At 72.7% G+C, this 56,792-nt stretch carries 49 protein-coding genes (1 of these 49 only partly in view); 23 read left to right on the top strand and 26 right to left on the bottom strand.

The features are described from left to right. The 4 genes from ABIC30_RS15215 to ABIC30_RS15200 all read left to right on the top strand — a co-directional run. Positions 1-62: the final stretch of a response regulator gene (locus tag ABIC30_RS15215; protein ID WP_020092557.1), read on the top strand. Its footprint begins 319 nt before the window's first position; 62 of the gene's 381 nt are visible here — the last part of the coding sequence; its start codon lies off the left edge, out of view; the stop codon is at positions 60-62. Between the two features lie 72 nt (positions 63-134). Continuing rightward, complete coding sequence (locus tag ABIC30_RS15210) at positions 135-2,108, top strand: AI-2E family transporter (RefSeq protein ID WP_026604833.1); 1,974 nt, start codon at positions 135-137, stop codon at positions 2,106-2,108. Positions 2,109-2,240: 132 nt separating this feature from the next. Further along, entirely contained in the window at positions 2,241-3,860 is a 1,620-nt protein-coding gene (locus ABIC30_RS15205; RefSeq protein WP_020092559.1) for a hybrid sensor histidine kinase/response regulator, read from the top strand. A 17-nt stretch (positions 3,861-3,877) separates the two neighbouring features. Beyond that, positions 3,878-4,192: a hypothetical protein gene (locus tag ABIC30_RS15200; RefSeq protein ID WP_020092560.1), complete on the top strand. Its 315-nt coding sequence runs from the start codon at positions 3,878-3,880 to the stop codon at positions 4,190-4,192. 51 nt (positions 4,193-4,243) lie between these two features. Here ABIC30_RS15200 and ABIC30_RS15195 read toward each other — a convergent pair whose 3' ends face one another. Then, positions 4,244-5,134 (bottom strand): ketopantoate reductase family protein, encoded by an 891-nt coding sequence (locus ABIC30_RS15195; RefSeq protein WP_354455638.1) that lies wholly within the window; start codon positions 5,132-5,134, stop codon positions 4,244-4,246. A 20-nt stretch (positions 5,135-5,154) separates the two neighbouring features. Continuing rightward, positions 5,155-8,238, bottom strand: a complete 3,084-nt coding sequence (gene ydiJ, locus ABIC30_RS15190) for a D-2-hydroxyglutarate dehydrogenase YdiJ (protein ID WP_354455636.1) — start codon at positions 8,236-8,238, stop codon at positions 5,155-5,157. A 124-nt stretch (positions 8,239-8,362) separates the two neighbouring features. On the opposite strand from ydiJ, the gene ABIC30_RS15185 reads away from it, so the two are divergent. The 6 genes from ABIC30_RS15185 to rpmG all read left to right on the top strand — a co-directional run bounded on the left by ABIC30_RS15185 (position 8,363) and on the right by rpmG (position 13,803). After that, positions 8,363-8,701: a hypothetical protein gene (locus ABIC30_RS15185; protein ID WP_331298662.1), complete on the top strand. Its 339-nt coding sequence runs from the start codon at positions 8,363-8,365 to the stop codon at positions 8,699-8,701. Positions 8,702-8,838: 137 nt separating this feature from the next. Beyond that, positions 8,839-11,160, top strand: coding sequence for a ribonuclease R (rnr, locus tag ABIC30_RS15180; protein ID WP_354455634.1), 2,322 nt, complete (start codon positions 8,839-8,841; stop codon positions 11,158-11,160). Positions 11,161-11,183: 23 nt separating this feature from the next. Beyond that, complete coding sequence (locus ABIC30_RS15175; protein WP_020092565.1) at positions 11,184-11,648, top strand: DUF983 domain-containing protein; 465 nt, start codon at positions 11,184-11,186, stop codon at positions 11,646-11,648. Next, positions 11,605-12,348, top strand: a complete 744-nt coding sequence (locus tag ABIC30_RS15170) for an NUDIX hydrolase (protein ID WP_020092566.1) — start codon at positions 11,605-11,607, stop codon at positions 12,346-12,348. Before ABIC30_RS15175 ends, ABIC30_RS15170 begins: the two co-directional genes overlap by 44 nt. Continuing rightward, the gene (locus tag ABIC30_RS15165; RefSeq protein WP_187299714.1) at positions 12,345-13,529 is read left to right on the top strand and encodes an MFS transporter; all 1,185 of its coding nucleotides are present in this window, start codon (positions 12,345-12,347) and stop codon (positions 13,527-13,529) included. Before ABIC30_RS15170 ends, ABIC30_RS15165 begins: the two co-directional genes overlap by 4 nt. 106 nt (positions 13,530-13,635) lie before the next feature. Next, entirely contained in the window at positions 13,636-13,803 is a 168-nt protein-coding gene (gene rpmG / locus ABIC30_RS15160) for a 50S ribosomal protein L33 (RefSeq protein WP_020092568.1), read from the top strand. Between the two features lie 390 nt (positions 13,804-14,193). Here rpmG and ABIC30_RS15155 read toward each other — a convergent pair whose 3' ends face one another. The 5 genes from ABIC30_RS15155 to ABIC30_RS15135 form a co-directional block, all read right to left on the bottom strand. Next, positions 14,194-15,111: a LysR family transcriptional regulator gene (locus ABIC30_RS15155; RefSeq protein WP_020092569.1), complete on the bottom strand. Its 918-nt coding sequence runs from the start codon at positions 15,109-15,111 to the stop codon at positions 14,194-14,196. Between the two features lie 76 nt (positions 15,112-15,187). After that, positions 15,188-16,849: an OFA family MFS transporter gene (locus tag ABIC30_RS15150; RefSeq protein WP_051123735.1), complete on the bottom strand. Its 1,662-nt coding sequence runs from the start codon at positions 16,847-16,849 to the stop codon at positions 15,188-15,190. Positions 16,850-17,066: 217 nt separating this feature from the next. Next, positions 17,067-17,753, bottom strand: a complete 687-nt coding sequence (locus tag ABIC30_RS15145; RefSeq protein ID WP_020092571.1) for a hypothetical protein — start codon at positions 17,751-17,753, stop codon at positions 17,067-17,069. 311 nt (positions 17,754-18,064) lie between these two features. Continuing rightward, positions 18,065-20,764, bottom strand: coding sequence for an aconitate hydratase AcnA (acnA, locus tag ABIC30_RS15140; RefSeq protein WP_354455630.1), 2,700 nt, complete (start codon positions 20,762-20,764; stop codon positions 18,065-18,067). Positions 20,765-21,200: 436 nt separating this feature from the next. Next, positions 21,201-22,019, bottom strand: a complete 819-nt coding sequence (locus ABIC30_RS15135; protein ID WP_056526184.1) for a tetratricopeptide repeat protein — start codon at positions 22,017-22,019, stop codon at positions 21,201-21,203. 129 nt (positions 22,020-22,148) lie between these two features. On the opposite strand from ABIC30_RS15135, the gene ABIC30_RS15130 reads away from it, so the two are divergent. After that, positions 22,149-23,549 carry a leucyl aminopeptidase family protein gene (locus ABIC30_RS15130; protein ID WP_354455628.1) on the top strand — a complete coding sequence of 467 codons (1,401 nt, stop codon included), beginning with the start codon at positions 22,149-22,151 and terminating at the stop codon, positions 23,547-23,549. A 107-nt stretch (positions 23,550-23,656) separates the two neighbouring features. Here the strand turns inward: ABIC30_RS15130 and ABIC30_RS15125 are convergent, their stop codons facing one another. From ABIC30_RS15125 to ABIC30_RS15115, 3 genes are all read right to left on the bottom strand, one after another. After that, a complete protein-coding gene (locus ABIC30_RS15125; protein ID WP_020092575.1) occupies positions 23,657-24,829 on the bottom strand; it encodes a M20 aminoacylase family protein in 1,173 nt (390 codons plus the stop codon). A gap of 99 nt (positions 24,830-24,928) precedes the next feature. Then, positions 24,929-25,390, bottom strand: a complete 462-nt coding sequence (gene cueR / locus ABIC30_RS15120; RefSeq protein WP_091679471.1) for a Cu(I)-responsive transcriptional regulator — start codon at positions 25,388-25,390, stop codon at positions 24,929-24,931. Next, the gene (locus tag ABIC30_RS15115) at positions 25,387-27,861 is read right to left on the bottom strand and encodes a heavy metal translocating P-type ATPase (RefSeq protein ID WP_354455625.1); all 2,475 of its coding nucleotides are present in this window, start codon (positions 27,859-27,861) and stop codon (positions 25,387-25,389) included. Before ABIC30_RS15115 ends, cueR begins: the two co-directional genes overlap by 4 nt. A gap of 174 nt (positions 27,862-28,035) precedes the next feature. Between ABIC30_RS15115 and ABIC30_RS15110 the strand changes: the two genes are divergently transcribed. Beyond that, positions 28,036-28,647 (top strand): glutathione S-transferase family protein, encoded by a 612-nt coding sequence (locus ABIC30_RS15110; protein WP_020092578.1) that lies wholly within the window; start codon positions 28,036-28,038, stop codon positions 28,645-28,647. Here ABIC30_RS15110 and ABIC30_RS15105 read toward each other — a convergent pair. The 11 genes from ABIC30_RS15105 to ABIC30_RS15055 form a co-directional block, all read right to left on the bottom strand. After that, positions 28,629-29,900 (bottom strand): ATP-binding protein, encoded by a 1,272-nt coding sequence (locus ABIC30_RS15105; RefSeq protein WP_354455623.1) that lies wholly within the window; start codon positions 29,898-29,900, stop codon positions 28,629-28,631. The genes ABIC30_RS15110 and ABIC30_RS15105 overlap by 19 nt on opposite strands. A gap of 19 nt (positions 29,901-29,919) precedes the next feature. Further along, positions 29,920-31,008 (bottom strand): lysylphosphatidylglycerol synthase domain-containing protein, encoded by a 1,089-nt coding sequence (locus tag ABIC30_RS15100; RefSeq protein WP_020092580.1) that lies wholly within the window; start codon positions 31,006-31,008, stop codon positions 29,920-29,922. A 152-nt stretch (positions 31,009-31,160) separates the two neighbouring features. Next, a complete protein-coding gene (locus ABIC30_RS15095) occupies positions 31,161-31,790 on the bottom strand; it encodes a uracil-DNA glycosylase (RefSeq protein WP_020092581.1) in 630 nt (209 codons plus the stop codon). After that, positions 31,780-32,538 carry a PIG-L deacetylase family protein gene (locus tag ABIC30_RS15090; protein ID WP_020092582.1) on the bottom strand — a complete coding sequence of 253 codons (759 nt, stop codon included), beginning with the start codon at positions 32,536-32,538 and terminating at the stop codon, positions 31,780-31,782. The genes ABIC30_RS15095 and ABIC30_RS15090 overlap by 11 nt, the downstream gene beginning before the upstream one ends. Before the next feature lie 40 nt (positions 32,539-32,578). Further along, a complete protein-coding gene (locus ABIC30_RS15085) occupies positions 32,579-33,817 on the bottom strand; it encodes a glycosyltransferase family 4 protein (RefSeq protein ID WP_354455620.1) in 1,239 nt (412 codons plus the stop codon). Positions 33,818-33,902: 85 nt separating this feature from the next. Then, a complete protein-coding gene (locus tag ABIC30_RS15080; protein ID WP_020092584.1) occupies positions 33,903-34,775 on the bottom strand; it encodes a sugar phosphate isomerase/epimerase family protein in 873 nt (290 codons plus the stop codon). Beyond that, positions 34,772-36,373: a YcaO-like family protein gene (locus tag ABIC30_RS15075; protein WP_354455619.1), complete on the bottom strand. Its 1,602-nt coding sequence runs from the start codon at positions 36,371-36,373 to the stop codon at positions 34,772-34,774. The genes ABIC30_RS15080 and ABIC30_RS15075 overlap by 4 nt, the downstream gene beginning before the upstream one ends. A gap of 219 nt (positions 36,374-36,592) precedes the next feature. Next, positions 36,593-37,588, bottom strand: a complete 996-nt coding sequence (locus tag ABIC30_RS15070; RefSeq protein WP_020092586.1) for a Gfo/Idh/MocA family protein — start codon at positions 37,586-37,588, stop codon at positions 36,593-36,595. After that, the gene (locus tag ABIC30_RS15065; RefSeq protein WP_020092587.1) at positions 37,588-38,769 is read right to left on the bottom strand and encodes a class I SAM-dependent methyltransferase; all 1,182 of its coding nucleotides are present in this window, start codon (positions 38,767-38,769) and stop codon (positions 37,588-37,590) included. The genes ABIC30_RS15070 and ABIC30_RS15065 overlap by 1 nt, the downstream gene beginning before the upstream one ends. A 44-nt stretch (positions 38,770-38,813) precedes the next feature. Then, positions 38,814-39,743, bottom strand: coding sequence for an HD domain-containing protein (locus ABIC30_RS15060; RefSeq protein ID WP_020092588.1), 930 nt, complete (start codon positions 39,741-39,743; stop codon positions 38,814-38,816). Positions 39,744-39,783: 40 nt separating this feature from the next. Continuing rightward, the gene (locus tag ABIC30_RS15055) at positions 39,784-40,974 is read right to left on the bottom strand and encodes an inositol-3-phosphate synthase (RefSeq protein ID WP_020092589.1); all 1,191 of its coding nucleotides are present in this window, start codon (positions 40,972-40,974) and stop codon (positions 39,784-39,786) included. A gap of 349 nt (positions 40,975-41,323) precedes the next feature. On the opposite strand from ABIC30_RS15055, the gene ABIC30_RS15050 reads away from it, so the two are divergent. The 7 genes from ABIC30_RS15050 (at position 41,324) to ABIC30_RS15020 (ending at position 47,717) form a co-directional block, all read left to right on the top strand. Beyond that, positions 41,324-42,580, top strand: coding sequence for a transglycosylase SLT domain-containing protein (locus tag ABIC30_RS15050; RefSeq protein ID WP_043712477.1), 1,257 nt, complete (start codon positions 41,324-41,326; stop codon positions 42,578-42,580). Positions 42,581-42,888: 308 nt separating this feature from the next. After that, complete coding sequence (locus tag ABIC30_RS15045; RefSeq protein ID WP_020092591.1) at positions 42,889-43,125, top strand: DUF6894 family protein; 237 nt, start codon at positions 42,889-42,891, stop codon at positions 43,123-43,125. 141 nt (positions 43,126-43,266) lie between these two features. Beyond that, the gene (locus ABIC30_RS15040; RefSeq protein ID WP_020092592.1) at positions 43,267-44,328 is read left to right on the top strand and encodes an MBL fold metallo-hydrolase; all 1,062 of its coding nucleotides are present in this window, start codon (positions 43,267-43,269) and stop codon (positions 44,326-44,328) included. 153 nt (positions 44,329-44,481) lie between these two features. Continuing rightward, on the top strand, positions 44,482-46,101 hold the full coding sequence (locus ABIC30_RS15035; RefSeq protein ID WP_354455615.1) for an ABC transporter substrate-binding protein: 1,620 nt from the start codon (positions 44,482-44,484) through the stop codon (positions 46,099-46,101). A gap of 98 nt (positions 46,102-46,199) precedes the next feature. Next, a complete protein-coding gene (locus ABIC30_RS15030) occupies positions 46,200-46,445 on the top strand; it encodes a hypothetical protein (protein WP_020092594.1) in 246 nt (81 codons plus the stop codon). Positions 46,446-46,639: 194 nt separating this feature from the next. Further along, a complete protein-coding gene (gene lanM / locus ABIC30_RS15025) occupies positions 46,640-47,053 on the top strand; it encodes a lanmodulin LanM (RefSeq protein WP_020092595.1) in 414 nt (137 codons plus the stop codon). Positions 47,054-47,402: 349 nt separating this feature from the next. Next, complete coding sequence (locus tag ABIC30_RS15020; RefSeq protein WP_020092596.1) at positions 47,403-47,717, top strand: hypothetical protein; 315 nt, start codon at positions 47,403-47,405, stop codon at positions 47,715-47,717. A gap of 58 nt (positions 47,718-47,775) precedes the next feature. Here the strand turns inward: ABIC30_RS15020 and pcaD are convergent, their stop codons facing one another. Both pcaD and ABIC30_RS15010 read right to left on the bottom strand, forming a co-directional pair. Next, positions 47,776-48,573 (bottom strand): 3-oxoadipate enol-lactonase, encoded by a 798-nt coding sequence (pcaD, locus tag ABIC30_RS15015; RefSeq protein WP_020092597.1) that lies wholly within the window; start codon positions 48,571-48,573, stop codon positions 47,776-47,778. Positions 48,574-48,662: 89 nt separating this feature from the next. Continuing rightward, positions 48,663-48,935, bottom strand: coding sequence for a DUF2061 domain-containing protein (locus ABIC30_RS15010; RefSeq protein WP_020092598.1), 273 nt, complete (start codon positions 48,933-48,935; stop codon positions 48,663-48,665). Positions 48,936-49,141: 206 nt separating this feature from the next. Here ABIC30_RS15010 and ABIC30_RS15005 point away from each other — a divergent pair, with 206 nt between their 5' ends. Next, positions 49,142-49,411 carry a hypothetical protein gene (locus ABIC30_RS15005; protein WP_026604840.1) on the top strand — a complete coding sequence of 90 codons (270 nt, stop codon included), beginning with the start codon at positions 49,142-49,144 and terminating at the stop codon, positions 49,409-49,411. Here ABIC30_RS15005 and ABIC30_RS15000 read toward each other — a convergent pair. Then, the gene (locus ABIC30_RS15000; RefSeq protein ID WP_020092600.1) at positions 49,398-49,778 is read right to left on the bottom strand and encodes a hypothetical protein; all 381 of its coding nucleotides are present in this window, start codon (positions 49,776-49,778) and stop codon (positions 49,398-49,400) included. The genes ABIC30_RS15005 and ABIC30_RS15000 overlap by 14 nt on opposite strands. Before the next feature lie 113 nt (positions 49,779-49,891). Between ABIC30_RS15000 and ABIC30_RS14995 the strand changes: the two genes are divergently transcribed. Further along, positions 49,892-50,320, top strand: a complete 429-nt coding sequence (locus ABIC30_RS14995) for a DUF1810 domain-containing protein (RefSeq protein ID WP_020092601.1) — start codon at positions 49,892-49,894, stop codon at positions 50,318-50,320. Positions 50,321-50,324: 4 nt separating this feature from the next. Here the strand turns inward: ABIC30_RS14995 and ABIC30_RS14990 are convergent, their stop codons facing one another. Both ABIC30_RS14990 and ABIC30_RS14985 read right to left on the bottom strand, forming a co-directional pair. Then, on the bottom strand, positions 50,325-52,799 hold the full coding sequence (locus tag ABIC30_RS14990) for a PBP1A family penicillin-binding protein (RefSeq protein ID WP_354455611.1): 2,475 nt from the start codon (positions 52,797-52,799) through the stop codon (positions 50,325-50,327). Positions 52,800-52,959: 160 nt separating this feature from the next. After that, on the bottom strand, positions 52,960-53,622 hold the full coding sequence (locus ABIC30_RS14985; RefSeq protein WP_020092603.1) for an HdeD family acid-resistance protein: 663 nt from the start codon (positions 53,620-53,622) through the stop codon (positions 52,960-52,962). A gap of 194 nt (positions 53,623-53,816) precedes the next feature. Here ABIC30_RS14985 and ABIC30_RS14980 point away from each other — a divergent pair, with 194 nt between their 5' ends. Beyond that, positions 53,817-55,094, top strand: a complete 1,278-nt coding sequence (locus ABIC30_RS14980; protein WP_354455609.1) for an HlyD family secretion protein — start codon at positions 53,817-53,819, stop codon at positions 55,092-55,094. Beyond that, positions 55,091-56,770 carry a DHA2 family efflux MFS transporter permease subunit gene (locus ABIC30_RS14975; protein ID WP_354455607.1) on the top strand — a complete coding sequence of 560 codons (1,680 nt, stop codon included), beginning with the start codon at positions 55,091-55,093 and terminating at the stop codon, positions 56,768-56,770. The genes ABIC30_RS14980 and ABIC30_RS14975 overlap by 4 nt, the downstream gene beginning before the upstream one ends. Positions 56,771-56,792 lie beyond the last annotated feature (22 nt).

Here is a 56,792-nt window from a genome sequence, read left to right as displayed (position 1 = left end):
ATTTCTCGAAGCTGCTCAGCCAGATCAGCGCCGCCCTGGGCGAGACCGCGCAGGCGAGTTGAGCCGGCAGCGGACGCGCGACCTGCGGCCCCGAGATCTGCGGCCCCGAGACCTGATGTGAGTGGAGCGTGTCCGTGAGCGAGGATCCCGTCACTGCCCAGCGCCTGCGGCAGGGCCTGCCGATCTTCGTGGCGCTGGCGTCGCTCCTCCTCGTGGTCGCCACGATGGCGGCCCTCTACCTCGGGCGCGAGATCCTCGTGCCGGTGACGCTGGCGATCCTCCTGAGCTTCGTCCTCGTGCCGGCGGTGCGGATGCTGCGGCGGCTGCGCGTGCCCCGCGCGCCCGCGGTCCTGCTGGTCGTGGTGATCGTCTTCGGCGCCCTGTTCGGCATCGGCAGCCTGATCGCCAGCGAGGCGTCCCAGCTCGCCTCCGACCTGCCGCGCTACACCCAGGTGATGCGCACGAAGATCAAGGATCTGCGCGGGGCGACGGCCGGGACCGGCACGCTCTCGCGGATCGTCGACATGGTGCAGGATCTCAGCGCCACCCTGCAGCCGCCGCCGGCCGCGGAGGTCCGCGGCGAGCCGGGATCGCGCACGCACCCGCTCACGGTCGAGCTCACCCCCGCCCGCGCGAGCGTCGTCGACACGCTTCAGACCTTCGCGGGCCCGATCCTGCACCCGCTGGCGACGACCGGGCTGATCCTGATCTTCACGATCTTCATCCTGCTCCAGCGCGAGGACCTGCGGAACCGGGCGATCCGGCTCGCCGGCGGCTCGGGCGATCTGCGGCGCACGACGGCGGCGATCGACGACGCCACGAGCCGGCTGAGCCGGTTCTTCCTGGCCCAGCTCGCCCTCAACATCGCCTTCGGGCTGGTGATCGGCATCGGCCTCTGGCTGATCGGCGTGCCGAGCCCGACCCTGTTCGGTGTCCTCGCCGCGATCCTGCGGTTCGTGCCCTATATCGGCGCGGCGATCAGCGCCCTGCTGCCGCTGATCCTCGCGGCCGCCGTCGATCCCGGCTGGAGCATGGTGATCGCCACCGCGGCCCTGTTCCTCGTGGTCGAGCCGATCTGCGGCCACGTGATCGAGCCGCTGCTCTACGGGCACTCCACCGGCCTCTCGCCGGTCGCCGTCATCCTGGCCGCGACGATCTGGACGTTCCTGTGGGGCCCGATCGGCCTCGTGCTGGCCACGCCCCTCACCGTCTGCCTCGTGGTGCTCGGCCGGCACGTGGAGCGGCTCTGGTACCTCGACGTGCTGCTCGGCGATCAGCCCGCCCTGTCGCCGCCCGAGATCTTCTACCAGCGCATGCTGGCCGGCGATCCGGTCGAGGCGATCGACCAGGGCTGGCAGTTCCTGAAGGAGCGCGCCCTCGTCACCTACTACGACGAGGTCGCCCTCGCGGGCCTCCTGCTGGCGCAGGAGGACCTGTCCCGCGGCACACTGGATCGGGAACGGCAGGCGGAGGTCGGTGCCGCGATCGGGACGGTGGTGGACCGCCTCGGCACGGCCCCGGTCGCGCGTCGGCCACGGCGCGGATCCGGCCGCGGCCCCGACACCGAGACCGCGGCGGCGCTCGCCGCCGTCGGGCCCGACCGGCAGGTGGCCGGCATCGTCCTCGAGCGCGAGGACCTCGCGCCCAACTGGCGCGGCGAGACGCCGGTCCTGTGCGTGTCGAGCCGCGGCCCGTTCGACGAGGCGGCGACGCTGATGCTGAGCCAGATCCTCGCGCGCCACGGGCTGGCCTCGCAGATCCTGTCCATGGCGGCGATCCGCGCCGGCGAGCGGCCGGAGAACCCGGACGGCCTCGCGCTGATCTGCTTCTCCTACCTGGAGCCGGTGAGCCTGTCGCAGATCCGGTTCACCGTCCGGCAGGCCCGGGCCGCGGTGCCGGGTGTCCGCATCCTGGTCGGCTTCTGGCGCGAGCGCGATCCGGCGACCCTGGAGCGCCTGCGCCGGGCGACCTCGGCGGACTTCCTGGTGACGTCGCTGAACGAGGCGCTGTCGGCGGTGCTGGGCGCCTGCCGTGAGGCCGCGCCGCCCCGGCTCGTCCCGGCCCCCGTGGGCGCGCCTTCCGAGGCGGCGCGGCCGGCCGCGGCATGAGCCCTTCGCGCGACACCGCCGCTGGGGATACAAGGTCGACTTCGGCCGTCCGGCCGCTAGTCTCGCGCACGCCTCGCGTGATCGACCGGGCGCAGAGGTCTTTCCCGGCCAGGAAGGTGACGACCGCCTCGCATGTCTGAGACGCCAGAAACACCGCCCTCCGGGCCGAGTCCCCCGATCCGGGACGGCGCCCCGAGCGACATCACCGATCGCAAGAGCGACATCTTCTTCGCGGCCGTCGAGACGACGCGGATGCCGATGATCGTCACCGATCCGCGCCAGCCCGACAACCCGATCATCTTCGCCAACCGGGCGTTCCTGGCGATGACCGGCTACACGCCGGAAGAGCTGATCGGGCGCAACTGCCGCTTCCTCCAGGGTCCCGACACCGACCGCGAGAGCGTCGCGCAGGTCCGCGCGGCGATCGCCGAGAAGCGCGAGTTCGCCACCGAGATCCTGAACTACCGCAAGAACGGCTCGACTTTCTGGAACGCCCTGTTCGTCTCGCCGGTCTACAATGCCGACGGCGAGCTCGTGTACTACTTCGGCTCGCAGCTCGACGTCTCGCGCCGCCGCGACGCCGAGGAGGCGCTGGGCCAGGCCCAGAAGATGGAGGCGCTCGGCCAGCTCACCGGCGGCATCGCGCACGATTTCAACAACCTGCTGCAGGTGATCGTCGGCTACGTCGACATCCTGGCGGCCGGCCTGGAGAAGCCCGACGCCGACCGCGCGCGGCTCGGCCGCGCCACCGAGAACATCCGGCAGGCGGCCGAGCGCGCCACGACGCTGACGCAGCAATTGCTGGCCTTCGCCCGCAAGCAGCGGCTGGACGGCCGCGCGGTCAATCTCAACACCCTGATCGAGGGGATGGGCGAGATGGTCGCCCGCTCGGTGGGCGAGGCCGTGAAGGTCGAACTCGACCTCGCGCCCGATCTCTGGAACTGCCGCGTCGACCCGACCCAGGCCGAGGTCGCGATCTTGAACGTGCTGATCAACGCTCGCGACGCGATGCCGGAGGGCGGCACCGTCCGGATCTCCACCGAGAACAGCGAGATCGCCGCGCGCGGCCGGGAGATCGGGCCGCTGCGCGACGGCCGCTACGTCAGCATCGCCATCAGGGACAGCGGCACCGGCATCCCGCCCGCCGTGCTCGCCCGGGTGATGGACCCGTTCTTCACCACCAAGGAGGAGGGCAAGGGGACGGGTCTCGGCCTGTCGATGGTCTACGGCTTCGCCAAGCAGTCGGGCGGCGCCGCGCAGATCGAGTCGGCGGTGGGGTCCGGCACGACGGTGCGCCTGTCGTTCCCAGCGACCGACGGCGACGTCAACGCCCCCGCGAAGGTCTCGCTGCGGGCCGTGGACCGCCAGGGCACCGAGACGATCCTGATCGTCGACGACCGCGAGGACGTGGCCGAACTCGCCCGCACCATCCTGCGGGACTTCGGCTACACGACGCTGGTCGCGAGCAATGCCCGCGAGGCGCTGGAGATCCTGGACTCGAGCGGGAAGGTCGATCTGCTCTTCACCGACCTGATCATGCCGGGGGGCATGAACGGTGTGCTCCTGGCCCGCGAGGCCCGGCGCCGCCAGCCCAAGCTCAAGGTGCTGCTCGCCACGGGCTACGCGGAGGCGAGCCTGGAGCGAACCGATATCGGCGGCTCGGAGTTTGATCTCCTGAACAAGCCCTACCGGCGCACGGAGCTGGTCCGCCGCGTGCGCGCGATCCTCGACGGTCCGACCGGGGTGGGCTGAGCTTCGGGAGACGGCCCATGTCCCAGGGCGACAAGTCGAAATACACCGACAAGCAGAAGCGCAAGGCCGAGCACATCGCCGACTCGTACGAGTCCCGCGGCGTGCCGGAGAAGGAGGCGGAGGCCCGGGCCTGGGCCACCGTCAACAAGGACGACGGCGGCGGCAAGAAGCCGGGCGGCTCGGGCCGCGGCAAGGCCACCGGTCACCCGGCCGCCCACAAGGGCGGCGCGTCCGGCGGCAAGGCCTCGGCCGGACGCACGGCCGCGGAGCGCTCCGCCTCCGCCAAGAAGGCCGCCGCGACCCGCAAGGCCAACGCCGCCGCGCGGGCCTGACCGCCCGTCGCGAGCCGGACCGCCGGCCTCCGTGCCGGTGCGGGGCCGATCTCAGTCCCGCCGCTCGGCGAGCTTGACCAGCGCGTGCAGCAGCCGGTTCGCCGGCGTCGGGATTCCGTGCGCCGCGCCCCGGCGCACGATGGTGCCGTTGAGGTGGTCGATCTCGCTCGGCCGGCCGCGGGCCAGGTCCTGGGCGGTGGACGAGCGCTGTCCGGCCATGGCGGTGCTGAGCGCCATCACGTCGTCGAGGATGCCGGGCGACACGGACACACCCTCGGCCTCCGCGACGCGCGCGCATTCCTGGACGACGTCCGCGATGACCGCGGCCACGCCCTCGCCCTCCACCAGGCGGCCGTAGGGCAGCTGCGTCAGGGCCGACAGGGCGTTGTAGGCGCAGTTGATGATCAGCTTCGCCCAGAGCGCGTCGACGGCCTTCGCCGAGACGGTGGTCGGGATGCCGGCCGCCGCGAACGCGGCGGCGACGTGCCCGCTCGTCTCGGACGCGCCGAGGATCAGGTCGCCGCGCCCGTTGTGCCGGACGTGGCCGGGGCCGGCCATCGCGGTGGCGACGTAGACCGCCACCGGCACCACCGGCCGGCCCAGCACGGCGGCGAGCCGCTCGGCGTTGTCGACGCCGTTCTGGAGGCTGAGGACCGTGGCGGCCGGATCGAGGTGGTGGGCGATCATCGCGCCCGCCGCCTCGGTGTCGCCCGACTTCACGCAGACCAGCACGAGGTCGGCGCCCGACACTCCCGCCCCCGTATCGGTCGCCCGGACGGGCACGGAGGCCGTCCCGGCCGCGCTCTCCAGCACGAGACCGTCCTTCTCGACCGCCTCGACCAGGGCGGGACGGCCGATCAGCGTCACCGCGTGGCCGGCCCGCGCCAGGAGGAACCCGTAGTAGCAGCCGACCGCGCCGGCCCCCATGACGGCGACGGTCATGGCGGGGCTCACGGCGGCGCTCACGGTGCCACCGCCGCGGCGCGCTCGGGGTGGAAGGGCGCGGCGCCCGCGTCGGCCGCGCGGACATGCTCGAGCAGCGCCTGGGCCGGGTGCCGCAGCCGCACGCCGTCGATAAGCTTGGCCTGCGAGCGGCAGGAATAGCCGTCCGCCAGCAGGGTGCAGCCGGGCGCCTCGGCGACGTGGCGGGCCCAGCTCAGGCCGTAGATCGCCTCGGAGGTGGCGCGGTGGCGCGCCTCGTGACCGTAGGTCCCCGCCATGCCGCAGCAGCCGGCGGCCGGCACCTCAAGCCGCAGGCCGAGATGGGCGAACACGACCTGCCAGTCCCGCACCGCGCCCGGCGCGTTGGTGCGCTCGGTGCAGTGGGGCAGCAGCCGCATCGTGCGCCCGCCCTGCCCCGGCGCGATCCGGTCGAGCCGGGCGGCGAGCCATTCCTGCAGGAGCTGGACCTTCGGGAGATCGCCGCCCAGCGCCTGCGCGTACTCGGACCGGTAGGTCAGCGTCATCGACGGGTCGATCCCGACCAGGGGCACGCCGTGCCCGGCGAGGTCGCGCAGCAGCGCGGCGTTCGAGCGGGCGACGGCGGCGAACCGCGCCAGGAAGCCGTGTACGTGCAGCGGCTTGCCGTTCGGCCGGTAGGGCACCAGCCAGGGCCGGAAGCCGAGGGCGGCGAGGAGGTCGCAGCTGTCGGCCACGACTTCCGCGTCGAAGTGGCTGGTGAAGGCGTCCTGCACCACCAGCACGGACCGCGCGCGCTCCTGCGGGTCCAGCCGGGCCAGGGCGTCCGGAGTCGAGACGGCGACGCCGCGTTCCGCCAGCCGCGCCGTGAGGTCGACGGGCGACAGGGCCGGGATCGCCACCAGCCCGGCCCGGGCCAGGATCAGCCGGGCCAGCGGGTTGGCGAGGACCGCGTTGCTCAAGCGCGGCGCCCGCGCCGCCAGCGGCAGCAGCGGCTCCAGCGCCGCCACGAGATGGTCCTTCAGCGGCCGCGCGTAGCGCGTGTGGTAGAGCGCCAGGAACTTCGCCCGGAAGGTCGGCACATCGACCTTGATCGGGCAGGACCCCGTGCAGGACTTGCAGGCGAGGCAGCCGTCCATCGCCTCCTTGACGGCGTGGGAGAAGTCGTCGGCCTCGGACCGGCCGCGGAGGCGGCTCCGCAGGGTCGCCGCCACGTCGGAGAGCCACCCGGCGCGCTGTCGCGCCAGCTCGGCGGCCGGGTCGACCCCGGCCTCCGCCGCGCGGCGCAGCCACTCGCGCATCAGCGAGGCGCGGCCCTTGGGCGAGTGGCGCCGCTCCCGTGTCGCCTTCCAGGACGGGCACATGGCCTCGTCCGCGTCGAAGCTGAAGCAGGCGCCGTTGCCGTTGCAGTGGAGCGCTTCGTCGAAATCCTCCCGGACCGGCGCCGGGATGGCGCGGTCCCGCTCGCCCCGGCGCGGGACGCCGTCGATCCGGGTCAGGCCCGCGCCCCTGGCGGAGGCGATCTTGCCCGGGTTCATCCGGTCGTCCGGGTCGAAGGCGCGCTTGACCGCCTCCAGCGCGGGCATCAGTGGCCCGAACGTCGCCGGCACGAATTCCGACCGGAAGCCCTTGCCGTGCTCGCCCCAGAGCAGGCCGCCGTACTTGGCGGTGAGCGCGACCACCCCCTCCGTGACCTCGCGGATCAAGCCGTTCTGCGCCGGGTCCTTGAGGTCGATGGCCGGCCGCACGTGCAGCACGCCGGCATCGACGTGGCCGAACATGCCGTAGCGCAGCCCCTTGCCGTCGAGGAGCGCGCGGAACTCCGCGATGTAGTCGGCGAGCCGCTCCGGCGGGACCGCCGTGTCCTCGACGAACGGGATCGGGCGCGCGTCGCCCTTGGCGGCGCCGAGCAGGCCCACCGCCTTCTTGCGCATGGTCCAGAGCCGCTCGATCGCGTCGCCCCGGGCGATGGTGAAGCCGAGGCGCCTCGTGTCGGTGCCGCGCTCGGCCTCCAGCGTCCCGGTGAGCCGCGCGAGGGCCGCCTCCACGGTCGCGACGTCGTCGCCGACGAACTCCACGAGGTTGATGCCGTCCACCGGCCGCCCGGCCGGATCGTCGGGGAAGAAGGCCCGCACCTCGGCCCAGATCGGGTCCTTGCGGGCCAGCGCCAGGACCGTGGAGTCGATCGTCTCAACGGAGGCGGCGCCGAACGGCAGCAGCGCCTGCGCGTCGCGCAGCGCCGCGTCGAAGTCGATGTACGAGAGCGCGACCAGCACGGCGGCCTTGGGGATCGGCAGCACGTTCAGCCGCGCCTCGGCGATCAGCGCCAGCGTGCCCTCGGCGCCGCAGATCACGCTCTTGAGGTCGAATCGGCCGCCCGCGTCGCGCAGATGCGCGAGGTCGTAGCCGGTGAGGCAGCGGTTGAGCTTGGGGAAGCGCTCGGCGATGAGCGCGGCGTTCTCGGTGACGACGGCGTCGACGGCGCGGTGGATGGCGCCGACGCGGTCGTCGCGGCCCTTGGCGGCGTCGAGCCCGGCCGGGTCCAAGGGCTCGGCGGTCCAGACCGTGCCGTCGGTGAGCACGCAGGTCAGCGCGAGAACGTGGTCCCGGGTCTTGCCGTAGAGGCACGAGCCCTGCCCGCAGGCATCGGTCGAGATCATCCCGCCGATCGTGGCGCGGTTCGAGGTGGAGAGTTCCGGCGCGAAGAACAGGCCGTGCTTGGCGAGCTCCCGGTTGAGCTGGTCCTTCACCACCCCCGGCTCGACCCGGACGATGCGGTTCGCGACGTCGATCTCCAGGATGCGGTTCATGTGCCGCGAGGTGTCGACCACGAGGCCGTGGCCCAGCGACTGCCCGTTGGTGCCGGTCGCCCCGCCCCGGGGCCGGATCACGATCTCGGCGAAGCGCGGATCCGCGAGGAGCTTGGCGACGCGCACGAGGTCGTCGCGGGTGCGCGGAAAGGCCACGGCCCCCGGCGCCACCTGGTAGATCGAATTGTCGGTGGAGAAGACCGTGCGGTCGGCGTCCGAGAGCGTCAGGTCGCCCTCGAAGCCGCGCAGGCGCAGCTCGGCGCAGGCCGCGGCGTAGAGCGGCACGGCCTCGGTATGGCGGGTCAGGACCGGGATCATCCGCGCCTTCTACACCCGGCGGATCGCGGGAGACCATCGGCGACGGGACGGGGCGCGCTGGCACCCGGCTTGCCACGCACCCGCGACCTCCTGCGACCTCCCGCAATCTCCGGAACGGATGCCCATGAACGCGAGCCTCGAACGGGTCAGGGACGCCCTGGCCGAGCTGATCAAGGCCGCCCTCCTCTCGGACGACGGCCTGAGCGACGCCTGCCGCGCGGCCGGCCGCGCCAGGCTCGCCGCCCTCGCGGGCGATCCGCCCGAGCCCGAGAGCCTGCGGATGGACGGCGCCTGGACGCTCGCCGTCCAGGCGGCGGAGAGCCCGGAACTCGCGCCGCTGGAGGGACGTGTGAACCTGACCCTGCCGCGCGCCTGCCCCTTCACCCTGGACGAGCTCCTCGCACCCGGCCTCGACGTGGATCAGGCCGTGGCGCGCATCCGCAAGAGCGCCTCGACCGGCTGATCGCGCCTGTTGAGGAGTGCCGGCACGGCGTTGCCGCGCGCGGGCCGGACACCCATGTTAGCCTCACAGGACCGACGCCTCGGTCCCGCGCCCGCACGCGGGTCCCGTCTATCGCAGAACTCTCCGGCACCCTCCTTTTGGCACGACGCACCACCGCCCCGGCGGCCGAGCCCGCCGCTCCGCAGCCCTTCCCCACCCGTGAGCAGATCCTCGCCTTCGTGGCCGAGTCGAAGGAGCGCGTCGGCAAGCGGGAGATCGCCAAGGCCTTCGGCATCAAGGGGGCCGCCAAGATCGACCTGAAGCGCGTCCTCAAGGAGATCGAGGAGGACGGCGCCCTCGACCGCGGTCGCGGCGGCCTCGCCCCGGCGGGCCATCTGCCGCCGGTCGTGCTGGCCGACATCCGCTCCCGCGACCGCCACGGCGATTTCCTGGCGGTCCCGGTGGAGTGGACCGGCACCGGCAAGCCGCCCGCCATCGTGCTGACGCAGCCCCGCGGCCCCCGGAAGGGCAACCGTCCGGCCCCGGGCATCGGCGACCGCGCCCTGATCCGGGTCGAGCGCGACGCGGAGGGCAGCTACACCGGCCGGGTCGTCAAGGTCATCGGGAAGAACAAGGCCGAGATCATCGGTGTCTACCGGGCCGGCGCGCAGGGCGGCCGGATCGTGCCCGTCGAGAAGCGCGCGCAGGGCCGCGAGATCCTGATCCCGCCCGGCGAGGAGGGGCAGGCCCGCGACGGCGACCTCGTCAGCGTCTCGCTGGAGCGCGAGACCCGGTTCGGCCTGCCGAAGGGGCGTGTGCGGGAGCGGCTCGGCTCGCTCGGTTCCGAGAAGGCGGTGAGCCTGATCGCCCTGCACCTCCACAACATCCCGCACGTCTTCGCCGACGCGACCCTGGCGGAGGCCGATTCCGCCAAGCCCGCCACCCTGAAGGGCCGCGAGGACTGGCGCGACCGGCCGCTCGTGACCATCGACCCGCCGGACGCCAAGGACCACGACGACGCCGTCATGGCCGAGGCCGATCCCGACCCGGCCAATCCCGGCGGCTTCGTCCTCACCGTCGCCATCGCGGACGTGGCCGCCTATGTCCGGCCGGGCTCCAGCCTCGACCGGGAGGCGCTGGAGCGGGGCAACTCGGTCTACTTCCCCGACCGGGTCGTGCCGATGCTGCCCGAGCGGATCTCGAACGACCTCTGCTCGCTCCGCGAGGGCGAGGACCGGCCGGCGCTGGCGGTGCGGATGGTCATCGCCGCCGACGGCGAGAAGCGCCGCCACGGGTTCCACCGGGTGATGATGCGCTCCCGCGCCAAGCTCGCCTACGCGCAGGCGCAGGCCGCCATCGACGGGCAGCCGGACGACGCGACCGGGCCGCTGCTGGAGACGGCGCTCCGCCCCCTCTGGGCGGCCTACGCGGCCCTGCGCGCGGCCCGCGACCGCCGCGGGCCCCTGGCCCTCGACCTGCCCGAGCGCAAGGTCGTCCTGAGCCCCGAGGGCGCGGTCGACCGGGTGATCGTGCCGGAGCGCCTCGACGCCCACCGGCTGATCGAGGAGTTCATGATCCAGGCGAACGTCGCCGCCGCGGAGACGCTGGAGCAGGCGCGCCAGCCCCTGATCTACCGCGTCCACGACGAGCCCGCCCTGGAGAAGATGCGGGCGCTCGGCGAGGTCCTGGCCTCGGTCGGCATCAAGCTGCCCAAGGAGGGGGCGCTGCGCCCCGCCCTGTTCAACCGGATCCTCGCCACGGCGGCCGAGACGGAGCACGGGGTCTTCCTCAACGAGGTGATCCTGCGCAGCCAGGCCCAGGCCGTCTACGCGCCCGAGAATCTCGGGCATTTCGGCCTGAACCTGCGCCGCTACGCGCACTTCACCTCGCCGATCCGGCGCTACGCCGACCTGATCGTGCACCGCGCGCTGATCACCGCCTGCCGGCTCGGCTCGGACGGGCTCGCGAGCGACATCTCCCTCGGCGAGCTGGCGCAGATCGGCGAGCAGATCTCGGCGGCCGAGCGCCGCGCCATGGCGGCCGAGCGCGAGACGATCGACCGCCTCATCGCCCACCACCTCGCCGACCAGGTCGGCGCGACCTTCGCGGGCCAGATCGCCGGCGTCACCCGGGCCGGCCTGTTCATCAAGCTCGACGAGACCGGCGCGGACGGCTTCGTGCCGGTCTCGCAGCTCGGCGCCGATTATTTCCGCCACGAGGAGGGCCGCCACGCCCTGGTCGGCGAGCGCACCGGAGAGACGTTCCGCCTCGGGGACAGGGTCGAGGTGCGGCTCGTGGAGGCCGCGCCGGTGGCCGGGGCGCTGCGCTTCGAGCTGCTCAGCGAGGGCCGGACCCGCTCCGGCGCCCGGTCCGCCGGGTCGGGGAAGAAGTCCGGCGGGCGGCCCTTCAAGGCCGCGCCGCCCGGTCGCCCCGCCGGCATCCGCAACACCGGGTCGCGCCACCGCGGCTCGCGCCGCTGACCCGGGCGGTGTAGAGCCAGGGCATGGCCGCCGACGCGATTCCCGAGCGCACCCGCCTGATCCCCGCGATGGCCCGCGGCTTCGTCGGCCGCTGCCCGCATTGCGGCCAGGGCCGGATCTTCGGCCGCTTCCTCAAGGTGCGGCCGGAATGCGACGTCTGCGGCCTGGAGTTGCACCACCACCGGGCCGACGACCTGCCGCCCTACGTGGTGATCTTCATCGTCGCCCACATCGTCGGCTACCTCATCCTGGAGACCGAGAGCGCCTACGATGTGCCGCTCTGGGTCGAGATGGGCGTGTGGCCGGTCTTCACCCTCGTCTTCGCGCTGGCCCTGCTCCAGCCCGTGAAGGGCGCCGTCGTCGGGCTGCAATACGCCCTTGGCATGCACGGCTTCGCCACGCTACCGCGGAGCCGCCCCGCCCCGGGGCTTGAGGAGACGCGCCTTGCCGGAGCCGCAGCGGGAGCCCCCGATCGTCACAGCTCCTGAGCGGAAGCCCGCCGCGGCGCGCCTGCGGCCGCGCGACGCCGCGACCATGATCGTGATCGACCGGCGCGGACGGGGCGGCCCGAAGGTCCTGATGGGCCGGCGCAACCCCAACCTCGCCTTCATGCCGGGCAAGTTCGTCTTCCCGGGCGGCCGGATCGAGCTCGGCGACCGCCACATGCCGGTGGCCGGGGCGCTCCCGGACTACGCCGAGGCGGCGCTGACCCGGCAGGTGTCCCGACCCCCGCACCATCTCGGCCGGGCGCTGGCGCTCGCCGCGATCCGCGAGACCTACGAGGAGACCGGTCTGCTCCTCGGCACGACCGAGCACGGTGCGCCCGAGGACGTCCCGGCGGGCTGGGAGGGCTTCGCCCGGCACGGCGTCCTGCCCGACCTCGAGGCGCTGCACCTCGTCGCCCGCGCGATCACCCCGCCGAAGCGCGTGCGCCGCTTCGACACGCGCTTCTTCACGGTCGACCGCCGGATGGTGGCGGCCGAGGAGCCGGGGCGGGTTCAGGCCGACGCCGAGTTCACCGAACTTGCCTGGGTGCAGCTCGACGCGGCCCGCAAGCTCGACCTCCCCTTCATCACCCGCGCGATCCTCGACGAGCTGGAGGCGCAGATCGCCGTCGATTTCGCGCCCTACCGGATGATCCCCTTCCATTACGAGCGCTACGGGCGGCGCGAACGGGTGGCCTTGTGAGCGGTCCGGACGGATTGCAGGACGGGCGGCGGGGGATCAGTTCGGAGGACGTGGCGGCGATCTCGGCGGCCGTGACCTGCGTCACCGTCGTCGGCATCGGGCTCAGCCTGTCGATCCCGCTCCTCTCGATCGAGATGGAGCGGCGCGGCGCGTCGAGCACGCTGATCGGGCTCAACACCGCGGTGGCGGGCATCGCCAGCATCTGCACGGTGCCGTTCGTGCCGCGCCTCGCCGCGCGGGTCGGCGTCGCCCCGCTGCTCGGCCTGGCGCTCCTCGTCGGGGCGATCAGCCTCGCGCTGTTCCCGATGCTGCCGGGCATCGCCCTGTGGTTCCCCCTGCGCTTCGTCTTCTCGGCAACGCTCGGGGCGCTGTTCGTCCTCTCCGAGTACTGGATCAACGCCGCCGCCCCGCCGGAGCGGCGCGGCCTGGTGATGGGCATCTACGCCACCGTGCTGGCGGCGGGCTTCGCGGTCGGACCGCTGCTGCTGGCCCTGGTCGGGACCGAGGGGCTGGCGCCCTACGCGACGGGGGCCGCCCTCATGCTGGCCGGCGGCCTGCCCATCGCGCTGGCCCGCGGCCTGTCGCCGACGATCGAGACGGGCTCCGGCCGCGGCATCCTCGGCTACGTCCGGCTCGCCCCCGGCGCCCTGGCGGCGGCCCTGGCCTACGGGGCGGTGGAGACCGGCATCTTCGCCATCCTGCCGCTCTACGGCCTGCGCCTCGGCTACGACGCGCAAGGGGCGGCCGGCCTCGTCAGCCTGATCGCGCTGGGCAACGTGCTGTTCCAGATCCCGTTCGGCTGGCTCGCCGACCGCCTCGACCGGGGCGCGGTGCTTCTCGGCGCGGGCCTCGCGGGGGCGGCGGGCTCGGCCCTGATCCCGCTCGCGGCCGGACATCCGGCGGCGTTCGGCCTGCTGCTCCTCGTCTGGGGCGGCATCGCCGGCACCCTCTACACGGTCGGCCTCGCGATGCTGGGCGACCGCACGCCGCCGAACGACCTCGCGGGCGCCAACGCGGCCTTCGTGGTGCTCTACAATGTCGGGCTGATGCTGGGGCCGCCGGTGATCGGCGGCGGGCTCGATCTGGTGCCGCCGAACGGGTTCGCGCTGGCGCTGCTCGCCCTGTTCCTGGCCTTCGCGGGCTGGCTCGCCGTCACGGAGCGCCGGCGCGTCCGCTCTTGACCTGTCGGGCCTGATCGGGCATTCACCCGCCCGTATTCGGCCGGGCTCTCCCGGCCATTTGCGTTTCGCTCACGCGGAATGCCGCACCCTGCAGGAGCGCCGCGCCATGGCCAAGGCCGTCACCGTCAAGATCAAGCTCGTCTCCACCGCCGACACGGGCTATTTCTACGTCACCAAGAAGAACTCCCGCACGCAGACCGAGAAGCTGACGATGCGCAAGTACGACCCGGTCGCGCGCAAGCACGTCGATTTCAAGGAAACCAAGATCAAGTAAGGCCGCGGGCCGCTTCGCGGCCTGACCGCCCACGGGAAGCCGCTCCGGAGACGGGGCGGCTTTTTCCTTGCCCGGCGCGTTCCCGCGCACGGCGTCGCCGGGATCTCCCGAACCGCGACCTGACCGGCCGACAGCCCGGCGCCAGCACGACTCGTTAACCGTCGCTCGTCCCGGACGCTGCCCGACCCGCCGGCCGATCACCGGCCCGCGTTCTCGGCCAGCTCGGCGGTTGGAGGGCGGGTTCGATGCAGCGGATCCTGCTGGCGATTCTCATCACCGCGGCAATCCTCGCGCTCTGGCGCGTCCTGACGCTGCCGGTGTACGCGCTCCGGGCGACCCGCGGCTTGCTCGCGGAACGCCGCGTTCCGGCCCGCGCCCGGAGCCGACCGCTCAGGAAGGGCCCGGCGCGGCCAGATCCGGATCGAGCGTCCGTGCCAGGGACCGCGCGATAGCCACGAGCGCCGTCACCATCGGCGTGGACGGCTCGCGCCGCGGGGCGACGAGGCCGATCGTGTGCTCCAGGTCGGGTGCGGTGATCGGGATCGTGCGCACGCCCTCCATGGGGCCCAGGGCGTCGACCAGGATCTCCGGCATGATCGAGGCCCAGCGCAGGGTGCGCACGTGGGTCAGCAGCACGATCATCGAGTTCGACTCGAGGGTCGCGGCGGGATCCGCACCCGCCTCGCGGATCTGCTGGTCGATGATCCGCCGGTTCTGCATGTTCGGCGTGAGCAGGCAGAGGGGCAGGCGGCTGGTCTCGGCCCAGGTGACGCTGGTGCGACCCTCGAAGGGCCCGCCGATCGCCGTCACGAGGCGGTAGCGCTCCCGGTAGAGCGGGACGGAGATCACCCGCCCGAGGGGCTCGTTGTCGAGGTAGGTCAGGCCCGCATCCGCCTCCAGGTTCTCGATCAGCGAGAAGATGTCGGCGGAGGTGGCCGATTCGACCGTCAGCCGCACGTCCGGGTGCCGCTCGCGGTAGGGCGTCGTGAGGTTCACGATCATCGGCAGCGCCGTCGGGATCGCCGCGATGCGGAGATGGCCGGTCAGGCCCCGGCGCAGGCCCGTGACCTCCTCGTGCATGGCCCGCGCGTCGGCCACGATGCGCCGCGCCCATTCGAGGACCCGCTCGCCCTCGGGGGTGAAGCCCTGGAAGCGGGAGCCGCGCAGCACGAGCTGCACGCCGAACCGGTTCTCCAGCTGCTTCACGCCGGCCGAGAGAGTCTGCTGAGTCACGCCGCAGGCTTCGGCGGCGTGCCCGAAATGCTGCTCGCGGGCGAGCGCGAGCAGGAAGTCCAGCTTGTCGATCACGACGAAGGCATCCCGGCACGGCGAGGCGCCGGAAACCTAGCGGCCCGCCGGGCCCGCCACAACCGAGCGTGCCCGCTCAGCGGAACAGGATGAACGCCTTCGACAGGGTGATGCCGATGCCCCAGACGATCGGGATGCCGACCACCGCCCAGGCCAGCGCGGCCCCCGCGCTGAAGCCGCCACGGCCGATCCCGAAGGAGCCGGACGGCCCCGAGGCCGTGGCGCCGGCGCGGACGTCCAGGGAGGCCCGCTCGGAATCGGACATGAACCAGCGTTGCGCCAGGGGCCGGACGAGCAGGTTGCAGAGGAAGCCGACCGCCAGGAAGCTCGCCAGCACGTACATGGTCCGGCCGTAGAGATCGGCCCCCTGCACGCCCGCGGCGACCTGCGCCTCGCGGATCTTGGTGATGACGAAGGGCCCGACGATGCCGGCCATCGACCAGGCGGTGAGCAGGCGCCCGTGGATGGCGCCCACGAACTGCGTGCCGAACACGTCGGCGAGATAGGCCGGCACGGTCGCGAAGCCGCCGCCGTACATGGACAGGATCACGCAGAAGATCGCGACGAACAGCGCCTGCGAGCCGATGCCGGCGGCCCAGGGTGCCGCCGCGTACAGGAGGCCGCCCAGGGCAAAGAAGATCGCGTAGGTGACCTTCCGCCCGATGCGGTCCGACATCGAGGCCCAGAAGAACCGGCCCAGGATGTTGAAGAGTGAGAGCAGGCCGACGAAGCCGGCCGCGATGGCCGCGACCTGCGCCTTCTGGCCGGCGTCGAGGGCCGAGAAGCCGGTGCCGGGCAGGCCGATCAGCTCGCCGCCGAAGATCTCCTGGAGCATCGGCGAGGCCAGCGCCAGCACGCCGATGCCGGCCGACACGTTGAGGAACAGGACGAGCCAGATCATCCAGAACTGGACGGTCTTGTGGGCGTCGCGCAGGTGGACGTGCCCCGAAGCGATCATGGCGTTCTTGGCGGTCGGGCTGGTCCAGCCGTCCGGGCGCCAGCCGGCCGGCGGCACCCGGTAGCCGAACGCGCCGCCCAGCATGAACAGGATGTACCCCACGCCCATCACCGCGAGGGTCTGCCAGACGCCGGCCGAATCGGCGGTCCGGAAGCTCTTGATCAGGCTGTCGGCCAGGGGCGAGCCGATCATCGCGCCGCCGCCGAAGCCCATGATCGCCATGCCGGTCGCCATGCCGCGCCGGTCCGGGAACCACTTGATCAGGGTCGAGACCGGCGAGATGTAGCCGAGCCCGAGGCCGATGCCGCCGATCAGGCCCATGCCGAGCCAGACCAGCCAGAGCTGGTGGATGTAGACGCCGAAGGCGCCGATCAGGAAGCCGCCGCCCCAGCAGAGGGCCGCCGCGATGCCGGCCTTGCGCGGTCCGGCTCGCTCCAGCCAGCCGCCGAACAGGGCGGCCGAGAGACCGAGCACGACGATGCCGATGGAGAAGACCGTGACGAGGTCGCTGACCCGCCAGTCGCAGGTGGTGGTGAACAGGGCCGTCATCACGCCCATGTCGGGGCAGGCGGCGGGCGCCGGCTTGCCCACGGAGAGCGCCCGGGTCAGCGGCAGCCAGAACACCGACAGGCCGTAGGCCATCCCGATGCAGAGATGGATCGCCAGCGCCGCCGGCGGCACCAGCCACCGGTTGAAGCCCGGCTTGGCGACGATCCGCTCGCGCGACAACAGACTCGGCGTTCCCTCAGGCGCGATCGCGCCTGCCACTCCAGCACCCATGATGGACTCCTCCGCCGCGGCCTCGTTGGCGGGCCTCGCGGCGGCGGACGATGCGCGATTTGTGTGCAGGGTGCCAGCGCGCGACACGCTGAGACGTCGATTTTAATCCAGTCCGGCGCCGACTGTATGCGGATTCCTCGTCAACGCGCCGTCCGGAGGCCGTATGGACCGCCGCTGCGGGCGCCGGTCTGTCCGGCGCCCGCAGCGGCTGCCGCCCTCACATGGGCGGGGTCAGGCCGTCCTTGCCGACCGCCACGAGCTTGCCCTCGGCCTTGCTGCCGTCCTTGGCGACCACGGCGAACACCTTCGACCCGGGGGTCAGGATCGCCTTGTCGGCGGGCTCGAAGGCCACGATCGGCGCCGAGGCCGGCACCACGATCTCCTTGGAGCCGTCCTTGCCGTAGCTCACCGTCAGCGTGCGCTCGCCGCCCGAGGCCGCCTTGTCGGCCTTCACGGTGCCGTTGGTCATCGCGCTCTTCACCTTCGGGGCGTTCGGCGACTCGGCCTTCACGGTGCCGTTGGTCATCGCGCTCTTCACCTTGGCGCCGGCGCCCGCGGTGTGGTCGGTGATCGAATCCCAGCCGTAATGGCCCTCGCCCGTGCCGCGCATCGACTCGGGGAAGAGCACGACCTCCAGGGCGGTCATCGGGTTCTCGCCCTTGGTGGCGGTGCCGATGAAGACGCCGTCCTTGATCGCGTCGAGGCTCGACGGGACAACCCAGGCGAACTTGGCGCCGCTCACGTCGACGGTCTCGGTCTTGCCGTCGTCGGTCTTGATCGTGACCGTGCCGCCGTCGGCCTTGTCGACGGTCCCGCGGACGCGCTCGACCTGCGCGGCGAAGGCCGCACTCGACAGCAGGGCCGTCAGGCCGGCGGCGACGAGTGTCTTGCTGAGGTGCTTCATCGGGGTCCCATCCTGGCTTCAGGAGCCGGGTTATGGGGCGGCCCGCGCGCGAAACAAGGTTGCGCGCAAGCGAAACGACCTGCTCGGCGACAGAAGCGAGGTTATCAGTCACCACCGTTTTTGCGAGCGGAGCGAAGCAATCCAGCCGGCGCAAGGACTTCCTCCGTCGCGCTGCCCTGGATCACTTCGCTGCGCTCGCGATGACGGGGTGGCGCGTCGGACGACGGCACCGACCGAAAACGAGTCAGGCGGCACCCGGTGGGCGCCGCCTGATTACCGCGCGGGCAGCGGGGACGCTGCCCTCCGGAGGCTCACGCCGCGAGCGAGCGCAGCACGTAGGGCAGGATGCCGCCGTTGCGGAAGTACTCGAGCTCGTCGAGCGTATCGATGCGGCAGGTCAGCGGGACCTGCTTCACCGAGCCGTCGGCGGACTTGATCTCCGCGGTGAGCGTCTGGCGGGGCTTCAGCTCGCCGGCGAGGCCCTTGATGGTGACGGTCTCGTCACCCTTCAGGCCCAGCGACTGCCAGCTCGTGTCGCCCTGGAAGACCAGCGGCACCACGCCCATCCCGACGAGGTTCGAGCGGTGGATGCGCTCGAAGCTCTCGGCCACCACGGCGCGGACGCCGAGCAGCTTCGTGCCCTTCGCCGCCCAGTCGCGCGACGAGCCGGTGCCGTACTCCTTGCCGGCGAAGATGACGAGCGGCGTGCCCTGTTCGGCGTACTTCATCGCCGCGTCGTAGATGAACATCTTCTCGCCGGACGGCTGGAAATGCGTCCACCCGCCCTCGACCACGCCGCCGGAGGCGTCCTTCACCATCTGGTTCTTGATGCGGATGTTGGCGAAGGTGCCCCGCATCATCACCTCGTGGTTGCCGCGCCGCGTGCCGTACTGGTTGAAGTCCTGCACGCGCACCTGGTGCGACTGCAGGTACTCGCCGGCCGGCGAGGCCGCGCGGATGTTGCCCGCCGGCGAGATGTGGTCGGTGGTGATCGAGTCGAGGAACAGGCCGAGGATGCGCGCACCCTCGATGTCCTCGACGGGCTTGGGGGTCTTCTCCATGCCGACGAAGTAGGGCGGGTTCTGCACGTAGGTGGAGCCCGGGTTCCACGCGAAGGTCTCGGCCTCGGTGACCTCGACGTCCTTCCAGTTCTGGTCGCCGCCGAACACGTCGGCGTAGCGGGACTTGAACAGCGCCGAGGTGATGTTCTCCTCGATGAACTGCTGCACCTCGGCCGAGGACGGCCAGATGTCCTTGAGGTAGACCGGCTTGCCGTCGGAGCCCTGGCCGAGCGGCTCCGTGGTGATGTCGATCTGCATCGAGCCGGCGAGCGCGTAGGCCACCACGAGCGGCGGCGAGGCGAGGTAGTTCGCCCGCACGTCGGGGTTCACGCGGCCCTCGAAGTTGCGGTTGCCCGAGAGCACCGCCGCGGCGACGACGTCGTTGTCGTTGATCGCCTTCGAGATCGCCTCCGGCAGCGGGCCGGAATTGCCGATGCAGGTCGTGCAGCCGAAGCCCACGAGGTTGAAGCCGAGCGCGTCGAGCGGCTCCTGCAGGCCGGACTTCTCCAGGTACTCGCCGACCACCTGCGATCCGGGCGCGAGCGAGGTCTTCACCCACGGCTTGGAGCGCAGGCCCTTGGCGACGGCGTTGCGGGCGAGCAGGCCCGCGCCGATCATCACCGAGGGGTTCGACGTGTTGGTGCAGCTCGTGATCGCGGCGATCACCACGTCACCGTGCCCGATGTCGAAGTTGGTGCCCTCGACCGGGTAGCGGCGCGCGAGGTCGGCGGCCTTCTTGAACTCGGTCTCCATCGAGGCGGCGAAGCCGGGCTTGGCGCCGTCGAGCAGCACGCGGTCCTGCGGGCGCTTCGGGCCGGCGAGCGAGGGCCGGACCTCGCCCATGTCGAGCTCCAGCGTGTCGGTGAAGACCGGGTCGGGGGTCTGGGCGTCGCGCCACATGCCCTGCGCCTTGGCGTAGGCCTCGACCAGGGCGATCCGGTCGTCGGAGCGGCCGGTGACCTTCAGGAAGTCGATGGTCTTCTGGTCGACCGGGAAGAAGCCGCAGGTCGCGCCGTACTCGGGGGCCATGTTGGAGATCGTGGCCCGGTCGGCCACCGCCATGTCGTCGAGGCCGGGGCCGTAGAACTCCACGAACTTGCCGACCACGCCCTTCTTGCGCAGCATCTGGGTGACGGTGAGCACGAGGTCGGTGGCGGTGGTGCCCTCGGGCAGCTTGCCCGACAGCTTGAAGCCCACGACCTCGGGGATCAGCATCGAGAGCGGCTGGCCGAGCATGGCCGCCTCGGCCTCGATGCCGCCGACGCCCCAGCCCAGCACGGCCATCCCGTTGACCATGGTGGTGTGCGAATCGGTGCCGACGAGCGAGTCGGGATAGGCGACGTCGGCGCCGTTCTCCGACTTCGTCCAGACGGTCTGGGCAAGGTATTCCAGGTTCACCTGATGGCAGATGCCGGTGCCCGGGGGGACCACCGAGAAGTTGTCGAAGGCCGACTGGCCCCACTTCAGGAAGGTGTAGCGCTCGCCGTTACGCTCGTATTCGAGGGCGACGTTGTCGGCCAGCGCCCTCGGGGTGCCGAACTCGTCGACGATCACCGAGTGGTCGATGACGAGGTCCACCGGCACCAGCGGGTTGATCTTCTGCGGGTCGCCGCCGAGCGCCACCATGGCGTCGCGCATGGCCGCGAGGTCGACCACCGCCGGGACGCCGGTGAAGTCCTGCATCAGCACGCGGGAGGGGCGGAACGCGATCTCGACCTCGGCCTTGCCCTTCTGGTCGAGCCAGGCGACGGCGGCCTCGATGTCGGCCTTCTTGACCGAGCGGTCGTCCTCGTAGCGGAGCAGGTTCTCCAGGATCACCTTCATGGAGAAGGGCAGCGCGGCCGCCGAGGCGAGGCCGTTCTTCTCGGCCGCGGGAATGGAATAGTAGGTGTAGGTCTTGCCGCCGGCTTCGAGCGTCTGGCGGGCCTTGAAGCTGTCGAGTGAGGGCACGGCTGGTTCTATCCTCGCTGCGGGTTGTCGAACACGCGCAGGCAAGACCTGCGCTACGAGATCCGTGTTCGGCCTGTGTAGCGCCCGACGGGCGCGCGCCGCCCCGGGAGTGCCCGGGCAGGACGATGCGCGGGGGCGATTTGGACGCCCGTGATGCCGCGCGGCGCAGCCGCGGAGGGATATAGAACTTTTCGAATCTGGCCGCTACCGGGTCGTCATGACAGGTGCGTTTTCCTGTCGGGGACCGTGGCGGCGACTGGGCGCGCGCCGCGGAGGCCTGGGCGACTCGCGCATCTCCAGCGGGCATCGACGGTGGCGGCCGAGCGCGACAGGCCCCCTCTCCCGAGCGGGAGCGGAGAGCCGCACGGGTGTTGCCGGTGCTGCTGCGTACGTCCGCGAGCCCGCAGAAGGGCCGGAGTCGCGTGGCGCGGGCGCCCTACCCTTGCCCGGGCACACCCGCGACGGACAGGGCCTTCGATCGATTCGGCTGGGCCGCGAGCCTGCGCAGGGACGCGACGTTCGTGGCCGCCTCCTCGGCGCTCATGTCGCGGCGCAGGACGGCCTCGGCATCGGCGAAGCGGCCCTTGAGGCCGAGCACCATGGCGAGGTTGGCGCGCACCCGCGCGTCGGCGCCGGGCTGGTCGGCGGCGAGGCGCAGGGTCTGCTCGGCCTGATCGAGGTTGCGCGACAGCGCGTAGGACAGGCCGAGATTGGACAGGAGCGAGGGCTCGTTCGGGCGGATCTTGAGGGCGGCCTCGTAGAAGCCCTGGGCGCGGGCCTGCTCGCCGAGCTGGGCGGAGGCCGAGCCCTGCGCCGACAGGATGCGCCAGTCGGGATTGGCGGGCGTGTGCGCGTTGGAGAGCACGTCGATCGCCTCGCGGAAGCGGCCCGCCTCGACCAGCGACTTTCCGTAGGCACCGAGCAAGGCCTGGTCGCGCGGGTTGCGCAGGGCGGCCTGCTGCAGCACCGCCGAGGCCTGGCCGATCTGGTCGGTGGCCCGCAGGGCGCGGGCGTAGGCCATCGCCGTGCGCCCGTCGGCGGGGTCGGCGTTGTAGCGCTCGGCCAGCCGGTCGATGTCCTGCCGCGAGGGCGCCGCGGCGGCCGCGGACGGCCCGCCGAGGGGGCCGATCGACCCGGTCGTCTCGGGCGAGCGGGTGTTGCAGCCGGCCAGGCCCAGCGCGACGACGGCGGCCGCGAGGGCGGCGCGGCGTCCGGGGCGTGCCTGGGATCGGGTGACCCGGAACAGGGCCGTCATCATGGTGCGCTCCGCCGGCATCGGGACCGGACGCGATGGCACGCGCTTCACGCTCCCGGCCGGCCGGTGATAGAGCGTTAACCCTAATCACCGGTTAAGCCGCCGGTCCGGGCGGCACGCGAGAGGCACATGACCCAGGCCGAGATTCCGGCGACGACCCGCGGGCTCCTGCCCGGCGACACCCAGGCCGTACCGGTGACGCTGGTCACCACCGGGGGCTGGGCGGCGGTCGAGTCCGGCCTGGAGCCCGCCCAGCGGAGCTTCGCCAGGGCCATCGGCTTCAAGCCGAAGGCGGGCAGCCTCGCGCTCCTGCCCGGCCCGGACGGCGGCCTCGCGCGCGTCCTGTTCGGCCTCGGCGATCCGGAGGCCGCGGCCTACGACAGGCTCCTCGCCGGCAAGCTGCCGGCGCTGCTGCCGGAGGGGACCTTCCGCCTGGACAACGCTCCCGAGCCGGCCGAGGCCGCCCTCGCCTGGCTGATGGGGAGCTACCGCTTCGGCCGCTACCGGTCCGGCGGCGGCACGAAGGCCCGGCTCGCGGCGCCCGCCGGCATCGACGCGGCCGAGGTGGAGCAGATCGCCGCCGCGGTGGCGCTGGGCCGGGATCTCGTCAACACGCCGGCCAACGATCTCGGACCCGCCGAGATCGAGGCGGCCGCCCGGGCGGTGGCCGCGCGCCACGGCGCCTCCGTCGCCGTCACGGAAGGCGCGGCCCTCGCCGAGGGGTACCCGCTGATCCACGCGGTCGGCGCCGCGTCGCCCCGGGCCCCGCGGCTGATCGACCTGACCTGGGGGCCGGCGGACGCGCCGCGCGTGACCCTGGTCGGCAAGGGCGTCGCCTTCGACACCGGCGGCCTCGACCTGAAGCCGTCGGCCGCGATGCTGCTGATGAAGAAGGACATGGGCGGCGCCGCCGCGGCGCTGGCCGCCGCCGACATGGTCATGGGCGCGGGCCTGAACCTGCGCCTGCGCCTGCTGATCCCCGCGGTGGAGAACGCGGTCGCGGGCAACGCCTTCCGCCCCGGCGACGTGCTGCCGAGCCGGGCCGGGCTCAGCGTCGAGATCGGCAACACCGACGCGGAGGGCCGGCTGATCCTGGCCGACGCGCTCGCCCTCGCGGACGCGGATTCCCCCGACCTGATCCTCGACTTCTCGACCCTGACCGGCGCGGCCCGGGTGGCCCTCGGGCCGGACCTGCCGGCCTTCTTCACGGAGGACGACGCGCTGGCCGAGGCAGTGGCGCGGGCCGGCCGGGCGGCAATCGACCCGGTCTGGCGCATGCCGCTGCACGCGCCCTACGCGAGCCTGCTCGATTCCAAGGTGGCCGACCTCAACAACGTGTCGGGCGGCCCGTTCGCGGGGGCGATCACCGCGGCCCTGTTCCTGCGGCGCTTCGCGCCCAACACGAAGGCGCACGGCCATTTCGACCTCTACGGCTGGAACCCCTCCGCCAAGCCCGGCCGGCCGGAGGGCGGCGAGGTCCAGACGGCGCGGCTGACCTACGCGCTGCTCAAGGCCCGCTACGGCGGCTGATCGCCTCCCGTCGTCGCGAGCGCAGCGAAGCGACCCAGGGCTGCGCAACCTCTAACGGCGTGGGCTGGGTCGCTGCGCGCGCGATGACGGTGCGGCTGGGGGCGCGCTCAGGCGGTGCGCGGCAGCCCGGTCTCGATCAGGCGCGCCCACAGGGAAGCCCCGTACGGCGCGGCCGCGTCGTTGAAATCGTAGTGCGGGTGGTGGAGCGAGGCGCTGTCGCCGTTGCCGATGAACATGTAGGCGCCGGGACGGCGGGCGAGCATGTAGGAGAAGTCCTCGGCGGTCATCATCGGCGCCACCGTCCGGTCGACGTTCTCCTCACCCACTAGGGCCTCGGCGACGCCGGCCATGAAATCGGTCTCGGCGGGATGGTTCTCGGTCACCGGGTAGCTCGCCCCGTACGCGACCCCGCCCCGCGCGCCGAAGCCGCCGGCGATCTCGGCCACCAGGGTCTCGATCCGCGCCTTGATCTCGCCGCGCACGGCCTGGGACAGCGTGCGCATGGTGCCGCGCATGGTGACGGTCTGCGGCAGGACATTGAAGGCCTCGCCGGCCTCCAGCGCGCAGACCGAGACCACGGCCGACTGCACCGGGTCGAGGTTGCGCGACACGATGCTCTGCAGGGCGATGATCACGTGGCTCGACACGAGCACGCTGTCGACGGCGTTCTGCGGCAGGGCCGCATGGCCGCCCCGTCCCTCGATCGTGATCGTGAAGCGATCGGTCGAGGCCATGATCGGCCCCGGCCGGATCGCGAAGGTGCCGACCGCCATGCCAGGGATGTTGTGCATCCCGTAGACCGACTCGACCCCGAACCGCTCCATCATTCCGTCGTCGACCATCGCCTCGCCGCCGCCGCCACCCTCCTCGGCTGGCTGGAAGATCAGCACGGCCGCCCCGTCGAAATCCCGGGTCTCGGCGAGGTACTTGGCGGCGCCGAGGAGCATGGTCGTGTGACCGTCGTGGCCGCAGGCGTGCATCTTGCCCGGCACGGTGGAGCGGTAGGGCAGGTCGCGCACCTCTTGGATCGGCAGGGCGTCCATGTCGGCGCGCAGGCCGATGGCACGGTTGGAGCTGCGTCCCCGGCCGCGGATGACGCCCACCACCCCGGTCCGACCGATGCCGGTGACGACCTCGTCGCAGCCGAAGGACCGCAGCGTCTCGGCGACGAAGCCGGCGGTGCGGTCGACGTCGTAGAGCAGCTCGGGATGGGCGTGCAGGTCGTGCCGCCACGCCGTCATCGTGTCGGCGAAGGCGCGGATCCGTTCGAGGACGGGCATCGGGGCGGGGCTCTCGTGGCCTTTGCGAGTGGGCCGGACCAGCAAAGCCGGGGCCAGAGCCGCCGTCAACGGCCAAGCTCGGTATCCGCGGCGCCCCGCTCACGCCGCACCCCGCCCCGTGATCCCGCGCCCGCGCCGCCGCGGCGCGGGTGTATGGTCGCCCGCGGCGAGGTCGTCCAGGATCGGGCAGTCCGGCCGCGCGTCGCCGCAGCAGGCCTCCGCCAAGTGCTCCAGCGTCCGGGCCATGCCCTCCATCTCGGCGATGCGGCGGCGCAGATCGGCGATCTGCTCCTGCGCGATCGCCTTCACCCCGGCGCTCGGCCGGGCGCGGTCGCGCCAGAGCGCCAGGAGATCCGCGATCGCGTCCACGCTGAAGCCGAGGTCGCGGGCGCGGCGGATGAAACGCAGCGTGTGCAGGTCCGCCTCACCGTAATGGCGGTAGCCGGATTCGGACCGGGCGGCCGGCGGCAGCAGGCCGGTCGCCTCGTACCAGCGGATCATCTTGGCCGAGACGCCGGTCCGGCGCGCCGCCTCGCCGATCGTGAGGGTCGCCGCGCTCATGCCGGCCTCGCGGCCAGCGCGGGCCCCTCGGCCGCCGCGGGACGCCCGCCGGCCCGGCGCAGCCGCAGGGCGTTGCCCAGGACGAACACGCTCGAGAAGGCCATGGCGCCCGCGGCCAGGATCGGCGACAGGGCCGGGCCGCCGAACGGCACCAGCACGCCGGCCGCCACCGGGATCAGCGCGGCGTTGTAGGCGAAGGCCCAGAACAGGTTCTGGCGGATATTGGCCATCACCGCCCGCGACAGCGCCAGGGCCTCGACCAGGGCCTCCAGATCGCCCGACATCAGCACCACGTCGGCGCTCTCGACGGCGATGTCGGTGCCGGTGCCGATCGCCAGTCCGACATCGGCCTCGGCCAGCGCCGGCGCGTCGTTGATGCCGTCGCCCACGAAGGCCACCGGCCCGTGTTCCGCCCGGAACCGCTGGACCGCCTCGACCTTCCCGCCGGGCAGCACCCCGGCGGCCACGGCGTCGATGCCGAGGCTCCGCGCCACGCCAGCGGCGGTGACGGGATCGTCGCCCGTGACCATCGCCACCGCGAGGCCGCGCGCCTTCAGGGCCGCGACCGCCGCGCGGGCGCCGGCTTTCACGGGATCGGCCACCGCCAGGATCGCGGCGTGGCGCCCGTCGAGGACGAGGTGGATCGGGCTCCGCCCCGCGCCCGCCAGCACCTCGGCCCGGGCAGCGAGATCCGGGTCGAGGGCGACGCCGAGACGCTCCAGGTAGCGCGGCGCGCCGAGGGCCACGGCCCGGCCCGCGACCCGTCCGGCGATCCCGAAGCCCGCCACCGCCTCGAAGCTGTCCGGTTCCGGCAGGTCGAGGCCGCGCTCGCGGGCCGCCGCCACGACGGCGCCGGCCAGCGGGTGCTCGGAGCGGGTCTCCAGCGCGGCGGCGAGGGCCAGCACCGCGTCCTCCGCGACACCCGCGGCCCGGACGATCTCGGTGAGCCGGGGGCGGCCCTCGGTCAGGGTGCCGGTCTTGTCGAGGGCCACCACCCGCACGTCGCGCAGGCCCTGCAGCGCCGCGCCGTCGCGGAACAGCACGCCGCGCGCCGCCGCGCGCCCGGTGCCGACCATGATGGCAGTCGGCGTCGCCAGCCCCATGGCGCAGGGGCAGGCGATGATCAGCACCGCGACGGCGTTGACCAGGGCCGGACCCAGCGCCGGGGCCGGCGCCAGCGCCAGCCAGGCCAGGAAGGTCACCGCGGCGATGCCGATCACCGCCGGGACGAACCGCCCGGTGACGCGGTCGACCAGCGCCTGGATCGGCAGCTTGCCGCCCTGGGCGCGCTCCACCATGGCGGCGATTTGCGCCACCACGGTGGCGCCCCCCACGGCCTCGACCCGCAGGTCGAGGCTGCCGCGGCCGTTGAGCGTCCCGCCGACCACGTGATCGCCCGGGCCCTTGCGCACCGGCGCCGGCTCGCCCGTCACCATGCTCTCGTCGACGTGGCTGGTGCCGGAGACCACGGCGCCGTCCGCCGCCACCCGCTCGCCCGGACGCACCCGGACGACGTCGCCGAGGCGCAGGGCGTCGAGGGGAACCTCGGTCTCCGCGCCGTCGCGGATGACCCGGGCGGTCTTCGGCGTCAGGTCCATCAGCCGCGCGATCGCCTGGCCGGTGCGCCCCTTGGCGCGGGCCTCCAGCGTCCGGCCGAGCAGGATCAGCGTGACGATCAGGACGCTCGCCTCGAAGTAGAGGTGCGCCGCGCCGGCCGGCAGGAGGTCCGAAGCCAGGGTCGAGACCAGCGAGTACAGGTAGGCGGCGCCGGCCCCGAGGGCGACCAGGGCGTTCATGTCGGGATGGCTGCGCAGGAGGCCCGGGACGCCGCGCAGGAAGAAGCGCCGCCCCGGGCCGGCGAGGACCAGGGTGGCCAGCGCGGCCTGGACCAGGGCCGTCACCGGGCCGCCGTGCAGCGCGGGCAGGAGGTGGCCGCCCATGTCGAGGACCACGACGGGCGCCGACAGCAGGGCGGCGACGATCAGGTCGCGGCGCAGGGCGCGCCCCTCTTCCGCCTGACGGGCGGAAGGGTCGACCGGGTGGCCGGCCTCGACCGGCCGGGCCTCGTAGCCGGCCGCCTCCACGGCCGCCACCAGCGCGTCCATCGGCACCACCCCCTCGGGATGGCGGATCGCGGCCCGGCCGGCGGCGAGGTTGACGCTGGCGCCGGTCACCCCCGGCACGGCGGCCAGCGCCCGCTCGACGCGGCCGACGCAACTCGCGCAAGACATCCCGTCCACGGCCAGCAGGCTCTGCGTCTCTGGGACGGGGTAGCCGGCATCCGCGAGCGCCGTCGCGACGTCGCCCGGGCTCGTCGCCCCGTCGAGGACGAGGCTGGCGCGGTGGGTGGCGAGGTTCACCGCCACGTCACGGGCGCCGGGCAGCGCCGCGAGGGTGCGCTCGACGCGGCCGACGCAGGAGGCGCAGGACATGCCCTCGACGGGGAGGGTCAGGGCGACGGATCTCGACATGGCGGTGGTCCGGTTGGAAGCATCCATGCCCGGTCAGATGGAGCTTCCCATGATGGGAAGGTCAAGGGTTCGCGGGCAAGGCTCCGGATCCGGCCGGTCGATGCGGGCCGCGGCCGTTGTCGAATCGCGCCCGTCCGGCCAAGGTCACCGCCCACCGGAGCGACGGGGACACCGATGAGCGAGCCGCTGACGATCTACGGCGACCCGGGTTCCGGCAACTGCCTCAAGGTCAAGTGGGTCGCGGCGCATCTCGGCATCCCGGCGGTCTGGCGCGACGTCGACGTCCCGGGCGGCGGGACGCGCAAACCCGAGTTCCTCGCCCTGAACCCCGCCGGCCGCGTGCCGATCGTCGTCCTGCCCGACGGCACCGTGCTGTCGGAATCGAACGCGATCATCGTCTACCTCGCGGAAGGCTCCGCGCTGGTCCCCGCGGAGCCCCTGCCCCGCGCCCGGATGCTGCAGTGGATGTTCTGGGAGCAGTACAGCCACGAGCCCTACATCGCGGTCCGCCGCTACCAGCTCCACTACCTCAAGCGGGCGCCCGAGGATCTCGACCCGAAGCTCGCGGAGCGCGGCGCCGACGCCCTGCGGCTGATGGAGGACACCCTCGGGCGCTCGGCCTTCATGGCGGGCGAGATCCTGACCCTCGCCGACGTGGCGCTCGTCGCCTACACGCGCATGGCCCACGAGGGGGGCTTCGACCTCACGGACTACCCGGCGATCCGCGCCTGGGTCGGGCGGGTCGAGACCGGGCTCGGGATCGGCTCCTATACCGGGCCGGCCTGATCGGCCGCGAACCGAGGCGGCGCGGCGCCGTACTCGGGCAGGCTGACCCGCACGGTCGTCCCCTCGCCGGTCGCGCTCTCGATGGCGAGGCGGCCGCGGTGGCGATTGAGGCTGTGCTTGACGATGGCGAGCCCCAGCCCGGTGCCGCCGCGGGCGCGACTCGAGGTGACGTCGACCCGGTAGAAGCGCTCCGTCAGCCGCGGGATGTGCTCGGGCGGGATGCCCGGCCCGTCATCGGCCACCGACAGGACGACGCGGCGCCCGAGGCGCGGGTCGTCCTCGCGGGCGAGCCCGACGCTGATCTGGCCGCCGCCGTACTTCACGGCGTTCTCGATCAGGTTCTCGATCACCCGCGCCAGCTCGTCGGCGTCGCCGGGGACCGCGTAGGGGCCCGCACCCTCCTCCAGCCGGATCGTGGCGCCCCGCGCCTCGGCGGGCGGGCCCTGGGCGTCGACCATCTGGCGGGCGAGCGCCCCGAGATTGACCACCGCGGTGGGGGCGACGTGCTCGCGCAGCTCGATCCGCGACAGCGACAGCAGGTCGTCGATCAGCCGCGTCATCCGCAGGGCCTGGACGCGCATGATCTCTAGGAAGCGCTCCCGGGCCTGCGCGTCGTCGCGGGCCGGCCCCTGCAGGGTCTCGATGAAGCCGATCAGGGTGGCGAGCGGCGTGCGCAGCTCGTGGCTGGCGTTGGCGACGAAGTCGACCCGCATCGCCTCCAGGCGCCGGGCCGCGGTGAGGTCGCGCAGGAACAGCAGCGCGCTGACGCCGGACCCGTCGGGCATCGGCAGGGCGCCGATCTGGACATCGAAGGTCCGCTCCAGCGGCACCCGGGTCGACAGCGCGACGCGGCGCGGGAGGCCCGAACTCAGCACCGCCTCGATGCCGTCGAGGACCTCCGGGTCGCGGAGCGCGAAGGACAGCGGCCGGGCCTGGTGGAGGGCCGGCAGGAGCGCCCGGGCGGCGGGATTGGCCTCCAGCACCAGGGTGCGCCGGTCGACCAGGATGACCGGGTCCGGCACGTGGGCGAGAAGCGCCTCGGCGACGGCGTGGCGCGGCGTGGTGGCGGCCGGGCGCGGCGCGGGCGCCTCGCGGCCGCGCCCGCCGAGCCAGCCGCCCAGGCAGACCGCCGCGAGGCCGATCAGGATCAGCGGGAGATCGAGCCGCCCGGCCAGCGCGGTGGCGAGCCCGAGCAGGCCCGCGGCGATCGCGGCGCCGGTCCAGGCGGGGGAGCTGCGCAGGCGGCCGGACATGGCGGGCGCGGCCGGCCGCTCAGCGGGGCTCGGACTCGTCGTGCCACGCCCGGCCGGACGGGCCGGCCGTGCCCTCCGGAGGCCCGGGATCGCGGGCGCCGCCCGCGCGCTTGACGATCTCGTACAGCCCGAGCATCGCCAGGGCGGTCACGAACGGCACGACGTAGTAGCAGCCCCGGAACAGCAGCAGCGAGGTCAGCACCTCGTTGCGCGGCAGGCTCGACAGGGCGAGCAGGATCGTCGCCTCGAACACCCCGATCCCGCCCGGCGCGTTCGACGCGATCCCCAGCATGGCGGCGAGCACGTAGATCGCCAGGAAGGTGGTGAAGCCGAGCGTCGTCTCCTGCGGCAGCAGGACGTAGAGCACCGCCGCCGCCGCGCAGACGTCGCCGATCCCGACGATCATCTGGCCGATGGAGACCGAGGCGCCCGGCAGCTCCAGGCGCCACTGCTTGACGGTGATGCTGCGCTTCTTGGCCGAGACCCAGGCGAGGTAGCCGAGCACCAGGGCGAGCGCCGCGAGGCCGACGCCCTGGTTGATCCGGATCGACGTGAAGGCGAGGCCGGCGAGCTGGCCGGCCTCGATGATCAGGCTCAGGCCCAGCACCACGCCCATGCCGAGCCAGAAGGTGAAGCCGGCGATGACGGTGAGCGCGGCGATCTTGGCCGTCGAGAGCCCCTGCCGGGCGTAGATCCAGTAGCGGATCGTCCCGGCGGTGAGCAGCGGGAAGCCGAGAGTGAAACTCACCGCGTAGCTCGTGAAGGAGGCGAGCGCGGTGATCCGGTACGGCACCTTGATCTTGAGCTGGCGCAGGGCCAGCGCGTCGTAGCCGGTCAGGAACAGGTAGCTGATGCCGACGAACAGGAAGGCGAGCCCGAGCTGCTCGGCGGTCGCCGCCGCGATGGCGCTGCGCACCTCCGCCCAGCTGACGCTCTGCACGAGCTTCCACAGGACGCCGAGGGAGACGGCGAACAGCACGATGCTGGCCGCCGTGCCGATCCAGGCATAGCGGCTGCGCCGGCTCTTCCGCTTCGAGCCCGCTTCGGCATCGTGCTGGACCGGCTCGACCGGCTCGGCCGGGCTCCGGTGCTGTCCCTGAAAATTCATGCCGATCGGCGTCCGCCCTTCCGGCTGCGCGGCCCGGCCCGAAGGCCGTCAGCCCGTGCCGGAATTTCCCGGACCGCGGCCCGTTGCCCCGCATGTAGGCCGAACCGGGGCGCAAGGCCAGGGAAGGCAGGCCCGTGACGGGCGATCTATCCTCAGCCGGAGGTCCGATCGAGGATCGCGGCCGCTTCCGCGAGGCCGCGCCGGATCCGCTCCGGCACCTCCGGCGCGGTGCAGACATAGGTCGGGCTCGGGTGCGGCACCCGGATCACCGGAAGGTCGGGGCGGAGCGCCGCGAGGGCGGGCGCGGCCTCGCCGGCGAAGCGGCCGGCCAGCACCGCCACGGCGAGGCGCGGCAGCAGGTCGAGGAGCGGGGCCAGATAGGGCGCGGCCGCCGCCACCTCCGCCCGGCGGGGCGCCCGGTTGCGGGCGCCCTCGGCGTGGATGAGCCAGGGGACCGCGTTCCAGATCAGCGTGTCGGCCCGGCTGAGCCCGGCCTCGGCGAGGAAGCGGAACAGGTTCGCGGCCGTGCCGTTCGCGCTGTCGCGGGTGACGAAGCCGGTGCGCAGGACCGCCGGGCCGGGGGTCTCGAGGAGGAGGAGCATCCGCGCGCCGACGCCGCCGTCCAGGGGGTCGGGCGCCGGGACCGGGGCGCCGCGCTCGGCCGCGACGCGCGCCGCCAGCGCCCGGATCGGTGCGATGTGGGGGCTGTCGATCAGGGCGCGGCGGGCCGCGAGGGCTTCCGGATCGGCCAGCGCCTTCGGCGCCCGCGGCTCAGCCGGCATCGAGGCCGGGGATCGTGAGGCCGAGGCGGCCCGACCGGCGGAAGCGCTCGGTGCCCTCCTCCCGGGCTAGGCGCGCGTCGAGGCCGGCCACGCCGCCGAACTGGAAGCCGATCTGGCTGGCATAGGCCGCGCAGGCGGCGCGCTTCCGGGCCTGGGCCTCCGGGGCGAGGCGCATCGCCGGCTCGGCGAGGTCGGCGAACAGGTCGGCGAGGGGCGCCTTCGGGGCGGCCTCCCGCACCGTATAGGGAAAGTCGCGCCACCACAGGATCGGCTGGGCCGGCGCGAGGCCGCGCAGCGCCCGCACAGTCTGGACATGATCGACGTGCCCGCCGATCGCCTGCGGAGCCAGGAGGAGATCGGGACTCCCGGCGGCGATCAGCCCCGCGATGGCCGGTGCGAGCTCGGCCGCGACGCCGTCGTCGGCGCGCGTGTCGGCGAAGAGCTCCGGCGCCGAGCCGTAGCCCCGGTGCGGCGCCTCCCGGAACGGCAGGTGGACGGGCGGCGCGATGCCGAGCGCCGCGGCAGCCCGGACATCCTCGTCCCGGCGCAGGGCCATGTAGTCGACCTCCGGTCCGAGCCCTTTGTCCAGCTGGCAGGCGAGCGCGAAGCCCCTCGGCTCGGCGACGCTGCCGGTGAACAGGGTCGCCATCACAACGCGCCAGCCAGCTTGCGCGAGGCTTGCCAGGAGGCCGCCGCACGAGAAGGCCGCGTCGTCGAGATGGGGCGAGAGGGCGAGCGCGGTGGGCATGGTCCGGGGTGCGACGGTCTCGATGGGTTCCGACCCGCGCTCAGAGCAGGTGCGGCTCGGCGCGGAAGCGACAAGTCGGATCGTGGGGCAGATCCGGCGAGAAGCCGGTGGCCGGCCGCTCGCCGCGCACGCGGGCGTAGACGTCCATGATCTGCCGCCCGACCGCGTGCCACGAGTAGACGCGGCGGCACTCCTCCAGGCCGGCCGTCGCGATGCGGCGGCGCAGATCCGCGTCCGCGATGACCCGGGTGAGCGCGGCGGCCAGCGCCGGGACGTCGCCCGGGTTCACCAGCAACCCGTTCTCCCCGTCGCGCAGGCAGTCCGAGACGCCGACCGCGTGGCACGAGACGGTGGCGAGCCCGGCCGCGAGCGCCTCCAGGATCGTGTTGGAGAAGCCCTCCGCGTAGGTCGGCGAGACGAACACGTCGGCGCGGCGGTAGAGGTCGGGCACGGTGGCGTACTCGGCGTAGCCCGTGAAGGCGATCTCCCGCTCCGAGAAGGCGCGCTCGGCGGCGAGCGCCTTGGCCGGGTCCACGTCGGGCCCGATCCCCGAGATGGTGGCGGCGAACGGCGTGCCCTGCGCGCGCAGGATCGCCAGGGCCTCGATGAAGTCGAGCACGCCTTTCCGGCGGTCGACCCGGCCGTGGTAGAACAGCCGCACCTGGCCCGGATGGGGCGCGGGCAGCCCGTCGGGCGTGCCCTGCGCGAACCGGTCGGTGTCGACCGCGCCGGGCACGATGGTGAAGCGGGCGGGGTCCGACCCGAGCCGCTCGCAGACCTCGTCCACGAAGGAGGCGCCGCCGATCAGCAGCGCGTTGGCGTGGGCCAGCACCTCGCACATGGCGACCCGGTGGGTCTCGCAGCAGGAGCCGACCCAGTGGCCGTCGCCGCCCTGGATCGAGACGACGCTCGGCACGCCGAGTTCGCGCGCGGCGAGCAGCACCGCCCAGCCGGTCGGGTAACCGTATTGCGCGTGCAGGATGTCGAAGGGTTGTCGGGCGTGCTCGCGGCAGATCGCGTCCACCATCGCGGCGATGTCGCGCTCGAAGTCACCCGACGCCTGCTCGCCGAGCTGCTCCAGGCCGATCACCCGTACGCCCGGCACCGGCGGGGGCGGCCCGCCCCCGTAGACCCGGGTGCCGAAGGCGTCGCCCCGGTACTGCGAGATCATCGTGACGTCGTGGCCGGCGCCGACCAGCTCGCGCAGCAGGTTCTGCGCGTAGACGCTCATGCCCGATATCGCCGGGAAATAGCGGCGGCTGAGGAAGAGGATTCTCATCGCGCCGCACCTTCGCATTGACCGGGCGAGGCGCCGAGGCGCCCCCTCTCCCGTGCCCGATTCTCGCCTTGCCGCGGTTCGGCTCTCACTGCCATTGCCGCCGCGTCTCCTGCTCGCCGGCCAGGACCGGGCCGGGGCGCCGACAGCCGCGGAGATAGTCCAGCGCCTGCGGGATCATCACGTCGGCCCGGTGGCTCTCGCGGGACAGCTCGACGCAGATCAGCTTGCCGAAGCCGACCGCCTCCAGGGCCTCCAAGACACCCGGCACGTCCATGTCGCCCTCGCCGAACGGCAGGTGGATGTGGCTGCCGCGCTTCATGTCCTCGATCGCCACGGTGCCGATCCGGTCGGCGAATTCCCGCACGGCGGCCGCCGGCTCGCGCTCGCCCGTGACGAGGCAGTGACCGGTGTCGAGGGCGAGCTTCAAGCCCGGCACGGAGAGGGAAGCGTAGTCGTCGAGCGTCTCGATCAGCATGCCGGGCTCGGGCTCCAGGCAGGGCACGACACCGGCCTCGGCGGCGAACGAGGCGACCTCGTGCAGCCCCTCCTCCAGCCAGCGCCGCGCCTCGCCGGGATCGACGCCGGGCTTCGGAACGCCGGCCCAGAACGAGACCGCCTCGGCGGAGAGCATGGCGCCGATCTCGATCGCCCGCTTGAGGAAGCCGACCCGCCGGGCGCGGCCCGCGGCGTCGGCGGTCACCAGCGTCGGCTCGTGCTTGGCGGACGGATCGAGGAGGAAGCGGGCGCCCGTCTCGATGACGCAGGTCAGCTCCAGCTTCTCCAGCAGACTCGCCACCCGGCCGGCTTCCGCCGCCCAGGTGTCGGCGAAGGGGTCGAGGTGGTGGATGTCGAGGGTGAGCGCCACGCCGTCGTAGCCCGCCGCCTTGATCAGGTGGATCGCGTCGTCGAGGCGGTGGTTGGCCGCGCCGTTGGTGTTGTAGGCGAACCGGAGCGTCACGCCGCCCTCCCCTTCCGCTGGGCGAGGCGGAACGGCGCGTGGTGCGATTCCGGCTCGCGGTAGAGCGGATAGTGCCGCCCGACGATCCGCTCGGCCAGGGCCACGTCGAACAGCGGCTGGCCGCCGAACCGCTCCAGGGCTTCAGGAGTCAGACGCACCGGCCGCAAAGTCTCGCTCTCGGTGCCGAATTGGATGAGCGGATGGTCGCGGTCGATGAGCTTCCTCGTGTTGCGCTCGCCGATCCGGTAGTAGCTCATGGTCTCGACCTCGAGCCCCGGCACGATCGCCTTCACGACGCCGACCCCGCCGCCCGGCGGTGTGCAGTCGACGTAGAGCACGTCGAACCCGGCTTCGAGCAGCCGGTCGCAGGCGATCTTCCCCCGGGCGTGGCCGTCGGCGGCCGGAGTGGAAGGCAACTCCGTAAATCGCTTCGTGCTGCGCTCGGAATAGACCGTGTCGGCCAGCACGCCGCGCAGGTCGGCCGCCGGCATCTCGATCCATTCGAGCATGGCCTGGAGTGCGCGGCTCTCCTCGAGGTCCAGGCTGGGCAGCGCCTTCTGGATGAAGGCGTCGACGTAGCCGGGCGGCGTCACCGTGGCGGCCATGTCGAGGGGGCCGTGCCCGAAGGTCTTGCGCACCCGCGCGGCCTGGAACTCCAGCAGCGCCTTGCGGAGCGCCCGCTCCCGGTCCGGGTCGCAGGCCTCGCCGCAGGCCGAGAGGGCGATCGGCGCCGGGGTGCGCGCCGGATCCTCGTCGTAGCCGACGACGTAGAGGTTGGTCAGCCCGAACTGGTCGGTGGCGAATTTCGGCAGCGCCCGGATGCCCAGCGCCTTCAGCCGGGCCAGCATGGCGGCGTTCTCCGGGCCGATGCCGTCGAGGTCGAGCATCACGCCCTGGTCGAGGGCCCGGAACAGCAGGCCGTTGCCGTCCCGCTGGAGCAGCTCCAGCACGCCGTGGCCCAGCGCGAAGGGCACGTCGGGCCCGGCGCCGAGGCCGTTGGTGATCAGGTTGGTGAAGGGTTTGTAGCCCTCCGACAGCTCGAAATAGTCGGTGGCGGCGACGTCGAGCGGCATCAGGACGATCTCGCCGGTGGCGTGGCGGATCGCGGGCGTCCACTCGAGCACCGTGTCGCGGCCGACCGGGGACCCGGCGGGCAGGCACAGGGTCAGCGGGTCGGCGACCGACTTGGCACCGTAGACGCGGGCGAGATCGGTATAGCTCGCCCGCTCCTTCGCGCGGGGCAGCACCGCGAGGGATGGCATCAGGTTCTCGGCGATCTCCGCCACGGCGCCGATCAGCGCCTCGTCGTCGGTGGCGCCGTAGCCGATCCCAGACGGCATCGCGCCGACGAAGAACGGGTCGTCGAGGAACAGCGCCACGAACCAGACCGGGATGCCGGTGCGATCGAGTGGCGCCAGCGGGAAGCCGACGACGCGCCCCTCCGGCAGCACGTCGAGATAGGCCCTGACCGGGTCGGGCAGGGTCTCGGGCAGGCCCTCGATCGGCCGCTTGGCGCCGAAACGGTAGGGGCGCGGCGCCTTGATCCGCTCGTGGCGGGCGCGGTCATCCTGGTCGTGGAAGGCGTCTGCGTTGGTCACGTCGTGTTCCCGTCTTCCTCGAACCGTGCGCCGCACCCCTTCCCATTCATCCCCTCATCCCGAGATGCCGAAGCGCAGCGGAGGCCTCGAAGGAGGGCTCCAGTCGGACGCGCGATCCCTGGAGCCCTCCTTCGAGGCCCGCTGACGCGGGCACCTCAGGATGAGGGCGTGGGTGGGAGATGCCGGGGTGTGGTTCCGTGGCTGCGTATCCTGTGTCCGCTACCCCTGCCCGTAGGCGCGGGCGACGAGCCGCATCGTGTGAAGGTCCCGGGACGCCGCGTACGCGGCCCGCTCCTCGGGCCGGCGCAGGGCCGAGCCGAAGGCGCGCACCTGCTCGGTGAAGGGCGAGCTGTCGGCGTCGAAGGCGAGCGGTTCCCCGCGCCCGCTGGCGCCGTCGACGAAGGTCAGCGAGCCGCCGGCCGTCTGGCCCATCGTGTTCTCGGCGACGAGCAGACCCTTCGTGCCGACCACCTCCAGGCGGCGGCGGGGCAGCGCGTCGGGGCAATTGTAGGCGACGTGCAGGCTCGCCAGTGCGCCGCTCCGCGTGCGCCCGATCAGCAGGGCGCCGTCGTCGACGGCGTAATCCTGGGCCTTGGTCTGGGTGAGGGCCGCGAGGTCGGCGATCGGCTCGCCGAGCAGGTAGTCCACGAGATCGAGCCCGTGCGGAGCGAGGTCCATCAGGGCGCCGCCGCCGGCCTGGGCGGCGTCGATCCGCCAATTGGGCTGCCCGGCCTCCGACCAGTCGCGACCGAGCCAGCAGGCGTAGACGATCCGTACGGTCGTCACGGTGCCGAGCCGGCCGGCCTCGACCTGCGCGCGGATCGTCCGGTGGGCCGGGTGGTGCCGCTGGTCGAAGGCCGTCCCGTAGAAGATCTTCTGGGAGTCGACGGCGTGCGCGATGGCTTCGGCATCCGCCAGCGTCGCCGCCATGGGCTTCTCGCACAGGATCGCCTTGCCGGCAGCGGCCAGCGCCTCGACGGCGCCGCGGTGCAGGTGGTTCGGCGTCGCCACGTAGACCGCCTCGACCGCGGGCTCGGCGATCAGGCCGGCGAGATCGGCGTGGACGCTGGCACCGGCCCGCTCGGCGGCCGCGCGGCTCTCCGGGTTCGGATCGCTGACCGCCACCAGCCGGTGTCCGGCCGCGCGGATGCCGGGCTCCATGTAGTCGCGGGCGACCCAGCCGTAACCGACGATGCCCCAGCCGACCGCGTCCATCACCACCGCTCCGGCAGGTCGACGAACTCGCGCACGCGCACGCGCTGCGTTTCCGACGCATCGAGGCTTTCGTCGAAGGTCAGCGACTCCGGTCCCGGGGAGTGCAGCGGGTACGTGGCGCGGGGGGCATACTCCGCCTCGTAGCGCTCCGAGGGCCAGCGGATGACGTAACCGCCGCCCTCGGGCACGTAGAGCGGGTTGAGCCGCAGCACGGTGCCGGGCTTCGGCAGGGTGAGGCCGTCGAGCAGGGCGCGCGGCGCCGGTCGCATCCCGGGACCGCACACCACCGAGAACGCCTCGCAGCTCCGCAGGGCGGCGGGGTCCTGCGGGCCCGGCGCCCGCGCCTCGACCAGCGCCCGGGTCAGCTCCGCGTCGTCGTAGACCAGGGCGTCGGGGAAGAACTCGGCGATCTCCTCGGCCGTCACCGCGCGTCCGGCCGAGAAGCCCGGGCAGTCGCGGTTGTGGATGTGGCTCAGCGCCAGCCAGCCGTCGTCGCCGGCGTTCTGGCGGAGGTTCTCGAGGAGCGCCGCCTTGTCGTCGAGGAAGTAGAAGGCGTCGTTGCAGACGACGAGGTCGACCGGCGCCCCAGGGATCGGCCAGTGGGGCGAGCCGGCGTCGAAGCAGACGAGCTGCGCCTTCTCGGCCACGACCCAGTGGCGCGCGACCCAGAGCTTGGCGAAGACTACGTCGGCGCCGGCGACCTTGCAGCCGCGCCGCTGCAGCTCGCGCAGGTAGTGGCCGATGCCGCAGGCGAACTCGAAGACGCAGACCGGCTCGTTCCAGTGCGCCTCCAGCAGCGACAGGCCGGCCAGGAAGGTCGGGTCGCTCCAGCGGTGCAGGAAGTAGTCGCCGACGCGGCCCCAGCCGAGGAGCTCGACCGCGTCGCGGAGGGTCGCCTCGCGGCGCGTCTTGATCAGGCGGATGATCCCGGCGGGATCGGCCGGCGGCCCGTTCCACCAATCGTCCTGATCGACCAGCAGCGCGGCCAGCGCCTCGTCGGGCTCGCCGGCGTCGAGATGGGCGAGCACCCGCTCGACCAGGGCCGCGCGGTTGATCCGCAGGTACGGGATGCCGTCGATCACGGGCCAGCGCGCGCCGGTCTCCGCGTCGCGCAGGGCGTGCGGGCCATCGGCCTTCAGCGGGTTGCCGGTGTCCGGCGATCTGAGTTCGAACGGGATCATGGTTCTCGGGGCCGCCCGGGCAGATGGGCGACCGGGTCCGGCGATCAAGGGATGCGCATGTCGGCGAGGACACGATCGTGGAAGCCCTTCACCGGGCCGGCATGGACCAGCTCCCACTCGTCGAGCACCATCCCCATCGTGGTCGAGGCCCCGCGCAGGTGCTGGGCGATCTGGAGGACGCGGTCGATGCAGTCGGCCGCGTGGAAGGCGCGGCCCTCGGCGGTGGCGTCGTCGGGCAGCACCGCCCGGGCGCGCTCGACCTGGGCTCGCAGGGGCGCGTCGAGCTCGGCGAGGGCCCACGCGGTGGTGGTGGCCATGATCGGGCCGAGATGGTCGCCGAGCAGCATCTCGCCGGTGAAGCCGGCATCCGGCATGGCGGCGTTGTGGAAGTGGTGGGCCATCGCGGCCAGGAACACGGTGCCGGGATCGGCCCGGTAGAACGGGCTGAGGCAGACCCCGTAGACCGCCACGATCAGGCAGTGCTCGGCGTGGTTCTCCGGCGGCTCCAGCAGGATCCGGGCGCGGCTGGGGCAGGTGACGCCCGCCCGCGGCTGCTGCGCCAGGGCGCCGACGAAGCCCGGCAGCGGCCCGGGCCGGCCGGCCGGACGCGGCGCGAGCCGCGCGCGCAGGCGGTCGCGGAGGTCCGGATCGAGCTCTCCGGTAACGGCGTCGAACCCCGCCACGAGCACCGCGGAGGCGGCCTCATCCGAGAGCCCCGCCGCGGTCAGGAAGGCCGCGTCGAGGTCGCAGAGGCGCGTCGCGGCCAGCGTGACGGCCGCGATGTCGAGGGCGACGTCGTCCGGCGCGGCGCCGCCGGTCAGCAGCCCCCAGCCCTGCGCGAACAGCCGCTCGGCGATCGAGCCCGTACGGCCCGCGGAGCGGACGCGCTTGAGGTCGTTCATCTCGACCAGAAGGTCGCGCAGCGCTTCCGGCGCGGCGGCGCCGGAACGGGGCGGCTCAGTCTCGCTTGGCATCGTCTCGTTCCGAAAAGCCGCCCCCTGGTTCTGACGAAGCCTAGTGCACGCCCAGCCAGTCGCGGAGCATCTGCTCCTGCTTGCCGAAGGCGTGCTCCGGACCGTGGCCGTTCTTGACCATCGGCGCCTTGAAGAAGGTCGAGAGCTGCTCCTGCACGCCGCCGTCGCCGCGCTTGCTCGCGAGATCGAGGACGCGGGCGATCTCGATGACGAGCGGCGCGGCCAGGATCGAGTCCTTGCAGAGGAAGTTCACCTTGATCTGCATCCGCTGGCCCATGAAGCCGGTGACGTCGATGTTGTCCCAGGCCTCCTTGTCGTCGCCGCGCGGGCGGTAATAGTGGATGTGTACGAGGTGGTCCTCGACAGGGTAGCCGAGGATCGAGTCGAGCACCGTGCCCTTGGTGTTGAGCTTCGACTGCAGCGAGTTCGGATCGTTCAGGGCGAGGCCGTCGCGGTTGCCAAGGATGTTGGTCGAGAACCAGCCGTCGACGTGGAGGGCGCGCGCCTTGAAGGCGGGGGCCAGCACCGTCTTCATCATGGTCTGACCGGTCTTGCCGTCCTTGCCGGCCACCGGGACGTTCAGCTCCTTGGCGAGGTCGAGGAGCGCCGGGACGTCGGCGGCGACGCTCGGGGTGAAGTTGGCGTAGGGGATGCCGCTCTTGATCGCCGCGTAGGCGTAGAGCATCGCCGGCGAGATCGCCTCGTCGCTCGAATCCAGGCCCTTCTCGAAGGCGGCGGTGGAGTTCAGGGTCGGGTCGTTGAGGTCGGGCCAGCGCTCCGTGGAGGCGAGGTTCACCACGACCACGTCGTCGAGGTTGCTCTCCTTCTGGAAGCGGCGGAGATCGTTGGCGATCACCGAGACCGCCTCGCGGTGGTCCTTGGCGACGATCCGGTTCTGACCGTCGATGTTCTTGCAGAACTTCGCGCTGCCGACCGCCGGCCAGGGCGTGATGCCCTTCAGGACCTGGGCGCCGTTCTCGATGTCGTCCTTCGAGAGCACGCCGTGCCCGCTCGCCGCGGAGGCGAGGTCGTCGCCGTTCAGGTCCCAGCCCCCGAAGACGAGGTCCTTGTAGTCGGCCATGCCGGCCACGGAGAGACCGGCGAGCGGCAGCCCGTCGAGACGGTTGGAGCCGGATTTGATCATCTCGATGCCGGCGATGGCGGTGGTGGCGACGGCGCCTCCCATGCCAACGAAGGCGACACCGACGCGGCGACCGGACTGCATGCTCATCGGAAACTGATGTCCTTGTGCGGACGCGGGTGGCGTCTTGAAGGGTCCGTCCTGGGACGGAAATTCACCCCCCCGGGGCCGTACCTAACTGGCTCGGCGGTGCTCCGTTCCAACCCGAATGCGACAACATCGCCCCGCCGTCGTCCCGCGCGCGGCCGGTCGGCCGCCGGTCGGCGGCGTTAACGGGACCCTAAGCGGGAGGGTTAACCCTTCCTTGACCGTGCCACGCTTGGATCACGGGGCCGTCCCATTCTGGTCACGGCCGGCGTCGATAGGGCCGCCGCTTCCAGAAAAAACCCGGCCGTCAGAGCCGGGCGGACGCAAGGACCGATCTAGAAGAGGACCGATGATGGGGGTTTTCCCGGAGCCGGCGCGTTGCGCCGACGACGTGAACCGACTCGTGCCGCAGACCCTGACCGGCACGGGGCATTTCGAGGATGAAGCCGTGGCGTGGCTGCCGCGGGCCGGTCGCGACGCAGGGCGCCGGTCACTTCGCCGCACCGGCCTCGGCCGGATCTCCGGGACGCTGGCCCTCGGGCTCGTCGCCGGGTTCGGCCTGCCGCAGGCCGCCTTCGCGCCCGCCTACTTCGCGCCGGCTGCCCAGGCCCACGACCGGGTCGACACCAGCCCGCGCGCCGCTCAGGAACTCGCTCAACGCGCGTTCGAGCCCGCGGTTCCCGCCGAGGCGCCCGCGGCATCGGCAGACGCACCGGCACCGGCACCGGCACCGGCGAAGGATGCCTGGAACGGCCTGCCCTTGCCGGAGCAGGAGCCCGCCACCACGGCCCTGATTCAGGACGACCTCGCGGCCCTGCCGCGGGTGACGCAGGAGCAGGACGCGGTCAAGTTCGGCGAGCGCAGCGTGCCGCGCAAGGTGGTCGACACGATCGTCAAGGCCTCTGACGAGGCCGGCGTCGATCCCGTCTACATGATGGCGCTGGCCGACAAGGAATCGAGCTTCGACACCGCGGCGAAGGCCGCGACTTCCTCGGCGCAGGGCCTGTTCCAGTTCGTTGCCCGCACCTGGCTGGAGATGATCCGCGATTACGGCGCGCGCTACGGGCTCGCCGAGGAAGCCGCCGCCGTGAAGGGCCGGGGCGCCGCGATCACCGTGACGGGCAGCATGCGCGCCCGGGTGCTCGGCCTGCGCAACGACCCGCGCGTCGCCGCCCTGATGGCGGCCGAGCTGATCAAGCGCGACCGCGACCGGATCGAGGCCCGGGTCGGGCGCGCGCTCACCACGACCGAGCTGTACCTCGCCCATTTCCTCGGCACCGCGAGCGCCGGGCGCTTCCTGTCGCTCTCTTCCGAGAAGCCCGACGAGGTCGCCGGCCGCGAGTTTCGCACCGCGGCGCGGGCCAATCGCGGCCTGTTCACCGAGAAGACGGGCGGCAAGCGCCGCAGCCTGACCGTGTCCGAGCTGCACGACCGGATCGACGGCATGATCGACCGGCGGCTGACCCGCTATCAGGGCGTGGCGGCGGTCGCCGAGGCGCTCGACAGGGCGCCGGCTCAGAGCGACGTCGCCGCCACCGAGGAGACGGTTCCGGTGGCCGGCAACCGCCGCGTCGAGGTGACGGAGGCGCTGCCGCCGGACGGCGTGTGAGAACCGGATCGCGGCGCCGGCCCGCCTGAGCGGGCCGGCTCGCGGCATCGGCCCGAAGAATCCGGCCCGCCGGATCCGTCGGACGGGCGGCTCTCCCGGCCGCGGCCGCCGAGGAAGCCTCCCGCGCCGGGCCGCGCCGGCCCGCGACGTCCCGAAGCGCCGGGGCGGGTCGGGCGCGGCGCAGCGAGGCCGGAAGCGGCTTTCGCCCGACCGTCGAGCGGCCTCAAAGCTCGGCTTTTAAGGCACTGTTAACCATAGCAAGACCAATCCTATCGGCAGACTACTTCTCTTAGAGATGCTTGGCGCCGATGCCCCGCTACTTCATCGACCTGCACGACGGCTCCCAGCCGATCCACGATGAGGTCGGATTCGACCTGCCGGACCTTCCGGCGGCCCGCGCCAAGGTCACCCGGATCATGTCGGCGATCGCCCGCGACATGCTGCCGGAGGTCGAGCGCCAGGATTACGTGGCCTGCGTCCGCGACGGCGTCGGCAAGGTGGTCTACCGGGCGCGCCTGTCCCTCGCTGCCGAGATGGTGGAGTGAGCCGGCGCGCTCCGGCCGCCTGATGCGTCCCTGCAGACGTCGCTGAGCGACGTCCCTGAGACGGCGCCGAAACCGCCCTGAGGCTCCCCGCCGCGCCGCGGCAGTGCTTGACCGGCCCCCGGTTCCGGCCATCTCGGACCCATGAAACGGCGCAGCCTGCTCACGGTCGCGAGTGCGGCCACGGTCATGACGCTCGGCGGCGTCGGCTACGCCGCGCACCGGCGCGGCCGGAACCCGTACTACCGCGGCCCGACCTCCGACCATTTCGACGGGTTGCGGTTCTTCCTGCCCGGTCAGTCCACCGACAAGGCGCTCCCCGACGTGCTGCGCTGGCAGGCCAAGCGGCAGCGCGAGCCCTGGCCCAAGAGCTTCCCCAGCCCCTACCCGGCCGACCGGCCGCCCGAGCGCGTCGAGGGCCTGCGGGTCGTGCTGATCGGCCACGCGAGCTACCTCGTGCAGGTCGCCGGCCGGAACATCCTGATCGACCCGGTCTTCGCCAAGCGCGCGAGCCCGGTCCGCTTCGCCGGGCCGAAGCGCGTCAACCCGCCGGGCATCGCCTTCGCCGACCTGCCGCCGATCGACGCGATCCTGGTCACCCACAACCACTACGACCATCTCGACGGGCCGAGCCTCGCCCGGCTCTGGCAGGCGCACCAGCCGCTGATCGTAGCGCCGCTGGGCAACGACACGATCCTGCGCGGCTACGACGACACGATGCATGTCGAGACCCGCGACTGGGGACAGTCGGTCGATCTCGGCGACGGGCTGCAGGTCCATCTGACGCCCGCGAACCACTGGTCGGCCCGGGGCGTCAACGACCGGCGCATGGCGCTGTGGTGCGCCTTCGTGATCACCTCGCCCCGCGGCGTGCACTACCATGTCGGCGACACCGGTTTCGGCGACGGCGCCCTCTTCTCCGACGTGCGGGCGCGGTTCGGGCCGCCGCGCCTCGCGACGCTGCCGATCGGCGCCTACGAGCCGCGCTGGTTCATGCAGGCGCAGCACGTCGACCCGGCCGAGGCGGTGAAGGTCTTCGGCCTGCTCGGCGCCGAGCAGGCGCTGGGCCACCACTGGGGCACGTTCCAGCTCACCGACGAGGGCGTCGAGCGCCCCGCCGAGGCGCTGGCGGCGGCCCTCGGCGGGGCCGGCATCCCGGCCGAGCGCTTCGTCGCCCTGAGGCCCGGCCAGGTCTGGGAGGCCTGACCCCCGGGCTATCCGGGGAACGCCGGCGGCCATTGGGCACGATGCGTGCATCATTCTGTATGCAGCATGGGGTGGAGGCCCGGGCCGCGCCGCCGCGGGCCCGAGGGCAGGTGCCGTTCCGTGCGGCGCCCGCGCCTTCAGCCGAGAGACACGATGAACCCGATCAAGCCGACACGCCGATCCCTGATGGCCGGGGGCGTCGCCCTGGCGGCGCTGGGGGCGGCGGGCCGCGCCGGCGCGCAGGGCGCGGCCCCCGGCACCCTGACCTACGGCATCTCCATGACCGACCTGCCGCTCACGACCGGCCAGCCGGACCGGGGCGCGGGCGGCTACCAGTTCACCGGACTGACCCTCTACGATCCCCTGGTCGCCTGGGAACTCGACGTCGCCGACCGGCCGGGCAAGATGGTGCCCGGCCTCGCCACCGCCTGGGAGGCCGACCCGGCCGACCCCAAGGTCTGGACCTTCCACCTGCGGGAGGGCGTGGCCTTCCACGACGGGTCGGCCTTCGATGCCGACGCGGTGATCTGGAACTTCGACAAGGTGCTGAACAAGGAGGCGCCGCATTTCGACCAGCGGCAGGCGTCCCAGGTCCGCCCGCGCCTGCCCGGCGTCGCGAGCTACCGGAAGGTCGACGCCAAGACCGTCCAGGTCGTTACCAAGACGCCCGACAGCCTGTTCCCCTACCAGATGCTCTGGTTCCTGATCTCGTCGCCGGCGCAGTACGAGAAGGTCGGGAAGGACTGGGCGAAGTTCGCCTTCGAGCCCTCGGGGACCGGGCCGTTCCGGATGGGGCAGCTGGTGCCGCGGGTGCGCCTCGAGCTGCTGCCGAACATCGGCTACTGGAACCCGAAGCGGGTCCCGAAGCTCGCGAAGCTGACCCTCGCCTGCGTGCCCGAGGACCTCGCCCGGGTGAACGCGCTCCTGTCCGGCAGCGTCGACCTGATCGAGACGCCCGCGCCCGACGCGGTGCCGCGCCTGAAGGCCGCCGGCATGCGGGTCGTGGGCAACGAGACGCCCCATGTCTGGAACTACCACCTGTCGATGGTGGAGGGCTCGCCCTGGCGCGACCTGCGCCTGCGCAAGGCCGCCAACCTCGCCATCGACCGCGCGGGCGTCGTCGAGCTGATGGGCGGCCTCGCCCAGCCCGCCGTCGGTCAGGTCCAGGAATCGAGCCCGTGGTTCGGCAAGCCGGGCTTCAAGATCCGGACCGACGTCGAGGCGGCGCGCAAGCTCGTCGAGGAGGCCGGCTACTCGGTGAAGAACCCCGTGAAGGCCACGGTCCTGATCCCGACCGGCGGCACCGGGCAGATGCTGTCGCTCCCGATCAACGAGTTCGTCCAGCAGAGCTGGGCCGAGATCGGCATCCAGGTGGCGTTCAAGACCGTGGAGCTGGAGGTGGCCTACACGGCGTGGCGCCAGGGCGCCGCGGATCCGAGCCTCAAGGGCGTCAGCGCCGGCAACATCGCCTACGTCACCTCCGACCCGTTCTACGCGATCCTGCGCTTCTACGATTCGCGGCAGATCGCGCCGAACGGCGTGAACTGGAGCCACTACCGCAACCCCGAGGTCGACGCCCTCTGCGACAAGGTGAAGGCGAGCCTCGACGTGGCCGAGCAGAACCGGCTGCTCGCGCGCATCCACGAAATCGTCGTCGACGATGCCGTGCAGGTCTGGGTCGTTCACGACACCAATCCGCACGCATTGTCGTCGCGGGTGAAGAACTACGTCCAGGCGCAGCACTGGTTTCAGGACCTGGCGACGCTGGCCTGATCAGCCCGGATCTGTGTCGGCTCCGGGAAGAACGGGAGAACATCGGGAACGATCGGCGCGAGGACGGGTTGGACTCCGAACGCACGAAGGAGAGTCCCATGAAGACCCTGCTTGCCGGCGCCGTCCTGGCCGCCTCCCTGACGAGCGTCGTCCCCGCTGCGGCGCAGCGAATCGATATCGGTCCCGACGGGCCGAGCGTCGACCTGCGCTCCAGCGCCCAGCGGGATCGCGACTTCCGCCGCGAAGAGTATCGGCGCGACCGCGCCTATGACGAGGATCGTCTCTACCGACGCCAGCGGTTCGACGACGACCGCCCGGTGACGCGGCGCGGCTACGGATACTGAATCACCGCGCGAATCGCCTGCCGGCGATTGTGCGCTCTCTTCGGGGGTCGGCTCGCGCCGGCCCCTTTTTCTATGCCGCGTCTCCGAAGCGCGGCCCGGGACAGCACGCAACCCACAGGGTCGAATTTCGCACTTGCGGCACGGTGAGTCGGAGACTAGGAAGATCGAGCATCAAATTTCGGGAGCATCTGGCAATGACCTCACGTTTCATCAGTGGCTTCGCGGCGGTCACCCTCGCGGTGTGCGGCCTCTCCGCTCCGGCCGCTTTCGCCAAGCCGATGAGCGGAACGAGCGCCGTCAAGATGATCGACACCGACAACGACGGCACCGTCGACATGAAGGAAGTGGAGGCGGTGGCCTCGGCGACCTTCGACCGTCTCGAGAAGGACGCCGACGGCACCCTCGACGCCAAGGAGCTGAAGGGCCGCCTGAGCGCCTCCGGCGTGAAGCAGGCCGATCCGGACAGCGACGGCACGCTCGACAAGAAGGAGTACCTCGCGGCCGTCGGCGAGCGCTTCAAGCTGGCCGACCCGGACAACGACGGCACCCTCGACGCCAAGGAGCTGAACTCCAAGGCCGGCAAGGCTCTCCTGGCCCTCATCAAGTAAAACCGTCCGCGCGCTCCTGATGGAGCGTGGATGAGCGAGGCCTCCGCGGCGCTGACCGCGGGGGCCTTGCTGCGTTCATGGCGACCCTGAACCTTCGCCCGGACGCGCCGATCCATGGGGCCTGCACGTAAAAGTTGTGGATCGCGGCGATTGTTCTGCGGGCTCCGGCCGCTCCCGCGCCGGCGGAACATCCGACACCCCGTCCGACACCCCGTCCGACACTCAGTACGACACCCAGTCCGGCCGCCGCCGCGGCTGCGACGCTCGACCGCTCGCCGGGCGCGATCGGAGGGAGTTGACGGTCCGCAACCTGTAGGTGCACCCTCGAGGTGGTTGAGGGACCAAGACGATGCGGAACGGCTCACCAGAGGACGACGGCAACGCGAGACGCCGCGCGAGACCGGTCGCGCTGACCGAGGGACCGCACGGCGCGGCGGCGGCGGACGGACGCGACCGGATTGCCGAGAGCCGGCCGGAGCGCGCGGACGCGGAGCCGACGGCAACGCTCGGCGATCTCGGCGACGCCCTGCTCGCGGCCTATCGGCTGGCCGAGCAGGACGGCGACGCGCTGACCGTGTCGCTGCTCGGGCAGGCGCTGCTGCGGACCGGGCGGCGCTTGGCGCGCGGGATGTCGCCCGCCGATGTCGGGATCGCCTGCCACTGAAGCGGCGCGCGGTCCCGGACGCTCGGGCGACTGACGGGACGGCGCCGCCGCGGCCCGCCTACGCGCCCGGCGCGGCGCGGTCGAGGAAGGCGCGCAGGTAGCCGCCGACCGCCTCGGCGCGCTCGACGGCGAGCAGGTGCGCCGCCCGGGGCAGCACGACGAGTTCGGCCTGGGCGATGCCGCCGCAGATCTCCTCGGCCATGGCCGGGGGCGTCGAGGGATCGTCGCGGCCGGCGATCACCAGGGTCGGCGCGGTGATGGCTCCGAGCGCCGGACGGAGATCCATGCGCCCGATCGCCCCGCAGCACACCGCGTAGCCGGCCGGATCGCAGGCCAGGAATCGCTCGCGGACAGCCCGCACCGTCTCGGGGGCGCGCTCCGCGAAACCCGGCGTGAACCAGCGCCCCAGCGTCGCCTCGACCACGGCCGCCGTCCCCTGGGCGCGCACGGTCGCGGCGCGCTCGTCCCAGCTCTGCAGGCTCGGCAGGAAGGCCGCCGTCGCCATCAGGGTGGCGCTGAGCGCGCGTCCGGGATCGGCGCTCGCCAGCGCCTGCACGGTCATCCCGCCGAGCGAGAGGCCGACGAGATGGGCGCGTCCGATGCTGAGGGCGTCCAGAAGGCCCGCGAGATCGCCGGCCAGATCCGCGATCGCGACCGGCCGGTCGCGCGTCTCCGACCCGCCGTGGCCGCGCGTGTCGTAGCGCAGCGTCCGGTAACGCCCCGTCAGCGCGGGCACCAGCGCGTCCCACATCTCCAGGGTCGCCCCCAGCGAGTTCGAGAAAGCGACGACCGGGGCGTCCTCCGGGCCCGCGAGGTGGTAGCGGAGGCCGAGTCCTCCGACGGTGATCTGCGGCATGCGGCTCTCTCCGGTTCGGGCTCTCGAGGATGTCAGGCCGCCGGGCGGCGGGGCGGAGCTGGCGGGCAACGCGGCCTCCCGGACGGATCTCAGGCGCGACCGAGGGGAATCAGGCCCCAGCCGCGCTCGTGGAGGTAGTACAGCACGGTCTTGGTCACGGTCTCGGTCGAGGCGATCGAGCCGGCGACCAGCACGCTGCCGGTGAACAGGTAGGACAGCAGCAGTGTGTCGAGGCTCCCGACGACGCGCCAGCTCACGGCCTTGGCGATCGAGCGGAGGCGGCTCTCCCCGGCCGGGGGCGCGCGCGTCCGTGCGGGCTCGGGTGCGCGGGCATCGCGGGTTGGGACGTCGTCGGCGGGCATGCGGGCTCCCTGCGGTCGATCCGAAACGCGCGCGGTGGCGCGGTCCATTATGGGGCGGCGCACCGGATGCTGCCCCGCCGGATCGCCCGGCGCGCGGATGACGATGCCGCGAGCCCCGCGCTCCGGAGGAGCGTCTTCAACATGGGTCAATGCGCCGGCGGCCGAAACGCTCGACAAGAGTGGTGCGAGCACAGCGGAGACCGGGGATGCACGAGCCTGCGATGGGCGACGCCGCGATCCAACCGGCGGAGTTCTGGGACACGGTCGGCGGCCTCGTGACCGCCAAGGTCGAGCCGGTGATCGGCCGAGCCGACAAGCAGCGTGGTCCCCTCATCGACTACCTGCGCGACCTGGAGGCCCTGGCGCGGCGCCAGTGCTCCAGCCGCGAGACGGTCCAGATCATCGCCTCGGGCCGGCGGCTCCTCGGAGACCGGAGCGAGATCGGGCCGTCGGACGGACCGTTCACCCGCGCCTGAGCCGGGCACCCGGCGGAGCCGCCCGCGCCATCCGCGACCGGACCAGATAGATCGCGGCCGCGACCGCCCAGGCCGCGCAGGTCGGCGCCACCCACTGCTGCAGATTCGGCAGGGACCAGCCGTACAGGAACTCGGCGCCGAGATGCGCCTGAACGGCGTCCCAGCCCGCGTGTTTGAGGACGTGTTCCCGCTGCCCGGCCTCGCGGCCGTAATAGTAGGTCGAGACCACGAGCGCCGCGACGCCTTCCGGTCGGGGACTGCGCAGCAGGATCAGAACGGCCGCCATTCCGGCGGTCTCGGGGATCGCCGTCAGGGCGTGGCTCATCGCCGGGTTCGCGACCATGAAGGCGACGAGCGTTGCGAGCATGGGCGGCGCTTACACCAATCCCGGCGCGGCGTCAGCGGCACTCCGGACCCGCGCCTGCATCCCCGCGGGCGCCGCGCGGTTGACGGTGCGGGACCGGAACAACGGAGCCGCGCATGAGCGACACCTACGACCTCGGCCGCTTCGTCGCCGCGCAGGAGGGCGTCTACGGGCGCGCCCTGGCGGAGTTGCAGGCCGGCGACAAGCGCAGCCACTGGATGTGGTTCATCTTCCCGCAGATCGCCGGGCTCGGCGCGAGCCCGATGGCGCAGCGCTACGCCATCGGGTCTCTCGCGGAGGCGCAGGCCTACGCGGCGCACCCGGTGCTCGGCGCGCGCCTGCGCGCCTGCACGGCGGCCGTCAACGCCGTCGCCGGGCGCTCGGCCCACGCGATCTTCGGCTCGCCCGACGATCTGAAGTTCCGCTCCAGCATGACGCTGTTCGCCCGCGCCGTGCCGGGCGAGCCGGTCTTCGCCGACGCGCTGGCGCGCTACTTCGACGGCGTCCCCGACCCGCGGACGCTGGCGAAGCTCGGGGCAGGCTAGCGCCTCACCGGCCCCACAGCCCGACCCGCTCGGCGCGCGCCTGCTCCTCCGCGCCCAGGAGGTCCGGCGGGGCGTCCTCGGAGGCGCGGGCGCCGCCCGCGGCCAGGATCAGCCCGGCGAGGTCGTCGCCCTCGATGCGGCAGCGGGCCGTGGCCCCGTCGGACAGGCCGGTGCAGACCACCTCGCGGCGGCGCAGGTAGCTGGCGAGCTGGCGGGCGAGATGGCCGCGCTCGCCGACCACGCCGAGGAGGCGCACGACCCGCCCGCGCAGGTTGAGGGTGCCGGTATCGATCACCTCCGGCACGCCGCGGACCTCGCCGGCCGCGACGGGTTCGGCCGCGGGCGCGGCGGCGGCCCGGGCCGGCTCGGCCCGCTCCGCCGAGAGGCGGGCCTTGCCCTTCGCGAGCTTCTCGGCGGCCCGCTGGACGAAGTCGTGGAAGATCCCGGCCGGCATCTCGCCGCCGAACATGCGGTTCATCGGGCTGTCGTCGTCGTTGCCGACCCAGATCCCGACCACGAGGTCGGGGGTCATGCCGACGAACCACGCGTCGCGGAAATCCTGGCTCGTGCCGGTCTTGCCGCCGATGATCTGGCCGGGCACCCGCGCGGCGCGGCCGGTGCCGGATTCCACCACCGCCTGCAGCGAGTCGAGCATCATGGTGCGCGGCTCCTGCGCCAGCATCGGGCCCGGGGCCGCGTCGGCGCGGACGTAGAGCGGCTGCGGCGCGGCCCCGCGGATCGCCTGGATGCCGTAGGACTGGAGCGGGGTGCGCCCGGACAGGACCGAGCCGTAGGCGCGGGTCATCTCCAGGAGGCTCACGGCGCCCGAGCCGAGGACGAGGCTCGGCACGTTGGGCAGGTCCGACTGGATCCCGAGCTTGCGGGCGGTGGCGATCACCGCCGGGATGCCGACATCCTGCCCGAGCTGGGCCGCCACGGTGTTGATCGACAGCGCGAAGGCGGTCCGCAGGGGCACGGGCCCCCGGTAGCGGCCGTCGTCGTTCTCGGGCTGCCAGTCGCCGATCTGGACCGGGCGGTCGACCATCACGGATTCCGGCGTGTAGCCCTTCTCGTAGGCCGTCAGGTAGGCGAGGAGCTTGAACAGGGAGCCGGGCTGGCGCTTGGCCTGGACGGCGCGGTTGAACTGGCTGTCCTCGTAGTCGCGGCCGCCGACCATGGCGAGGATCGCGCCCTCCTTCGACAGCACCACCATGGCGGCCTGGCCGACCTTGCGGCGGGCGCCGTCCTTGTCGAGGCGGCGGGCCACGACGCCCTCGGCGAGGCTCTGCAGGTCGAGGTTGAGGGTCGAGCGCACCGTCATGTCGCCGTCGGTGCCGGCGAGGCGCTTCACGTCGCCCGCGATCATGTCGAGGAAGTAGTTGGTGCCGGGCGGCGCCTCGGGGGGCGATTTCAGGGTCACGCTCTGCTTGCGCGCGGCGTCGGCCTCGGCCTGCGAGATCGCGCCGGTCTCGACCATGGCCTGGAGCACCACGTCGGCGCGCTCCTTGGCGCCCCCGAGGTTGCGGGTCGGGGCGAGCTGCGATGGCGCCCGCACCAGACCGGCCAGCATCGCCGATTCCGGCAGGTTCAGCGCCTTGGCGGGCTTGCCGAAGTAGCGCCGCGCCGCCGCGTCCGCCCCGTAGGCGCCGGCGCCGAAATACGCGGAGTCGAGGTAGCCGAGCAGGATCGCGTCCTTGCTCATGGTCGACTCGACCCGCAGCGCCAGGAAGGCTTCCTGCACCTTCCGCCAGAGCGTCTTCTCTTGGTTGAGGGAGGTCAGGCGGACATATTGCTGGGTGATGGTCGAGCCGCCCTCGCGCACGCCGCCGCCGCGGAGATTGCGCCACGCCGCCCGGGCGAGGCCGCGCAGGTCGATGCCCCAGTGGCTGTAGAAGCGGCGGTCCTCGATCGCCACGATCGCCTGGGCGAGGTGCGGCGGCAGGTCGGCCGCGGTGAGCTTCTGGCCGCGGAAGCTGCCGCGGGTGGCGAAGACCCGGCCGTCGTCGGCCTCGACGGTGATCGCCCGCTGGCCGGTCTCGACCACGGCGCCGCCCAGCGGCGGCAGGCTCACGAAGGCCGCGAACAGGTAGATCGCCAGCGCCAGGGCCGGCAGCAGGATCACCAGGGCGGCGGCGAGCAGGGCCGGGTGCCGGCGGCCGAGGATCGGCCGGGAACGCCGGTTCAGGGCGCGCGCGTCCGTCTCGGCGCCGGCGGGCGGGCGCTCCGCCGGTGCCCGTCGCGCCCGCGCCGCGCGCTCCGCCGCGCGGGCCGACAGGGCCCGGCCGGTCCGCGCGAGGCCGGTCCGCGCGAGGCCGAGCCCGGCCGCGGCGAGGAGGGTCCGGAGATGGCGCGCGAGGTCGCGCGCGGCCCGCCCGGCCTCCCGGGCAGCGAGCCGCGGGTCCGGGGCGTCGGCGGCGGGGTCCGGCTTCGGCGGTTTCGGCCCGTCGGCCGGGGCGCGTTCCGGCGCGTCGGGCGTCATCGTGGTGCGTGTTCCGGGACCGGCCGATCCGGCCGACTGAGCCTTCTAAGCCGCATCCGTCGCGGTGTCCCGCAGCCGCGGGGTCGCGGGACGGGCGGCGCGTCGATCGCGCCGGCACCGTGTGGATCGGGCCACGGGGCCCGATCCGGTCCCGGCCGGCTCACCGGCCGAGCGGCGCTCCCGGACCGACGGCGCCGTGCTGGGCGCGCAGCTTGAAGGCCAGGATCAGCAGGAGGATGCCGAAGGCGAAGGTGTAGGAGCCGATCCACCACGTCAGCACCAGGGCCGACATGCCCGGGTTGATGAGCAGCGCGAGGCCGAACAGGATCGACACCACGCCGCCGAGGCCCAGCCACCAGCGCCCGTAATGGAGGTGCAGGCGGAAGGCGGCGGCGATCATCAGGCCGCCGGTGACCAGCGCCCACGCGGCGAGCAGCAGCACGAATGCCCAGACGGCCGCAGCCGGCACCAGCACCGCAGCGACGCCCACCACGATGTCGACGAGGCCCTCGACCAGCATGAAGCCCCAGCGCTCGTGGCGCTGCGCGGCCCGGACCGCGCCGACGACGGCGACGACGCCGTCGACGAGCATGTAGGCGGCGAAGAACAGGACCAGGGACAGCACGAAGGCGCCCGGCGCGATGAACGCGATCGCCCCGAACAGGACCGCGATGACGCCGCGCAGGGCGACGAGCCACCAGTTCCGCGCCAGGGCCGCACTCATGGCGTCGAGGCGCGCCGCGCCGACGAGCGGGATGCCGGTGGGGGTGGTCGCGGGGCCGGAACCGGGGCGGTTCGGCGTCGGGGATGGGCTGCTGGTCATGGCGAACTCCTGGGCCTTGAGGCCGGGAACGGCAAAGGTTCCGGGCGCAGAACGCCGCAGTGCGGCATGCGTTCCTAGGCGGGCTGATCCGCGCGTGGAACCTTGGGCCTGCGGCCGGCTTTTGCTGCCTGAGGCGGGCGATGCGACAAGCCCGGTCACCCCCGGGTGGCCGGCCCATCGGGCGACGACTTTCCATGTTCGACGATCAGCGGCACCTCTCCGAGGACGAGGCGCGCCCGCGGCCGGCCGACGGCCGGGCCGTCGCGCGCGAGCGCGACGTGCTCGATCTCAACCGCGCCGCGCCGGCCGCGGACCTCGAGACCGACCGCGAGACCGCGCGCAAGCCCGGCGCGGACGAGGCCGACGGCGCGCCCGAGGCGCAGGACGGGCAGGCCGGCGACGACGCGGCGGATTCCGACGACGACGGGGACGAGGCGCGGCGCCCGAGCGTCCTGCGGCGCCACCCGCTCGCGTTCCTGCTCGGCGGGCTCGCGGTCGTCGCGCTCTGCGTCGGCGTGTTCTTCTACTGGCTGCTCTACATGCACCCCTACGAGAGCACCGACGACGCCTTCGTCGACGCGCGCAGCATCTCGATCCAGCCGAAGGTCGGCGGCTACCTCGTGGACGTGCCGGTCACCGACAACCAGCACGTCGAGGCCGGCCAGATCCTCTTCCAGGTCTTCCAGCGCGACTACGACATCGCCCTCGACCAGGCGAAGGCGCAGGTCGCCGCCGACGAGGCCGGCATCAAGAACATCGACGCGCAGATCCAGGCGCAGTACGCCAACATCGAAGTGTCCAAGGCGCAGGTCGCCACCGCCGAGGCGGCGCTGAAGTTCGCCCAGGAGGACGCGGCCCGCTACAAGGACCTCGCCGAGCGCGGCTCCGGCTCGGTCCAGCAGTCGCAGTCGGCGACCTCGACGCTGCAGCAGCGGCAGGCGGCGGTCCAGAGCGCCAATGCCAGCGTGGTCGCCGCGCAGAAGCAGGTCGGCTCGCTCCGGGCTCAGAAGGCCTCGACGCAGGCGCAGCTCGGCCGCGACCGGGCGCAGGTCGAGCAGGCCGAGCTGAACCTCGGCTACACGACGGTCCGCGCCGTGCAGGCCGGCCGCGTCGTGCGGCTCACCGGCGGCGTCGGCCAGCTCGCCCAGGCCGGCCAGACCCTGGCGATGTTCGTGCCCGACGACATCTGGGTGACGGCGAACTTCAAGGAGACGCAGATCACCGACATGCGGCCGGGCCAGCCGGTCGACATCGAGATCGACGCGTATCCCGGCCGCAAGATCCAGGGCACGGTGGCCTCGGTGCAGCCGGGCTCGGGCACGGCCTTCAGCCTGCTGCCGGCGCAGAACGCCACCGGCAACTACGTGAAGGTGACCCAGCGCATCCCGGTCAAGATCGTGGTCAAGACCTGGCCGACGGACGTGTCGATCGGCCCGGGCATGTCGATCGTCCCGACCGTCACGGTGCGGTGAGCGCCGTGGCCGGCCGGGGGAGCGCGGCCGCGCCCGGGCGTAGGCCGGGTGCGGGCAAGGCGGCAGGCGGCAAGGCGGCAGGCGGCAGGGCCGCGTCCGGGAAGGCGCCGGGCGGCCACAATCCGTGGCTGATCGCCGGCGTGGTCGCGCTGGCGACGTTCATGGAGGTGCTCGACACCACCATCGCCAACGTGGCCCTGCGCTACATCTCGGGCGGCCTCGCGGTCGGCCCCGATGAGGCCGCCTGGGTGGTGACGAGCTATCTCGTCGCCAACGCGATCACCCTGACGGCGTCGAGCTTCCTGGCCAAGCGCTACGGCCGCAAGGCGTTCTTCATGTGGTCGGTGGCGCTGTTCACCGTCTCGTCGATCCTGTGCGGCTTCGCCTGGAGCCTGGAATCGCTGCTGCTGTTCCGGGTGATGCAGGGGCTCGGCGGCGGCGGCATGGCACCGCTCGCGCAGTCGATCCTGGCCGATTCCTTCCCGCCGGCGAAGCGCGGCCAGGCCTTCGCGCTCTACGGGGTCGCCATCGTGGTGGCACCGGTGATCGGCCCGACGCTGGGCGGCTGGCTCTCCGACAACGCCTCCTGGCACTGGTGCTTCCTGATCAACGGGCCGGTGGGCGTGATCGCCCTCGGGCTGATGTACTGGCTGATCGAGGACAGCGACGCGGCCAAGAAGGAGCGCCGCGCCCTGGTGCGCAAGGGCATCCGCTTCGACATCGTCGGCTTCGTGCTGGTCGCCCTGTTCCTCGGCTCGCTGGAGGTGATCCTCGACGAGGGCCAGCGGAAGGACTGGTTCGGCACCTCGACGCTGATGAACGTGTCCGGCGTGCTGATGGTCGTCTCGTTCATCGCCATGATCCCGTGGCTGCTGACCCGCGAGAACCCGGCCGTCGATCTCCGCCTCATCGGCAACCGGCAGTTCGGCTCGTGCTTCCTGGTGATGATGTTCACCGGAGCGATCCTGATCGCGACCACGCAGTTCATCCCGCAGATCACGCAGGAATATTACGGCTACACCGCCACCCTGTCGGGCCTCGTCCTCGGCCCGGGCGGCATCGTCACGGTGGTGATGATGTTCCTCACCGGCCGGGTCTCGTCCTACGTCCAGCCGAAATGGCTGATCGCCATCGGCATGACCATCGTGGCGCTGGGCATGTACGACCTGACGCGGATCGACGGCAGCACGACCTTCGCGTTCTTCGCGTGGTCGCGGGTCTATATCGGTATCGGCCTGCCGATGGTGTTCCTGTCGATCACCTCGGCCTCGTACGAGGGGATCCGCAAGGACCAGACCGATCAGGCCTCGGCGCTGATCAACGTCGCTCGCAACGTCGGCGGCTCGATGGGCGTCTCGCTGGCGCAGAACATCCTGGCCTACCGGAGCCAGTTCCATCAGAGCCGCCTGGTGGAGAGCGTCAATCCGGCCTCGCCGGCCTACCAGGAGACCATGCGGCAGGCGACGCAGTACTTCTCCGAGCACGGCTACGCCGGGATCGAGGCCCAGAATCAGGCGACGGCGTGGATCGGGAGCGTCCTCAGCACGCAGGTGGCCTACTGGGCCTATATCGACGTGTTCTGGGTGCTCGGCCTCGTCGCGGCCTGCGCGGTCCCGCTGGCCCTGAGCCTGAAGAGCGTCAAGCTCGGCGGCGGGGCGCCGGCCGGGGGGCATTGAGGGCGGTCGCGGCCAGGGCGCC

Source organism: Methylobacterium sp. 1030, from assembly GCF_040544715.1.
Taxonomy (GTDB): Bacteria; Pseudomonadota; Alphaproteobacteria; order Rhizobiales; family Beijerinckiaceae; genus Methylobacterium.
Note: the sequence above shows the minus strand (reverse complement) of the source record. Positions and strands in the feature narration are given on the sequence as shown.

Coding starts and splice junctions, on each gene's coding strand:
- ABIC30_RS15085 (WP_354455620.1), bottom strand. CDS start 33,817: ATGAGAATCCTCTTCCTCAGCCGCCGCTATTTCCCGGCGATATCGGGC.
- ABIC30_RS15010 (WP_020092598.1), bottom strand. CDS start 48,935: ATGCCCGCCGACGACGTCCCAACCCGCGATGCCCGCGCACCCGAGCCC.
- lanM (WP_020092595.1), top strand. CDS start 46,640: ATGACCTCACGTTTCATCAGTGGCTTCGCGGCGGTCACCCTCGCGGTG.
- ABIC30_RS15055 (WP_020092589.1), bottom strand. CDS start 40,974: ATGAGCATGCAGTCCGGTCGCCGCGTCGGTGTCGCCTTCGTTGGCATG.
- ABIC30_RS15185 (WP_331298662.1), top strand. CDS start 8,363: ATGAACGCGAGCCTCGAACGGGTCAGGGACGCCCTGGCCGAGCTGATC.
- ABIC30_RS15000 (WP_020092600.1), bottom strand. CDS start 49,778: ATGCTCGCAACGCTCGTCGCCTTCATGGTCGCGAACCCGGCGATGAGC.
- ABIC30_RS15110 (WP_020092578.1), top strand. CDS start 28,036: ATGAGCGAGCCGCTGACGATCTACGGCGACCCGGGTTCCGGCAACTGC.
- ABIC30_RS15030 (WP_020092594.1), top strand. CDS start 46,200: ATGAAGACCCTGCTTGCCGGCGCCGTCCTGGCCGCCTCCCTGACGAGC.
- ABIC30_RS15130 (WP_354455628.1), top strand. CDS start 22,149: ATGACCCAGGCCGAGATTCCGGCGACGACCCGCGGGCTCCTGCCCGGC.
- ABIC30_RS15065 (WP_020092587.1), bottom strand. CDS start 38,769: ATGATCCCGTTCGAACTCAGATCGCCGGACACCGGCAACCCGCTGAAG.
- ABIC30_RS15040 (WP_020092592.1), top strand. CDS start 43,267: ATGAAACGGCGCAGCCTGCTCACGGTCGCGAGTGCGGCCACGGTCATG.
- ABIC30_RS15105 (WP_354455623.1), bottom strand. CDS start 29,900: ATGTCCGGCCGCCTGCGCAGCTCCCCCGCCTGGACCGGCGCCGCGATC.
- ABIC30_RS15050 (WP_043712477.1), top strand. CDS start 41,324: ATGGGGGTTTTCCCGGAGCCGGCGCGTTGCGCCGACGACGTGAACCGA.
- ABIC30_RS14985 (WP_020092603.1), bottom strand. CDS start 53,622: ATGACCAGCAGCCCATCCCCGACGCCGAACCGCCCCGGTTCCGGCCCC.
- ABIC30_RS15005 (WP_026604840.1), top strand. CDS start 49,142: ATGCACGAGCCTGCGATGGGCGACGCCGCGATCCAACCGGCGGAGTTC.
- ABIC30_RS15200 (WP_020092560.1), top strand. CDS start 3,878: ATGTCCCAGGGCGACAAGTCGAAATACACCGACAAGCAGAAGCGCAAG.
- ABIC30_RS15125 (WP_020092575.1), bottom strand. CDS start 24,829: ATGCCCGTCCTCGAACGGATCCGCGCCTTCGCCGACACGATGACGGCG.
- ABIC30_RS15035 (WP_354455615.1), top strand. CDS start 44,482: ATGAACCCGATCAAGCCGACACGCCGATCCCTGATGGCCGGGGGCGTC.
- pcaD (WP_020092597.1), bottom strand. CDS start 48,573: ATGCCGCAGATCACCGTCGGAGGACTCGGCCTCCGCTACCACCTCGCG.
- ABIC30_RS15090 (WP_020092582.1), bottom strand. CDS start 32,538: ATGCCCACCGCGCTCGCCCTCTCGCCCCATCTCGACGACGCGGCCTTC.
- ABIC30_RS15205 (WP_020092559.1), top strand. CDS start 2,241: ATGTCTGAGACGCCAGAAACACCGCCCTCCGGGCCGAGTCCCCCGATC.
- ABIC30_RS14990 (WP_354455611.1), bottom strand. CDS start 52,799: ATGACGCCCGACGCGCCGGAACGCGCCCCGGCCGACGGGCCGAAACCG.
- ABIC30_RS15100 (WP_020092580.1), bottom strand. CDS start 31,008: ATGAATTTTCAGGGACAGCACCGGAGCCCGGCCGAGCCGGTCGAGCCG.
- ABIC30_RS15145 (WP_020092571.1), bottom strand. CDS start 17,753: ATGAAGCACCTCAGCAAGACACTCGTCGCCGCCGGCCTGACGGCCCTG.
- ABIC30_RS15045 (WP_020092591.1), top strand. CDS start 42,889: ATGCCCCGCTACTTCATCGACCTGCACGACGGCTCCCAGCCGATCCAC.
- ABIC30_RS15115 (WP_354455625.1), bottom strand. CDS start 27,861: ATGTCGAGATCCGTCGCCCTGACCCTCCCCGTCGAGGGCATGTCCTGC.
- cueR (WP_091679471.1), bottom strand. CDS start 25,390: ATGAGCGCGGCGACCCTCACGATCGGCGAGGCGGCGCGCCGGACCGGC.
- ABIC30_RS15070 (WP_020092586.1), bottom strand. CDS start 37,588: ATGGACGCGGTCGGCTGGGGCATCGTCGGTTACGGCTGGGTCGCCCGC.
- ABIC30_RS14995 (WP_020092601.1), top strand. CDS start 49,892: ATGAGCGACACCTACGACCTCGGCCGCTTCGTCGCCGCGCAGGAGGGC.
- ABIC30_RS15195 (WP_354455638.1), bottom strand. CDS start 5,134: ATGACCGTCGCCGTCATGGGGGCCGGCGCGGTCGGCTGCTACTACGGG.
- ABIC30_RS15150 (WP_051123735.1), bottom strand. CDS start 16,849: ATGGGTGCTGGAGTGGCAGGCGCGATCGCGCCTGAGGGAACGCCGAGT.
- ABIC30_RS15175 (WP_020092565.1), top strand. CDS start 11,184: ATGGCCGCCGACGCGATTCCCGAGCGCACCCGCCTGATCCCCGCGATG.
- rpmG (WP_020092568.1), top strand. CDS start 13,636: ATGGCCAAGGCCGTCACCGTCAAGATCAAGCTCGTCTCCACCGCCGAC.
- ABIC30_RS15095 (WP_020092581.1), bottom strand. CDS start 31,790: ATGCCGGCTGAGCCGCGGGCGCCGAAGGCGCTGGCCGATCCGGAAGCC.
- ABIC30_RS15020 (WP_020092596.1), top strand. CDS start 47,403: ATGCGGAACGGCTCACCAGAGGACGACGGCAACGCGAGACGCCGCGCG.
- ABIC30_RS15060 (WP_020092588.1), bottom strand. CDS start 39,743: ATGCCAAGCGAGACTGAGCCGCCCCGTTCCGGCGCCGCCGCGCCGGAA.
- ABIC30_RS15135 (WP_056526184.1), bottom strand. CDS start 22,019: ATGACGGCCCTGTTCCGGGTCACCCGATCCCAGGCACGCCCCGGACGC.
- ABIC30_RS14980 (WP_354455609.1), top strand. CDS start 53,817: ATGTTCGACGATCAGCGGCACCTCTCCGAGGACGAGGCGCGCCCGCGG.
- ydiJ (WP_354455636.1), bottom strand. CDS start 8,238: ATGATCCCGGTCCTGACCCGCCATACCGAGGCCGTGCCGCTCTACGCC.